This is a genomic window from Haloferax marisrubri (assembly GCF_001469875.2).
GTDB classification, from domain to species: Archaea; Halobacteriota; Halobacteria; order Halobacteriales; family Haloferacaceae; genus Haloferax; species Haloferax marisrubri.
Genome location: NZ_LOPW02000010.1, coordinates 529,792 through 584,638, shown reverse-complemented (window position 1 = coordinate 584,638; position 54,847 = coordinate 529,792). Strand labels below are relative to the sequence as shown.

General features: G+C 68.1%; 60 protein-coding genes (1 of these 60 cut by a window edge). 37 read left to right on the top strand and 23 right to left on the bottom strand.

What is annotated here, in order from left to right:
• A protein-coding gene (locus tag AUR65_RS10000; protein ID WP_058566760.1) for a universal stress protein crosses the window boundary here: on the top strand, positions 1–189 show its 3' end. The gene continues 315 nt to the left of window position 1, outside the view; 189 of the gene's 504 nt are visible here — the last part of the coding sequence; its start codon lies beyond the left edge, outside the window; its stop codon occupies positions 187–189.
• 90 nt (positions 190–279) lie between these two features.
• Here AUR65_RS10000 and pdxS read toward each other — a convergent pair whose 3' ends face one another.
• Positions 280–1,188 carry a pyridoxal 5'-phosphate synthase lyase subunit PdxS gene (gene pdxS, locus AUR65_RS09995; protein ID WP_008095702.1) on the bottom strand — a complete coding sequence of 303 codons (909 nt, stop codon included), beginning with the start codon at positions 1,186–1,188 and terminating at the stop codon, positions 280–282.
• 639 nt (positions 1,189–1,827) lie between these two features.
• Between pdxS and AUR65_RS09990 the strand changes: the two genes are divergently transcribed.
• Together AUR65_RS09990 and AUR65_RS09985 are read left to right on the top strand one after the other, a co-directional pair.
• The gene (locus AUR65_RS09990; RefSeq protein ID WP_058566759.1) at positions 1,828–2,568 is read left to right on the top strand and encodes a DUF1405 domain-containing protein; all 741 of its coding nucleotides are present in this window, start codon (positions 1,828–1,830) and stop codon (positions 2,566–2,568) included.
• Between the two features lie 69 nt (positions 2,569–2,637).
• A complete protein-coding gene (locus AUR65_RS09985; RefSeq protein ID WP_058566758.1) occupies positions 2,638–3,693 on the top strand; it encodes a hypothetical protein in 1,056 nt (351 codons plus the stop codon).
• Between the two features lie 52 nt (positions 3,694–3,745).
• On the opposite strand, the gene AUR65_RS09980 is transcribed toward AUR65_RS09985, so the two are convergent.
• The 10 genes from AUR65_RS09980 to AUR65_RS09935 form a co-directional block, all read right to left on the bottom strand.
• Positions 3,746–3,994 (bottom strand): DUF4242 domain-containing protein, encoded by a 249-nt coding sequence (locus AUR65_RS09980; RefSeq protein ID WP_139043145.1) that lies wholly within the window; start codon positions 3,992–3,994, stop codon positions 3,746–3,748.
• Between the two features lie 221 nt (positions 3,995–4,215).
• On the bottom strand, positions 4,216–5,160 hold the full coding sequence (locus AUR65_RS09975) for an HFX_2341 family transcriptional regulator (RefSeq protein ID WP_058566757.1): 945 nt from the start codon (positions 5,158–5,160) through the stop codon (positions 4,216–4,218).
• 51 nt (positions 5,161–5,211) lie between these two features.
• A complete protein-coding gene (locus AUR65_RS09970; RefSeq protein ID WP_058566756.1) occupies positions 5,212–6,336 on the bottom strand; it encodes a putative sulfate/molybdate transporter in 1,125 nt (374 codons plus the stop codon).
• A 117-nt stretch (positions 6,337–6,453) separates the two neighbouring features.
• Positions 6,454–6,837 carry a hypothetical protein gene (locus AUR65_RS09965; protein WP_058566755.1) on the bottom strand — a complete coding sequence of 128 codons (384 nt, stop codon included), beginning with the start codon at positions 6,835–6,837 and terminating at the stop codon, positions 6,454–6,456.
• Positions 6,838–6,910: 73 nt separating this feature from the next.
• Positions 6,911–7,477, bottom strand: a complete 567-nt coding sequence (locus AUR65_RS09960; protein ID WP_058566754.1) for a cysteine hydrolase family protein — start codon at positions 7,475–7,477, stop codon at positions 6,911–6,913.
• A 28-nt stretch (positions 7,478–7,505) separates the two neighbouring features.
• Positions 7,506–8,303: a YqcI/YcgG family protein gene (locus AUR65_RS09955; protein ID WP_058566753.1), complete on the bottom strand. Its 798-nt coding sequence runs from the start codon at positions 8,301–8,303 to the stop codon at positions 7,506–7,508.
• Between the two features lie 116 nt (positions 8,304–8,419).
• Positions 8,420–8,929, bottom strand: coding sequence for a GNAT family N-acetyltransferase (locus AUR65_RS09950; RefSeq protein WP_058566752.1), 510 nt, complete (start codon positions 8,927–8,929; stop codon positions 8,420–8,422).
• Between the two features lie 89 nt (positions 8,930–9,018).
• On the bottom strand, positions 9,019–9,300 hold the full coding sequence (locus AUR65_RS09945; protein WP_058566751.1) for an amphi-Trp domain-containing protein: 282 nt from the start codon (positions 9,298–9,300) through the stop codon (positions 9,019–9,021).
• Positions 9,301–9,368: 68 nt separating this feature from the next.
• A complete protein-coding gene (locus AUR65_RS09940) occupies positions 9,369–10,868 on the bottom strand; it encodes a sodium:solute symporter family protein (protein ID WP_058566750.1) in 1,500 nt (499 codons plus the stop codon).
• On the bottom strand, positions 10,868–11,083 hold the full coding sequence (locus AUR65_RS09935) for a DUF3311 domain-containing protein (RefSeq protein ID WP_058566749.1): 216 nt from the start codon (positions 11,081–11,083) through the stop codon (positions 10,868–10,870). The genes AUR65_RS09940 and AUR65_RS09935 overlap by 1 nt, the downstream gene beginning before the upstream one ends.
• A gap of 250 nt (positions 11,084–11,333) precedes the next feature.
• On the opposite strand from AUR65_RS09935, the gene AUR65_RS09930 reads away from it, so the two are divergent.
• Together AUR65_RS09930 and dnaG are read left to right on the top strand one after the other, a co-directional pair.
• Positions 11,334–12,083, top strand: coding sequence for a sugar phosphate isomerase/epimerase family protein (locus AUR65_RS09930; RefSeq protein WP_058566748.1), 750 nt, complete (start codon positions 11,334–11,336; stop codon positions 12,081–12,083).
• 213 nt (positions 12,084–12,296) lie between these two features.
• On the top strand, positions 12,297–13,706 hold the full coding sequence (gene dnaG / locus AUR65_RS09925; protein WP_058566747.1) for a DNA primase DnaG: 1,410 nt from the start codon (positions 12,297–12,299) through the stop codon (positions 13,704–13,706).
• A 48-nt stretch (positions 13,707–13,754) separates the two neighbouring features.
• Here dnaG and AUR65_RS09920 read toward each other — a convergent pair whose 3' ends face one another.
• Both AUR65_RS09920 and AUR65_RS09915 read right to left on the bottom strand, forming a co-directional pair.
• A complete protein-coding gene (locus AUR65_RS09920) occupies positions 13,755–14,165 on the bottom strand; it encodes a GNAT family N-acetyltransferase (RefSeq protein WP_058566746.1) in 411 nt (136 codons plus the stop codon).
• Between the two features lie 16 nt (positions 14,166–14,181).
• Positions 14,182–15,495 carry a DUF92 domain-containing protein gene (locus AUR65_RS09915; RefSeq protein WP_058566745.1) on the bottom strand — a complete coding sequence of 438 codons (1,314 nt, stop codon included), beginning with the start codon at positions 15,493–15,495 and terminating at the stop codon, positions 14,182–14,184.
• Between the two features lie 150 nt (positions 15,496–15,645).
• On the opposite strand from AUR65_RS09915, the gene AUR65_RS09910 reads away from it, so the two are divergent.
• The 3 genes from AUR65_RS09910 (at position 15,646) to AUR65_RS09900 (ending at position 18,142) form a co-directional block, all read left to right on the top strand.
• A complete protein-coding gene (locus AUR65_RS09910; protein WP_058566744.1) occupies positions 15,646–16,254 on the top strand; it encodes an undecaprenyl diphosphate synthase family protein in 609 nt (202 codons plus the stop codon).
• 87 nt (positions 16,255–16,341) lie between these two features.
• Positions 16,342–16,704: a hypothetical protein gene (locus tag AUR65_RS09905; protein WP_058566743.1), complete on the top strand. Its 363-nt coding sequence runs from the start codon at positions 16,342–16,344 to the stop codon at positions 16,702–16,704.
• A 76-nt stretch (positions 16,705–16,780) separates the two neighbouring features.
• Positions 16,781–18,142, top strand: a complete 1,362-nt coding sequence (locus AUR65_RS09900) for a serpin family protein (RefSeq protein WP_058566742.1) — start codon at positions 16,781–16,783, stop codon at positions 18,140–18,142.
• 26 nt (positions 18,143–18,168) lie between these two features.
• Here AUR65_RS09900 and uppS read toward each other — a convergent pair whose 3' ends face one another.
• The gene (gene uppS / locus AUR65_RS09895) at positions 18,169–19,098 is read right to left on the bottom strand and encodes a polyprenyl diphosphate synthase (RefSeq protein WP_058566741.1); all 930 of its coding nucleotides are present in this window, start codon (positions 19,096–19,098) and stop codon (positions 18,169–18,171) included.
• 148 nt (positions 19,099–19,246) lie between these two features.
• Here uppS and AUR65_RS09890 point away from each other — a divergent pair, with 148 nt between their 5' ends.
• The 4 genes from AUR65_RS09890 to hemA all read left to right on the top strand — a co-directional run bounded on the left by AUR65_RS09890 (position 19,247) and on the right by hemA (position 22,903).
• The gene (locus AUR65_RS09890) at positions 19,247–19,645 is read left to right on the top strand and encodes a DUF5778 family protein (RefSeq protein ID WP_058566740.1); all 399 of its coding nucleotides are present in this window, start codon (positions 19,247–19,249) and stop codon (positions 19,643–19,645) included.
• A gap of 165 nt (positions 19,646–19,810) precedes the next feature.
• A complete protein-coding gene (ahbB, locus tag AUR65_RS09885; RefSeq protein ID WP_058566739.1) occupies positions 19,811–20,872 on the top strand; it encodes a siroheme decarboxylase subunit beta in 1,062 nt (353 codons plus the stop codon).
• Position 20,873: 1 nt separating this feature from the next.
• Positions 20,874–21,521, top strand: coding sequence for a precorrin-2 dehydrogenase/sirohydrochlorin ferrochelatase family protein (locus AUR65_RS09880; RefSeq protein WP_058566738.1), 648 nt, complete (start codon positions 20,874–20,876; stop codon positions 21,519–21,521).
• On the top strand, positions 21,518–22,903 hold the full coding sequence (gene hemA, locus AUR65_RS09875; protein WP_058566737.1) for a glutamyl-tRNA reductase: 1,386 nt from the start codon (positions 21,518–21,520) through the stop codon (positions 22,901–22,903). The genes AUR65_RS09880 and hemA overlap by 4 nt, the downstream gene beginning before the upstream one ends.
• 79 nt (positions 22,904–22,982) lie before the next feature.
• Here the strand turns inward: hemA and AUR65_RS19725 are convergent, their stop codons facing one another.
• Complete coding sequence (locus AUR65_RS19725; protein ID WP_158250833.1) at positions 22,983–23,396, bottom strand: hypothetical protein; 414 nt, start codon at positions 23,394–23,396, stop codon at positions 22,983–22,985.
• A gap of 144 nt (positions 23,397–23,540) precedes the next feature.
• Here AUR65_RS19725 and AUR65_RS09865 point away from each other — a divergent pair, with 144 nt between their 5' ends.
• The 3 genes from AUR65_RS09865 to AUR65_RS09855 are packed head-to-tail and all read left to right on the top strand — an operon-like array spanning position 23,541 to position 24,923.
• The gene (locus AUR65_RS09865) at positions 23,541–23,816 is read left to right on the top strand and encodes a 4a-hydroxytetrahydrobiopterin dehydratase (RefSeq protein WP_058566735.1); all 276 of its coding nucleotides are present in this window, start codon (positions 23,541–23,543) and stop codon (positions 23,814–23,816) included.
• A complete protein-coding gene (lwrS, locus tag AUR65_RS09860) occupies positions 23,813–24,208 on the top strand; it encodes an LWR-salt protein (protein ID WP_058566734.1) in 396 nt (131 codons plus the stop codon). The genes AUR65_RS09865 and lwrS overlap by 4 nt, the downstream gene beginning before the upstream one ends.
• Positions 24,209–24,254: 46 nt before the next feature.
• Entirely contained in the window at positions 24,255–24,923 is a 669-nt protein-coding gene (locus AUR65_RS09855) for an HAD family hydrolase (RefSeq protein WP_058566733.1), read from the top strand.
• A 72-nt stretch (positions 24,924–24,995) separates the two neighbouring features.
• On the opposite strand, the gene AUR65_RS09850 is transcribed toward AUR65_RS09855, so the two are convergent.
• The 3 genes from AUR65_RS09850 to AUR65_RS09840 form a co-directional block, all read right to left on the bottom strand.
• The gene (locus tag AUR65_RS09850) at positions 24,996–25,742 is read right to left on the bottom strand and encodes a response regulator (protein ID WP_058566732.1); all 747 of its coding nucleotides are present in this window, start codon (positions 25,740–25,742) and stop codon (positions 24,996–24,998) included.
• 99 nt (positions 25,743–25,841) lie between these two features.
• Entirely contained in the window at positions 25,842–27,746 is a 1,905-nt protein-coding gene (locus AUR65_RS09845; RefSeq protein ID WP_058566731.1) for a molybdopterin biosynthesis protein, read from the bottom strand.
• The gene (locus AUR65_RS09840) at positions 27,743–28,963 is read right to left on the bottom strand and encodes a molybdopterin molybdotransferase MoeA (protein ID WP_058566730.1); all 1,221 of its coding nucleotides are present in this window, start codon (positions 28,961–28,963) and stop codon (positions 27,743–27,745) included. The genes AUR65_RS09845 and AUR65_RS09840 overlap by 4 nt, the downstream gene beginning before the upstream one ends.
• 142 nt (positions 28,964–29,105) lie before the next feature.
• On the opposite strand from AUR65_RS09840, the gene AUR65_RS09835 reads away from it, so the two are divergent.
• From AUR65_RS09835 to AUR65_RS09765, 15 genes are all read left to right on the top strand, one after another.
• Positions 29,106–29,474 carry an Hsp20/alpha crystallin family protein gene (locus tag AUR65_RS09835; RefSeq protein WP_058566729.1) on the top strand — a complete coding sequence of 123 codons (369 nt, stop codon included), beginning with the start codon at positions 29,106–29,108 and terminating at the stop codon, positions 29,472–29,474.
• An 8-nt stretch (positions 29,475–29,482) separates the two neighbouring features.
• Positions 29,483–31,159 (top strand): ABC1 kinase family protein, encoded by a 1,677-nt coding sequence (locus tag AUR65_RS09830; protein ID WP_058566728.1) that lies wholly within the window; start codon positions 29,483–29,485, stop codon positions 31,157–31,159.
• Positions 31,160–31,216: 57 nt separating this feature from the next.
• Positions 31,217–31,645 (top strand): DUF5518 domain-containing protein, encoded by a 429-nt coding sequence (locus tag AUR65_RS09825; RefSeq protein ID WP_058566727.1) that lies wholly within the window; start codon positions 31,217–31,219, stop codon positions 31,643–31,645.
• A 94-nt stretch (positions 31,646–31,739) separates the two neighbouring features.
• Positions 31,740–32,114 (top strand): translation initiation factor IF-5A, encoded by a 375-nt coding sequence (locus tag AUR65_RS09820; RefSeq protein ID WP_004062652.1) that lies wholly within the window; start codon positions 31,740–31,742, stop codon positions 32,112–32,114.
• Between the two features lie 15 nt (positions 32,115–32,129).
• On the top strand, positions 32,130–32,942 hold the full coding sequence (gene speB, locus AUR65_RS09815; protein WP_058566726.1) for an agmatinase: 813 nt from the start codon (positions 32,130–32,132) through the stop codon (positions 32,940–32,942).
• Positions 32,943–33,048: 106 nt separating this feature from the next.
• Positions 33,049–33,810 carry a Nif3-like dinuclear metal center hexameric protein gene (locus tag AUR65_RS09810; protein ID WP_058566725.1) on the top strand — a complete coding sequence of 254 codons (762 nt, stop codon included), beginning with the start codon at positions 33,049–33,051 and terminating at the stop codon, positions 33,808–33,810.
• Positions 33,811–33,891: 81 nt separating this feature from the next.
• Positions 33,892–34,971, top strand: coding sequence for a deoxyhypusine synthase (locus tag AUR65_RS09805; RefSeq protein WP_058566724.1), 1,080 nt, complete (start codon positions 33,892–33,894; stop codon positions 34,969–34,971).
• A 108-nt stretch (positions 34,972–35,079) separates the two neighbouring features.
• On the top strand, positions 35,080–35,769 hold the full coding sequence (locus tag AUR65_RS09800) for a helix-turn-helix domain-containing protein (protein WP_058566723.1): 690 nt from the start codon (positions 35,080–35,082) through the stop codon (positions 35,767–35,769).
• 107 nt (positions 35,770–35,876) lie between these two features.
• Positions 35,877–37,277, top strand: coding sequence for an APC family permease (locus AUR65_RS09795; protein WP_058566722.1), 1,401 nt, complete (start codon positions 35,877–35,879; stop codon positions 37,275–37,277).
• Positions 37,270–38,523 carry a M20 family metallopeptidase gene (locus AUR65_RS09790; protein WP_058566721.1) on the top strand — a complete coding sequence of 418 codons (1,254 nt, stop codon included), beginning with the start codon at positions 37,270–37,272 and terminating at the stop codon, positions 38,521–38,523. The genes AUR65_RS09795 and AUR65_RS09790 overlap by 8 nt, the downstream gene beginning before the upstream one ends.
• A gap of 93 nt (positions 38,524–38,616) precedes the next feature.
• A complete protein-coding gene (locus AUR65_RS09785) occupies positions 38,617–39,684 on the top strand; it encodes a hypothetical protein (RefSeq protein ID WP_058566720.1) in 1,068 nt (355 codons plus the stop codon).
• Positions 39,685–39,963: 279 nt separating this feature from the next.
• Positions 39,964–41,658, top strand: a complete 1,695-nt coding sequence (locus tag AUR65_RS09780) for an L-lactate permease (protein ID WP_058566719.1) — start codon at positions 39,964–39,966, stop codon at positions 41,656–41,658.
• A 69-nt stretch (positions 41,659–41,727) separates the two neighbouring features.
• Complete coding sequence (hpt, locus tag AUR65_RS09775; RefSeq protein ID WP_058566718.1) at positions 41,728–42,273, top strand: hypoxanthine/guanine phosphoribosyltransferase; 546 nt, start codon at positions 41,728–41,730, stop codon at positions 42,271–42,273.
• 177 nt (positions 42,274–42,450) lie between these two features.
• Positions 42,451–43,821, top strand: coding sequence for a uracil-xanthine permease family protein (locus tag AUR65_RS09770; protein ID WP_058566717.1), 1,371 nt, complete (start codon positions 42,451–42,453; stop codon positions 43,819–43,821).
• Positions 43,822–43,951: 130 nt separating this feature from the next.
• A complete protein-coding gene (locus tag AUR65_RS09765) occupies positions 43,952–44,767 on the top strand; it encodes a hypothetical protein (protein ID WP_058566716.1) in 816 nt (271 codons plus the stop codon).
• Here the strand turns inward: AUR65_RS09765 and AUR65_RS09760 are convergent.
• Positions 44,754–47,081, bottom strand: a complete 2,328-nt coding sequence (locus tag AUR65_RS09760) for a methyl-accepting chemotaxis protein (RefSeq protein ID WP_233194352.1) — start codon at positions 47,079–47,081, stop codon at positions 44,754–44,756. The two genes, AUR65_RS09765 and AUR65_RS09760, sit on opposite strands and share 14 nt — an antisense overlap.
• Positions 47,082–47,401: 320 nt before the next feature.
• Here AUR65_RS09760 and AUR65_RS09755 point away from each other — a divergent pair, with 320 nt between their 5' ends.
• The 3 genes from AUR65_RS09755 (at position 47,402) to AUR65_RS09745 (ending at position 49,450) form a co-directional block, all read left to right on the top strand.
• Positions 47,402–48,244, top strand: a complete 843-nt coding sequence (locus AUR65_RS09755; RefSeq protein ID WP_058566715.1) for an ion transporter — start codon at positions 47,402–47,404, stop codon at positions 48,242–48,244.
• 172 nt (positions 48,245–48,416) lie between these two features.
• Positions 48,417–48,641, top strand: a complete 225-nt coding sequence (locus AUR65_RS09750) for a hypothetical protein (RefSeq protein ID WP_058566714.1) — start codon at positions 48,417–48,419, stop codon at positions 48,639–48,641.
• 89 nt (positions 48,642–48,730) lie between these two features.
• Positions 48,731–49,450 (top strand): fumarylacetoacetate hydrolase family protein, encoded by a 720-nt coding sequence (locus AUR65_RS09745; RefSeq protein WP_058566713.1) that lies wholly within the window; start codon positions 48,731–48,733, stop codon positions 49,448–49,450.
• 57 nt (positions 49,451–49,507) lie between these two features.
• Here the strand turns inward: AUR65_RS09745 and AUR65_RS09740 are convergent, their stop codons facing one another.
• Positions 49,508–49,726, bottom strand: coding sequence for a hypothetical protein (locus AUR65_RS09740; RefSeq protein ID WP_058566712.1), 219 nt, complete (start codon positions 49,724–49,726; stop codon positions 49,508–49,510).
• Positions 49,727–49,865: 139 nt separating this feature from the next.
• Here AUR65_RS09740 and AUR65_RS09735 point away from each other — a divergent pair, with 139 nt between their 5' ends.
• Entirely contained in the window at positions 49,866–50,474 is a 609-nt protein-coding gene (locus AUR65_RS09735; RefSeq protein ID WP_004975572.1) for a translation initiation factor IF-2 subunit beta, read from the top strand.
• A 141-nt stretch (positions 50,475–50,615) separates the two neighbouring features.
• On the opposite strand, the gene AUR65_RS09730 is transcribed toward AUR65_RS09735, so the two are convergent.
• A complete protein-coding gene (locus tag AUR65_RS09730) occupies positions 50,616–50,852 on the bottom strand; it encodes a hypothetical protein (RefSeq protein ID WP_058566711.1) in 237 nt (78 codons plus the stop codon).
• A 104-nt stretch (positions 50,853–50,956) separates the two neighbouring features.
• Positions 50,957–51,976: an NAD-dependent epimerase/dehydratase family protein gene (locus tag AUR65_RS09725; protein WP_058566710.1), complete on the bottom strand. Its 1,020-nt coding sequence runs from the start codon at positions 51,974–51,976 to the stop codon at positions 50,957–50,959.
• An 83-nt stretch (positions 51,977–52,059) separates the two neighbouring features.
• On the opposite strand from AUR65_RS09725, the gene AUR65_RS09720 reads away from it, so the two are divergent.
• Together AUR65_RS09720 and AUR65_RS09715 are read left to right on the top strand one after the other, a co-directional pair.
• Positions 52,060–52,929, top strand: coding sequence for a helix-hairpin-helix domain-containing protein (locus tag AUR65_RS09720; RefSeq protein ID WP_058566709.1), 870 nt, complete (start codon positions 52,060–52,062; stop codon positions 52,927–52,929).
• Positions 52,930–53,047: 118 nt separating this feature from the next.
• Positions 53,048–53,476: a universal stress protein gene (locus AUR65_RS09715; RefSeq protein ID WP_058566708.1), complete on the top strand. Its 429-nt coding sequence runs from the start codon at positions 53,048–53,050 to the stop codon at positions 53,474–53,476.
• Between the two features lie 166 nt (positions 53,477–53,642).
• Here AUR65_RS09715 and AUR65_RS09710 read toward each other — a convergent pair whose 3' ends face one another.
• Positions 53,643–53,915, bottom strand: coding sequence for a hypothetical protein (locus tag AUR65_RS09710; RefSeq protein ID WP_058566707.1), 273 nt, complete (start codon positions 53,913–53,915; stop codon positions 53,643–53,645).
• A 249-nt stretch (positions 53,916–54,164) separates the two neighbouring features.
• Here AUR65_RS09710 and AUR65_RS09705 point away from each other — a divergent pair, with 249 nt between their 5' ends.
• Positions 54,165–54,767 (top strand): hypothetical protein, encoded by a 603-nt coding sequence (locus AUR65_RS09705; protein WP_058566706.1) that lies wholly within the window; start codon positions 54,165–54,167, stop codon positions 54,765–54,767.
• The last annotated feature ends 80 nt before the right edge of the window (positions 54,768–54,847 follow it).

Below are 54,847 nucleotides of genomic sequence, written 5' to 3'. Positions count from 1 at the left end.
CGCTGGGAGGGCTGTGACCACCTGTTTATCTCCGGTCGCCGTCGCTCGCCCGCCGGCAAGCTCATCTCCCGCGACCTGACGCAGTCGGTCATGCTCAACTTCGACGGTCCGGTCACCGTCCTCCTCGGCGAGGAATCGTCCGAGGACGCGAAGGAAAACGAGAAGGGGAAGTCGGGACTCCTCGCCTGAGAGCGGACGCCGAGACCGAAGAAAAGCGGAACCGGAAAGAATCGAAAGCCGAGACGGTGAGTCGGTCGTCGTTCGCCGAGTATCGCCGCGTTAGACGCCGCGGCCCTGCAGTTTGTCCTCGTCGGCCATGCCGACGTTCGCCTCGCCTTTCATGCCCTTGCCGATGCCGGAGGCGATGTCGGCGAGCGTGTCGGGGTCGTCCCAGTTGTTGACGGCCTCGACGATGGCTTCGCCCATCTGTTCTGGGTCCTCCGCGCCGAAGATGCCGGAGCCCACGAAGATACCGTCGCACTCGTGGTACATCATGAGCGCGGCGTCCGCGGGCGTGGCGATACCGCCGGCCGCGAAGTTGACGACGGGCAGGCGACCCATCTCGGCCGTCTCGTGGACGAGTTCGGCGGGCGCTTCGTGCTCGCGGGCCCACTTCTCGCGCTCGTCGAAGTTGAGGCCGGTGAGCGTCCGAATCTGGTGTTTGATGGTGCGCTGGTGCGTGACGGCCTGGTTCACGTCGCCGGTGCCGGCCTCGCCCTTGGTGCGAATCATCGCCGCGCCCTCGTTGATGCGGCGGAGCGCCTCGGGGAGGTTGCGCGCGCCGCAGACGAACGGCGAGGTGAACTCGCGCTTGTCGATGTGGTAGTCGTTGTCCGCCGGGGTGAGCACCTCGCTCTCGTCGATCATGTCCACGCCGATGGATTCGAGAATCTGCGCCTCGGTGTAGTGACCGATGCGGGCCTTCCCCATCACCGGGATGGAGACGGCGTCGATAATCTCCTTGACCGTCTCGGGGTCGGCCATGCGGGAGACTCCGCCGCGCTTGCGGATGTCCGCCGGGACGGCTTCGAGCGCCATGACGGCGACCGCGCCGGCTTCCTCCGCGATTTTCGCTTGCTCTGCGTCGACGACGTCCATGATGACGCCGCCCTTCTGCATCTGGGCGAACCCGCGCTTGACGAGTTCGGTCCCGCGCCGAAGCTCCTCCAGGTCGGTCTCCTCTGGCATATCCGTCGCTTGCGACTGGGTTTACTTAAGCGGTCGCTTCCATCCGTCAACAGTTCGCATTCCACACAGGACGTGTTTCGCGGTCGGCGACTCGGCCCGTCGTGTCGCTGTTAAAGTAATCACTCCGTGACAGGAGTGGTGTGTGAATGGCGGAATGACCCCGTCACAGCACCGAAGAACGACCGCCGACTGGTGGGTTCGGTAGCGTCACCACACCGGACCGCTCACGGGTCCAGCGCGCCTCGATAGAATTGTTTTCGCCATCGAAACATCTTCTGTCACAATACGACCGACTACCGTCGGGATACGCGGTTAGTAGTTGGGGGAATTTCCCCCAACTACGCCCTGAACCGAGCGGGCATCTCGGTTGGGCAAAATGCCGGTGTTAATCTCAGAGGCACCCCGGCATTGCACGTTTTTTACATATGCTATTAAGTGTGGTGTTCGAACAGACGTCTCTGAGACATCGACCGAACAGACCGAACACAGCCGCGTAAGACGTGTCCGTCATCCGCCGCAGACCAATGTGTATCATGTTTCTGCTACTTTGGCGGAGCGTCACCGTGTGTCGGGTCCGCGACTCCGGCCGCAGTCACCGAGACCGGCATCACTTTTGCGTCCCCCCGCTTCGGCGTGAACATGGACGCGGCGACCCGACTGCGCCGACTGCTCGATGACCCTCGCCAGCTCTTTCAGGACGACGGCCTCCCGGCGGGAACCGACCTCCCGCGGTGGCTCGCGCCCCTGCCGGAGTGGCTGGAGAACTTCGGCCTCAACATCGCGTGGCTCGTGGTCGTCATCAACCTCGTCGGGACCGCCTTCGGCTTCTGGTACTACGGCTACCAGTTCAGCATCGAACCGACCGCGATGTGGCCGCTCGTCCCCGACAGCCCCGTCGCCACGCTGTTCATCGCGCTGTCGCTCGCGCTCTGGAAACTCGGGCGGTCGAACGAGTACGTCAACGCCCTCGCGTTCTTCGGCTGTCTCAAACTCGGGCTGTGGACCCCGTACGTCCTCCTCGTGTTCAAAAGCGACTTCTCGTACCTCCATTGGGCGATGTACAACTTCCTCTTTTGGAGCCACCTCGCCATGGTCGTCGAGGCGTTTCTCATCCAGCGGTACGCCGAGTTCCCGTCTCTCGCCGTCCTCGTCGCGGTCGGCTGGTACGCCCTCAACGACCTCGTGGACTACTTCGTCCCGCTCGTCGGCACGCCGCACCACACCCTCATCCCGGCCGAGCCAATCGTCGACGGCGTCGTCCAGCACGTCTCGCCCGCCCACGAGTACGCCGCGGCGGGCGCGATTCTCCTGACGGTCGCGGCGACGTACCTCGCGCTCACGACGCGGGTCGCAAAGCTCGAACGCGGCGGCATCGACTGACTCGGAACCCGACCCGTCGCGGCCGACTCGGACGTAGCCTTTTGCCCCGCCGCGCCCAAGCCACGGGCGATGCGCCTCTTCGACCGCGTGGCCGACCTGCCGCTGACCGTGGAGTCCGTCTCCCGCGACCGCTTCGAGAGCGACACGTCCAGCGGATTCCTCCGCAAGACGACGGTGTTCTCGCTCGCCGGCGACGGCGCAGTCGGGCGCGGTGAGGACGTGACGTACGACGCCGAGGACCACGACGCCCTCGCGGACGCGCCCGAGGACGCCTTCGACCTCGCCGGAAGCTACGACTCCTTCGCCGAGTTCTCCGCGGCGCTCGACGGGGTCGACCTGTTTCCGACGAAGGCCCCCGAGCGCGAGACGGCCGAACACTACCGGCGCTGGGCGCTCGAATCCGCCGGCCTCGACCTCGCGCTCCGGCAGGCCGGCACCGACCTCGCGTCCGCGGTGGACCGCGAGCGCGACCCGCTTCGCTTCGTCGCGAGCACCCGCCTCGGCGACCCGCCGTCGGCCGACCGCGTCGAGATGCTCCTCGACCGCGACCCCGACTGCGAGTTCAAACTCGACCCGACAACGGATTGGCACGACGAGCTTGTGGCGTCGCTCGCCGCCCACGACCGGGTCCGCATCCTCGACCTCAAGGGCCAGTACGAGGGAACCGAGGTGGACCAGGAACCAGACCCGGAACTCTACGAGCGCGTCCTGTCGGGCTTTCCCGACGCCGTCGTGGAGGACCCGGCGTTCACCGACGAGACGCGCCCGCTGTTCGACGGCCACGAGGGGCGCGTCTCGTGGGACGCCCCGATTACCGGCGTCGAATCCGTCGAAGCCCTGCCGTTCGAGCCGTCGTGGCTGAACGTCAAGCCCTCGCGGTTCGGCACGGTCGAATCGCTGTTCGACACCATCGAGTACGCCGACGAACGCGGGATGTCGCTGTACGGCGGCGGCCAGTTCGAACTCGACGTGGGCCGCGACCACATCCAACTGCTCGCGTCGGTGTTCTACCCCGACGGTCCGAACGACGTGGCCCCCCGCGAGTACAACCTCCCCGACCCGCCGGCTGGCCTGCCGACGAGTCCGCTCGTGCCGTCGGCTGCCCCGTCTGGACTGGACTTCTAAGAACCGAAAACCACACTCCAAAGAGACACGCCGAGGGGTGCGCGCGCCGCGCTTACTCGCCTTGCTGCACTTCGAATATCTCGTCGGCGACGAGGCCGTGGGCCTCCTCGTGGACTTTCGCTCCGGCCTCCTTGTTCGGTGCCTCGAAGAGGCAGAAGACCGCGCCGTCCGTCTCGTCTACCCAGTAGTGTTTGTAGTTGACTCCGTACTTGCCCTGCGTCTCGAGGTCGGCGCGGTGGGCTTCAGCGACGTCTTTCGCACTCCCCTCTACGTTCCGGTGTACGTCCATGTATAGCGGCATGGGTGCTAGAAGATAGCATTCCAGAGCGGATAATCGTTCTTGAGTATTTATTAGAATATCCTGATACAACTGTCAGGGGTTCGCTCAATCGAGTTGTCTCTGGATGAGCCCTCACGAGGTGGTATCAAATAGTAGCCATGAAAACGCCGCTGTGCCGACCGTGGCATCCGGTCCCCCCGGTCTAAAACGGGTCGTCCGCGGTCGCCCTCTTTCTCGACTGTTTACTCGTCGCTCGTCCGGAACTCGTCGCTGTCGGCGTGGGCGCGGACCCACAACTCGCCGATGCGGGAGAGGCGCGTCCGGTAGGACTTCCCGCGTTCCTCCTGTTCGATGTAGCCCTTGCCGCCGGGGCCGAGGCGGTCGACGTTGTAGATGACCTTCGACCGGAAGGAGTCGGTGTACTCCTCGTTCATCTCGCGGGCGAGCGCCTCCGCGAGTTCGGAGACAGACCCGAACTCGCCGTGTTCGCCGAGTTTGAACAGGATGACCTCCTCGAACGGTTTGACGTTGGAGAAGGAGGCCACCGGGAGTTCGACGATGTGGCGGCCGTCAATCTGCTTCGCGCCGATGGTCGTGCCGCGCTCGTCGAACTCCGACAGCAGGTCGGAGGTGGCGTCGAGGCGCTCGCGGATGCGGTCGGCGTCGATTTCGCCGGATTCGAGGAGGTCCTGCAGGAGCGCGCGCTCGGTTCGCAACTCCTCTGCGAGTTCGGTTTCGAGGTACTTCTCGGGGGCCGTGTAGTAGGTGTGAATGCGCTCGCGGTCGGCCTGTCGCTCGACCATGATGGAGTGGGCGGCGGTGGCGAAGGCAAAGGAGACGGGCCGGGGCATCGCGCTCACGTTGACCCACACCTCGCCGGGTTCGTCGTCGTCGCCGCGGAGTTCGTCGTCGGCGTCGAGTTCGGCGTTGATGAGGTCGTACGCCTGCTCGAACGCCGCGTCGTAGTCGTACACGTCGTCGACGATGACGCGTTCGGTCTCCGCGCCGAGGAGGTTCTCGAAGTCCTTGCCGAGTTTGCCCGAGAGGTTCTTCGAGTACTCGACGTTCGCCTCGCTCCCGACGGCCCCCTCGAGGAGGATGACGCGGTCCACGTCCAACTGATCGCGGATGAGCGGCGCGATGAGTCGGTCGTAGTCGAAGCCGACGGGAACGATGTGCGTCTGCATACGTGGTACGTGGGTGGGGTTGGTTATGAAACCGACCAACTGACCCGACTATCACACCCCGTCCCACACGGCCCGCCCCCAGCGCTCCCACGCCAGCCACGCCACCACGCCGCCGACGAACGCGACGCCCAGATTCACCGCGACACCGACGACGCCGATGGCGACCACGAGGGGGTAGCCGTCCGCGCGGGACAGACTGGTCAGACTCGTCCGCGCCAGTTGCAGGCCGATAATCGCCAGGATGACGCCGAGCATGGCGACCGGGTAGGCGGCGACCACGTCCACGGCGAACAGGGCGACGAGGACGTAGCCGACCCCGAGAATCACGTTCGCGCCGGCGGTCCGCGCGCCGAAGGCGTACTTGCCGGCGACGCCGCCGCTGCCGTGGCACATGGGAAACCCGCCGAAGGGGACCGCGAGGAGGTTCATCGCGCCCATGCTGGTGGCGAGTTCGTCGGCGGAGACGTCGCGGTCGAAGTAGTCCGCGAGCAGGACCGACGTGGCGAGCGCGGCGTTGCCGACGGTCATCGCCAACTGGGCGACCGCGGCCTCGGCGACCGAGAACGAGAGGTCGTCGAGCGAGAACAATCGGGCGTCGCCGACCGACGGGACCGCGAGCGACAGGTGTCCCACGTCGACGACGGCGACCGCGCCGCCGACCGCGAGGACGGCGAGGGCGCTCAGGTTCGAGCGCTTGGTGAGGAGGGCGACGGCGGCGACGGCGACCGCGAGGCCGGCGAGCGGGAGGTCGCCCGCGCCGAGTTCGAGCCCGGTCGACAGGAGGACGAGCGCGACGCCGAACTGGACGCCGCGGACGACCGGCGCGCCGATGTAGCGGCTTACGCGGTCGAGCGAGCGAGTCCGACCGATAGCGAGGAGAACGACGCCGAGGCCGAACCCGGCGAGGAGCGCCTCGCCGGTCGTAACCGTCTCGGCGAGGACGAGCGCGGCCAGCGCCTTCATCGGTTCGACCGACAGCGGGGCCGCGTAGTACAGCCCCCAGACGACCTGAAACACGCCGAACCAGACGAGCACGACCGCCAGCGAGAGGTCGGTCAGGCGGGCGACGGCGACGACGATGGGGAGGACCGTAACCGAATCACCTACCGCGCCGGTGAACTCGTGCCACTCGAAGTCCACCACGAGTTCGTCGCCGTACGGGAAGGAGACGCCCATTTGGATGGTGATTCCGCGCCGACAGGGAAATGTATTTGCGTAATCAGGAGACGGAACGATGGTGGGGTGGTGAAACTGGTAGTAGTTACGCCCCCGCTCGACCGGCGGAACCGACGCTCACTCGAACGTCGAGAGGTCGAAGTGGACGCCGCCGCGGAGGTAATCGACGCCCATGAACAGCATCACGGGGGCGAGCAGGAGCACGAACAGTCCGCCGAAGTACGGGTCGCCACGGGGGTCGAAGACGGACGAGAGACCGTTCGCGAGTACGGCCAGTCCGAAGCAGACGTAGCCCGCGCCCGCGACGACGTGCCACCGGAGCGTCGTCGACCCGAGAGCGACCGACTCGCGCAGGCCGGCGACGACCAACAGCACACCGGCGGCAGCGAACAGCGCGAACCGGGCGACTGAAAGCGGGTGGGCGAGCGCGCCGAGAAGCGCGAGGGCGACCGCGATGAGTAGGTCGAACACACCGACGACGGCGAGAAATCGGCGGTCCATATGCACCACTCCCACCAGTTAAATGTAAAACTACCCACAATTTGTGGATGGCTGTGGAAGGTGGTCCGACCGCTCACCGCGTCGTCGACAGGTCGCCCGACTCGACGACTGTCGCGAACTCCCGGTTCAGGTGCGCCAGCGCGGTGCGGTGCATCTCGTCGGCCGAAAAGCGCTCGCCATCGTAGCTCTCGCGGTCGAACGTCGCGGTCGCGTCCGCGGGGAGGTACACCTCGAAGCCGAGGTTCTCGGCCATCCGAGTGGTCGTCGAGACGCAGTGGTCGGTCGTGAGGCCGCAGACGACGAGCGTCGAGTGGTCGCGCTCGCGGAGCCACGCTTCGAGGTCGGTCCCGATGAAGCCGCTGTTGACGCGCTTCGTGAACACCGGTTCGCCGTCGGCGGGTTCGGCCTCGGGCTTCCACGCGAAGCCTTCCTCGTCACTCCGGAGCGGCGAGTCGGGTTCGGTGGAGTCGTGGCGGACGTGGACCACCGGGCGGTCGGCCGCGCGCCACGCCGCGAGCAGGTCGGCGACGCGCGCCTCCATCTCGGGGTTGTTGCGGTCGCCCCACGCGGGGTTATCGAAGCCAACCTGCATGTCGATACAGACGAGCACGGCGTCGTCGGGGAGGTCGGCAGCGGTCATCGGTCGGCCCTCGAATCGGTGACCAGCATCAGTCGTCCGCCGGGGCCATCGGTACCTTCGGGTGCTCGCGAGTGATGCGAATCGGGCACTCGTCGGGCGCTTGCGACTCGTCGGAGGAGAACATGTACTGCGGCCACTCGCGGTCGCCCTCGACGCCCCAGTCGCCGAGGTCGGCGTGCGGGCAGACGCCGTCGTACTCCTCGATGCGGTTCTGGATGACCTCGCGGGCCTTCTGTCCGGCCTCGGTGTCGGCGGTGATGCCGTCGAACAGCGCCCGCGGCTGGAAGGTGATTTCGAGGCCCCACGGGCAGTAGCGACTGATGCGCTCGTCGTAGAACGGCGCGCGGGTGGTCGGGAACATGGGTTCGCCGCCGAAGGAGAACTCCCACTTCGGGTCGTCGGGGTCGGTCGGGATGTCCGCCGGCCACGGCTCGGGGTCGTTGACGTGGAGGAACTGGAGGACGTGCCAGAGGTGTTCGTGGTAGTCGGCCTCCGTGAGGTCCGCCGTCGGCGGCTTGAAGAACGCGACGAGCGAGCACGCCTCGGAGTAGTCCGGGTACACATCCAGATATTCGAGGATGGTGTCGCGGAGCGCCAACAGCGCGTCCTTGTCGGTCATCGAATCCACGAAGGTGTAGAGGGCGTCGCCGTTTCGCTCGGACTCGATGCCGAAGTAACACGGGAACGGCGCGCCGTCGCGGTCGCCGAGCATCGTCTCGCGGAACGTCTCGTAGTGCTTTCTCGCCCAGTCGGGGAGGTCGCCGTCGTCGAGGCGGCGGCGGAGCACGTCCTGCTCCATGAGCACTTGGTGACCCGACTCGTTCATGCGCGTCAATTGGAGTCAGCGGCTTTGAGAGTTCGGGTTCGGGGGCCGAACTCGACCCTCGAAACGGCGGGTGACGACCCGTAGCCCCGCAGTCGAAGCCGCCTTCAGCCCCAACTTCAGAGCGGGCGGTCGAGTTTCAGATATCGAGTCTCGTACCCCATCGACTCGTAACACGACCGGGCGGCGTCGTTGTCGGCGTGGACGCTCAGCGCGACCCGTTCGCATCCGCGGTCGCGTCCCCACTCGTGGGCCCGTTCGAGAAGTTCCGTGCCGACGCCCTCGCCTCGCGCCGCAGGCGCGACGTAGAGGTCTTTCACCTTGGCGACCGACCCGCGGGCGAACACCGGCGGCGACTCGGAATCGGCGACCGTGACGTAGCCGGAGAGCGACCCCTCGTCGGGGGTCGACCCCGAATCAGACGACTCCGCGGCCGCGACGGCGACGAACGTTTGGGTGTCCTCGGCGTCCACCTGCTCGGTCCGATAGTCGAGCGCCTCGGCCCGCACGTCCGCGTCCTCGGCCAGCGCGTCGTAGTCGTCGATGTCGGCCATCTCCTCGGCGAACGGGAGCCACAGGTCGTCCACCAGCGCGTCCACCTCGTCGGCCCGAATCGGTCGAATCTGCATGAGTCACCGACGACTCGCGGAGGTGTCAAAAGAGTAACTGTGTCGGGTGGTCGTCGGGGCTCGTCACGTCCGCCCCGGTCGGGGCGGCCTCACTCGATTTCGAGGCCGGTGTCGGAACCGTCTCCCGCGCCCTCGTCCCACTCGAGTTCGAACTCGATGCTCAGTTCGTAGGGGCCGCCCGCGGGGCCCTCGCGCTCGGCTTTCACCTCGAACGTCGGCGACGCGGGCGGCTCCATCGTGACCGTCTGGTCGCCGGCTTTCAGCGTAATCGGCTCGCCCGCGTCGAGCTTGTCGGCGACGGTGCGGAGGTACGACGCGATTTCGGCGCGGGCCTGTCGATTCTCGGACTCGAACAGCACTTCTTCGGGCATGGGATGGAGGTTACTCGCGCAGGAAGATAAGGTTCGTTGCGGCGAAAACGGACCGACGCGGTCGGGGCTCAGTCGGCCCGGAGGCCGTCGGTGAACCGGGACTGGTTCTCCTCGGGCGCGGCGGCGGTCATCGCGGAGACGCCGACGGTCAGAAGCGCCGACAGCGCCATGCCCCAGAGGGCGTAGTCCCACGTGAGGTAGGTCGCGCCGAACAGCGTCATCGACCCGACTTCGATTGCGGGGACGAACACGTGCGCGAGGTAGAACGCCTGCGAGCCGAGGATGCCCGCGAACATGCCCGTTCGGGTCGTCTTCGCCCAGTAGAGCGCGACGATGACTGGCAGCGCCATCTGGGCGAATCCGCCGAAGGCGGTGTCGCCGACCGAAACGAGCGTTCCGGGGCGGAACAGGCTGGCGACGAACGTGAGCGTGGCGAACAGGGCGACGCCGATGCGGGCCAGCCACGCCTCGCGGGCCTCGCTCGCGTCGGGGTTGATGAACGGCCGGTAGAGGTCGCGGGTGAAGTACGACGACCCCGAGAGGAGCATCGAGTCCGACGACGACATCATCGCGGCCATCGCGCCGGCGATGACGAGCGCGGCGAACCACACCGGCGTGTACTCGTTGAGGAGCACGGGCAGGACGTTCGCGCCCTCGGGCACGGTGATACCGAGGCCGGCGGCCCACGTACCGAGGATGAACGCGGGCACGAACAGCAGGACGACGAGGACGGGCCACAGCGCGAACGAGCGCTTGAGGACCGCGCTCGACTTGGCGACGAAGAAGCGCTGGTTTATCTGCGGGAACATCGCCACGCCGAAGGCGATGGTGACGGCCGACGAGATGATGAACTGCGGCGAGTAGAGGCCGCCGCCGAGCGCGAGGAACTCGGGTTCGTTTGTCGCGAGGGCGTTCGAGAGGGCCGTCGGGCCGCCGGCCGCGGTGGCGACCCAGCCGACCGCGAGCCAGACGACGCCGAGCATGAACAGCCCCTGAAGCGTGTCGGTCCACGCGACGCCCCGGAGGCCCGCGATGACGACGTAGGCAATCATGAACACCGTGATACCGGCCGCGCCGGCCCAGTACGGGACCATCCCGTTCGTCAGACCGACGATGGCCTCGCCCGCACCCATCTGCTGGAGCATCACGTACGGGAACAGCCAAAACAGGCTGACGACGGCGACGACGGCGCGCAGGCGGGTCGAACCGAAGCGGTCGCCGAGCATCTCGCCGAGGGTGACGTAGCCGTGGGCGCGGCCGACGAGCCACTGCTTGTAGCCGACGACGTACCAGAGGATGGCGAACAGCACGCCGTCCATGACGCCCATCACGAGAATCCACTCGGGGCCGGCCCGGTAGGCGAGGTCGGGGCCGCCGAAGAACGTGAACGCAGAGAGGAGCGTCGCAAACGTGGTGAACAGGAGGACGACGGTGCCGATGGAGCGACCGGCGAGGTAGTAGTCCTCCGCGTCGCGGCTGGTCAGGCGGTAGGCGAGGAGGCCGACCGCGAGCGCGACCACGAGGTACGCGCCGACGACGCCGAGTTGGATACCGAGCGCCGAGACCATCAGCGACCCTCCCCGACGATGCCGCGGTCCCACGCCGTCCGGGCGAACAGGTGGAAGACGACTGCGGTCAGTCCCATCCAGCCGATGTGCCACCAGAGCCACAGCGGCAGGCCGGCGAAGACCCTGCTGTCGCCCCAGAGGAACCACGGAACGGCGAACGTCACGAGGATTGCGAAGACGGCAACCCAGCAGTAGTCAATGCGCACTCGCGTCATTCGTAGGAACAATAATCGACAATGAGGCGTAAGTCTTACTCTATCGACCTACGTTGCCCTTCATTGAAGAACTATTTTCTTCAATGGGCGCTGTCGAACGAGGGTGACCACCCATAGACCGGGCGAGGCCGCGCCGAGCAGAGCGCGATTGTGGCTCGACAGACGTTCTGGGGCGGCGTGAGGGCGCACAGTCGGCAACCGCACCTCGTTCGCCGGAACAGTTTCCAACGGCGCGCGCGACCGTGGAAACATGGACTTCGGCATTCAGCTCTACTCGCTTCGCGACCTCGACGAACCGACTTCGGCGCTCGTCCGCCGCGCCGCGGACGCCGGGTTCGACGGCGTGGAGTTCGCGGGCATCGACGACGCGGCGGCGGTCCGTGCTGCCCTCGACGAGACCGGGGTCGGCGCACCCGCCGCCCACGTCCCCATCGAAGACCTCGAAGCCGACCTCGACGCCGTCTGCGAGCGCTACGGCGCGCTCGGCGTCGAGACGCTCGTGGTGCCAATCCTCCCGCCCGAGGCGTTCGCCGACGCCGACGCGGTCGACGAGACCGCGCGCCGGCTGGACGACCTGACCGCGAAGTGCGACGACCGAGGCGTCAGACTGCTCTACCACAACCACGACCACGAACTCGTCACGGTCGAAGGCGAACCCGCGCTCGACCGACTCGCCGAGAAGTCGGGAATCGGCTTCGAACTCGACCTCGCGTGGATTCACACCGCCGGCTACGACCCCGTCGCGTACCTCGACCGCTACGCCGACCGGAGCCCGGTCGTCCACCTCAAAGACGTGGTGGTCGACGCCGACGCGAAACGCGGCGGGCGACCCGTACCGCTCGGCGAGGGCGAACTCGACATCGACCGCTGTCTCGCGGCCGCCCGCGAGGGGTTCGTCGAGTGGGCCGTCGCCGAACACGACTTCCCGGAGGACCCGGCGGCGTTCTGCCGGGACGCCGGCGAGTTCGTCGGCGCGCGCCGAACTGACGAGGAGGCGTGAAAAACTAGCCGGGGGAGAGGAACGGCGGGAGCGCGACGGTCCGACTGCGTTTCGGCGGATTCGGCGTCGGAGGCGGACGACCGCCGAGCGTTCGAATCGTCGGCCACGATAGATATTTCCCTCGGGCGCAACTTATATAATGACGTTCGTGGGTTCGGCCCATGACGCCATCACAATCATCACATCACCACCCCTAACGGGGTGACTTCACCAATGGACGACACTGCAAAATATCTCATTCACGCTTCCATCTCCGCCGACGGGGTCGTCGAACGGAGCGACGTCGTCGGGGCCATCTTCGGCCAGACAGAGGGTCTCCTCGGCGACGAACTCGACCTCCGCGACCTCCAACAGTCCTCCAAGGTCGGTCGGATAGACGTACAGATAGACTCGGAAAACGGCCACTCGTTCGGCCAGATGACCATCGCCAGCAGCCTCGACAAGGCCGAGACGGCCATCCTCGCGGCCTCGCTGGAGACGCTGACCCGCGTCGGCCCCTGTCAGGCGGTCATCGAGGTCACGAACATCGAAGACGTGCGCGAGGCCAAGCGACGGATGGTCGTCGAGCGCGCCAAGGAACTCCTCACGGAGTCGTTCGACGACACCGTGATGACCTCGACCGAAATCCTCGAAGAGGTCAAAGAGAGCGTCCGCGTCGAGGACATCACCGAGTACCAGGGCCTCCCGGCGGGCCCCCGCGTCGCCGACTCCGACGCCATCATCGTCGTCGAGGGGCGCGCCGACGTGCTCACTCTCCTCCGCTACGGCATCAAAAACGCCGTCGCCGTCGAGGGGACGAACGTCCCCGACGCGGTCGCCGGCCTCACCCAAGAGCGGACCGTCACGGCGTTCCTCGACGGCGACCGCGGCGGCGAACTCATCCTGCGCGAACTCTCGCAGGTCGGCGACGTGGACTACGTCGCGTTCGCGCCCGACGGCCGGTCGGTCGAGGACCTCGACCGCGCGTCGGTCGTCCGCGCCCTTCGGAACAAGGTCGCGTTCTCGTCGCTTCCGGACGACGGCGACGGGGACTTCCGGGCCGCCGTCGCCGCCGCCAACGGGACGGGGGAGGCTCCGCCGGACCCTCGCACGGAGTCGCCGACGACTGAGGCGTCGTCGACTCCACCCGCAGACGGCCCCGCGAACGGGTCGGCCGATGCGGTCAGCGAAGCGCCCGCCGAGGGCGGCAGCGGGGGAACCGTCGCGGTCGAAAAGCCAGCGGACGCCGCGAGCACGCGTGTCGATGCCGACGCCGCTACCGACCCGGACGTGTTCACCGAAGCCGAGGTCGAAGCCGTCGCCGAGGCGGTCGAACCGGCCGACGAGCGACCCTCGCTCGCCGACCACGTGCAGGCGGTCATCGCCGACGAGAGCGGGATGGCCCGCCTCCTGGACGGCGACCTCGGCATCGACGACGAGGTCGCGGTCGAGAAAGTCTACGACACCGTCGAGTACGCCGACCCCGCCCCGGAAATCGTCGTCGTCGACGGCGAGGCGAGCCAGAAACTCGTGGATATCGCGGCTCAGCGCGGCGTCGGACACGTCGTGGCGCGCTCGGCCGGCGAGTACGTGAAAAAGCCCGTCAGCGTCCGCGTCAGAACCGCGAACCAGCTCCTCGACTGAGACGGAACGGGGTGAAACACGGCGTGACGCCGCCCGAGACGCCGACGGTCAATCGAGGACGAGCCGAAGTCCGTCGTCGCCGTCGAACGCGTCGGGAATGCGGGCGTCCCGGCGGAACCCGAGCGCTTCGTAGCAGGCGCGCGCCCCGTCGTTCTCCGGATGGACCAACAACGTGAGCGGCGCGTCAGACTCGGGAGCGTGGTGCGCGTCGCGGAAGGCTTCCACGAGCGCGGTGGCGCGCCCTTCGCGCCGGTGGTCCGGCGAGACGGCGAGTTCGGTCAGGTGCGCGCCGACGCCGAGCAGGTAGCCGACCGGCCGGTCGTCGGCGTCGACGGCGACGAGCAAGGTTCCGACGGCGGGCCACGCGTCCAAGAGGTCGGGCGACGGATGGGAGACGAGCCGCTGGAGCGATTCGACGGCCGGCACGTCGGTGTCGCGGGCGGGGCGGACGCCAGTCACGTCGGCGTCACCCCCGTCACAGCGGAATCCAGACGAGGACCGCGCCCAGCGCGCCGGCGAACGTGGCGAGGAAGTTGACTGCCTGGTTGCCGAGGCCGGCCCCTTCGACCGTCGCGCCGAGGAGGCTATCGACCGTCATCCCGACGAGGCCGCCGGCGAGAATCGCGAGGGCGGCCGTCGTGGCCGGCAGGGGAAGCACCAGCACGCTCACGCCGGCCACGAGGGCCGCACCCAGCGCGCCGGCGACCTCGCCCTGCCACGTGACCGCGCCGTCGGTCCCGGCGGGAACGGGTTTGAGCGAGGTGATGAGCCGCGGCTGGTCGAACAGTCCGCCGATTTCGCTGGAGAGGGTGTCGCTCATCGCGGCGGCGGCCGACCCGGCGAACGCGAGGACGAGCAGGTCGCTGACGAACGGGTAGCCGAGCGTCTGCGCCACGGCGTAGCCGACGACGGAGACGAGCGAGACGCCCGAGTTGCCGAGGACGTTGCCGGTCCCGCGAGCGCCGTCGTTGTCCTCGGCGACGCCGCGTTCGGCCTTGCTGTCGTAGCGGAACTTGGTGGCGAGCGCGCCGACGCCGAAGAAGGAGACGAGCACGAGCGCCCAGCCGAAGCCGCCGAAGACGACCGCGAAGAGAAGCAGGAGCACGCCGGTAATCATGCCGGCGACGGAGGCCGTTCCGAGGGCGTAAGCCGCGTAGCCGAGCGCGACCGTGAGGGCGAGCGCGACGCCGGTCTGCGTCGGCGACACCGGTCCCGCGAGCACCTCGACGCCCCAGAGGACGAGCCCGATAGAGAGCATGACGAGCGGGTCGTCGCGCTCGTAGAGGGCCGTCCGAAGCACCGCGCCGACGAGGCCGCCGACGGCCGCGAGCAGGGTAAACCGGGCGAGAAGCATCGCGTCACCCGTCAGCGACGTGATTGCCGCCTGTCCCGCGGTGCCGGCGAGGACCGCGGCCGCGACGAAGCCCGCCGCGCGAAGCGACTCGTCGGACGTTCTCGAATCCACCAGTCGCGCGCCGAGGTTGCCGTAGGCGAGTGTCAACACCGCGGCGGCGAACACCGAAAGCGGCATCGTGACGCGCGGGACCGTCGCCAAGAGGGCGAGGCCCGTCGCGGCCAGTGCGAACCCGGCGAGGCCGTTGAGCCGGCCGTCCTGCCGGTCGCCGGGGCGCGCGAACAGCTCGAAGAGGGGGCCGTCGTCGACGACGAAGGCCGCCAAGAGCGCGACTGCGGCGAAGGGCGCGAACGCGGCCGCGCCGAGACTGGGGGCCGCGAGGGCCAACGTCCCGACGACCGCGAATCCGCCCGCTCGCCGTACCGTGGAAGTCACACCATCCGGTATCCCCGACGCGCACTTAACCCTCCCGACATCACCGACGACCGCACCACCGCGGGTCCGCGGGTCGGCGGCTCCCCCGGCGAGTCACGAGAGCGACGCCGAACCCGAAGCGTTAGGAGAATCGCCGCGAGAACGACTCCCGTGGGACTGTACGACTCCTACCTCGCCCTCCGATTCCGCCTCGACGACGCCGACGCCCCCGAGCACGTCGCGCTCGTCATCACCGAGCGCGACCTGCTGGAACAGGGCGCGTACGAGACGCTCGAAGCCTTCGTCGGCTGGGCGTTCGAGTTCGGGAGCGACCGCGTCACCATCTCGGTGAGCGTCCTCGACGAGGCGGTCGTCCCGACGCTCGCCCGCGAACTCCGCGACCTCGACGTTCCCCACCGGGTCGAGGTCCGCGAACCCGGCGACACCGAGCGCGCCGACGCCCCCGTGCAGGTCAGCATCGGCCTCGGCGGGAAACGCGAGTTCGCATCGGTCGTCCGGTCGCTGGCCGCGGAGGTCGACGAGGGCGCGCTCGACCCCGACGACATCGACGCCGCGGACATCGAACAGCGGCTCGTGTTCCCCGACGAGCCGGACTTCGTGGTCAAGACGGGCGCGGAGCGCCTGTCGGACTTCATGATTTGGCAGTCCGTGTACGCGGAACTCTACTTCACCGACGTGAACTGGCGGGACTTCAGGAAGCGGGACTACCTGCGGGCGTTGCGGGACTATCAGGACCGCCAACGGAGATTCGGCCGCTAGGGCGAATCCCGTGGCTGGACGCGACCGCGTCGCCGACACCCCTCCTCGACCGCACAGATATGTTGATTGAGTAGCAACACGGTCCCAATGCCCTCCACCTCACCCAATAGAACAGACTCCCTCCCGTCGCCACCGCCGGCCAGCGAGTGGCTCGAAAACGGGCACGTCCTCCTTGCGCTCTCGCTGGTACTCATCCTCTGGCTCAATCTGCCCGCCCAGCCAGACTGGCCGTGGGCGCTCGTCGGCGTCGCTGTCGTCCCGCCGTGGCTGTTCCTCGAATCGCGTTACGAGGGCTGGCGCTCGTGGGTTCCGACCGTCGCCTACGGCGGAGCGGTGCTACTGTTGGGGCCGCGGTACGAAGCCGAGTTCGTCGCCATCGTGCTCGGCCAGAGCGTCGCGTTGCTGGGATGGTTCTGCTGGCGGACGTTCCAGCGGCGGGTTCGCCGGTAGCGTGACCAGCGGCCGTCTCTCAAACGGCTGTTTGTGCGTACAGAAGACATATTGTTAGACCGCTGAACCTTCCGGCATGAACCGCCGCGAGATGTTGGCACTGTCGGGGGCGCTCGCCGCCGCGACGATAGCCGGCTGTACGGGCGACGGGCAGTCGGCCGCCGAGACCGAAACCGAGGCGACGACCACCGCGACTGCGACCACAGATGCGCCGACAGAGACCCCGAACGACGAACCACCGACCGGCGAACCGAGCGTGGACGACGAGCGACTCGCCGCGCTCGCGGCCGGCAACGCCGAGTTCGCCCTCGACCTGCACCGACAGGTGGCGACCGAGCAGGGCGGCAACCAGTTCCTCTCGCCGTACAGCATCTCCGTCGCGTTGGCGATGACCTACGCGGGCGCTCGCGGAACGACCCGCGAACAGATGGAAGCGACGCTCCGCTACACGCTCGGCGAGGACGTTCACCCGGCGTTCGCAGACCTACGGGCGGCGCTCGAAGAGCGAGAGACGGCTCGGGCCCCAATCGACGGCGGCGAAGCCGACGCCTTCCGATTGGCCGTGGCGAACGCGCTGTGGGGCCGCGAGGGGTTCGCGTTCTCGGACGCGTTCCTCGATAGCCTCGAATCGAACTACGGGGCCGGGCTTCGACGGGCCGATTTCGCCGGCGACCCGGACGGCGAGCGGGAACGAATCAACGAGTGGGTCGCCGACCAGACCGAGGGACGAATCGAGGACTTGCTTCCGGCTGGCTCCGTCACGCCCGACACGGCGCTCGTCCTCACCAACGCCATCTACTTCATGGCGCAGTGGGCGCACACGTTCGACTCCGAGGACACCGAGGACGGGACGTTCACCGCGCTGGACGGCGCCGAGTCGACGGTGCCGCTCATGCGGCAGGAACTCAAGGCGAACTACGCCGACCTCCCGAACGCGCAGGCCGTCGAACTCCCGTACGTCGGCCGGGACGTGTCGATGGTGCTTTTGCTCCCGGACGAAGGTGAGTTCGAGTCGTTCGAGCGGAGTCTGACCGCGAGCCGACTGTTCGGCGTCTTCGAGGAGATGCGAGAGCAAATCGGCGACGTCGTGCTCCCGCGGTTCGAGTTCGAGACCGAGGTCCAACTCTCGGAGGCGCTGTCGAATCTCGGGATGCCCGCCGCGTTCGGCTCGGATGCCGACTTCGGCGGCATGGCCGAGGGTGACGGGTCAGCTCTCGCCATCGACGAGGTGTTCCACAAGTCGTTCGTCTCCGTGGACGAGGAGGGGACGGAGGCCGCGGCGGCCACGGGCGTTCCAGTCGCGACCTCGCTGCCGCCGAGTTGGGGCGAACTCCGGTTCGACCGGCCGTTCCTGTTTTGCATCCGCGACAGGCCGACGGACGCGATTCTGTTCTACGGTCGCGTCGTCGACGCCGGGGCTGCGCAGGGCGACGAATAGCCGCGAAAACAGTTCGGACGGCCGACTCAGTCGGCCGTCTCGTCGGTCCGCTTCGCCAACTCCGCGGACACCTCGTCGGCACCCGACGAGGGGAGTTGCTCGCGGAGGCGACCCGCGACCGTGCGGGCGTCCTCTAACTCGACTTCGGCGACGGCCCGGACGAGCGTGACGGCGCGCTCGGTCCGGGTGCGCTGCCACGACTGCTCTCTGGACTCGTAGGTGCGGATGCCGCGCAGGAAGTCGACCTTCGAGAACTCCGGCCAGTAGGGCGCACAGAAGTAGACCGCGGCCTCGTTGCCGTTGGCGTGCCACGGCAGGAAGTTCGAGGTGCGCTCGTCGCCGCCGGGGCGGATGATGAGGTCCACGTCGCGGACGGGCTTTCTGGACAGGCGGCGGTCAACCGCCGACACGTCAACCTCGTCGGGCGAGAGGTCGCCGCGCTCGACCGCCCGACAGACGTCGCGGGCGGCCCCGAGGAGTTCGGCTCGGCCGCCGTACGCGAGGGCGATGTTGAGCGTGAAGCTGTCGTAGTCGGCGGTCCGAGTCTCCGCGTACTCGACGGCGTCGCGGACGCGTTCGGGGAGCATCTCGACCTCGCCGATGGCGCGCACGGCGACCTCGCGCTCGTGGACGCGGTCGGCGTCGGCGAACTCGTAGAGCTTGTCCTCGATGAGGTCGAAGAGAGGCTGGCGCTCGTGTTCCGGCCGGTCGAAGTTCTCGGTCGAGAACGTGTACAGCGTCAGTTCCTCGATGCCGAGTTCCTCGCACCACGTCAGCACGTCCTCGGTCGTCTGCGCGCCCGCCTTGTGACCGTCGGGGGCGTCGTCGCCGTTCTTCCGGGCGTACCGGCGGTTGCCGTCCTGGATGATGGCGACGTGGGTCGGTCCGTCGTCTATCTCTCGGTCGAGCACCCGCTCGTAGGCGCGCCGAAAGCCGCGTTGGACCCACCCGAACATGTACCGTCGGTTGCATTCCGGGGCTATGTGTCTTGTGGGTTACACCGTCACACGGTGTACCGCGGTCGGGAGGTCGCCCCAAAATGACGGTCCATCGCGGCGGGCGACGAATCGCCACCCGTTTGTACCTCCCCGAGAAGACACGCACATGAGCGAGACCATCGACGAGGACCTCTACCAGCGGACCCTCGCGCTGCTCGAGCCCGGCGATATCGAACTCGTCGGCACCATCGTCCACACCGACCTCACCAGCCGCGAGGACCTGGAGATGCAGGAACTGACCGTCGAAATCAACGAAGTCATCGCCGAGCACGCGGGGAAGGGCGACGCGTGGATTTACGCCGGCAACGACGACACCGACTTCTCGTCGAACCAGTTCCAGGGCCTCTCCGTCGAGGACGACGAGTTCGTCTGGGAGTGCCAACAGCTCGTCCGCGACGGCACGTTCGACCTCGTGTTCTACTACGAGGCCATCGCCGACCAGGACGCCATCGTCGAGGGACTCGAAGCGCTCGACGACGTCGACCGCGTCACGCCGGTCCCCTGACCGCGGCGACTCCTCGGCATTCGAATCCTCCTTTTTAGTTCGCGAGCGGGGGGACTCGCTCTGTCCGCGTCGGCCGTTCACGGACGGTTCGCCGGGCGTTCGGTTCTGTTCGCTGCGGTGAGAACAAGCGAGGCGTTTATCCGCCTCGCATCCCGAGTGACGCGCATGATACAGGCGGACGCGGACCTCTCTCGTCTCGACCGCGCCATCGTCAACGCCTTCCAGGGCGGCTTCCCTGTCGTCGAACGTCCCTTCGAGCCTGCGGCGGCCGCGCTGCGCGAGCGCGGGGTGGACGCGACGGCGACCGACCTCTGCGAGCGGGTGCGGACGCTCGACGAAGAGGGCGTTCTCTCCCGGTTCGGCGCGCTCGTCAACGCCGAGGAAATCGGCGGCACGGCGACGCTCGTCGCCATGCACGCGCCGCCGGAGCGATTCGACGAGGTGGCCGAGCAGGTGAACGCCCACCGCGAGGTCGCACACAACTACGAGCGCGAGCATCCCCATCTGAACATGTGGTTCGTCGTCTCGGTCGCCGAGGCGTCGCGGGTGGACGAGGTGCTCGGCGACATCGAAGACGAGACGGGCCAAGCGACGTACAACATGCCCAAGCGCCACGAGTTCCACGTCGGCGCGAAGTTCCTCCTCGACGGACCCATCTCGGACGGCGACCTCGACCTCTCGCACCTCGGCCCCGACGTGGAGCCGACAGAGGCCCGCACCCTGACGCCCGACGAGCGCGACCTCGTCATGGAGATTCAGGGCGGCCTGCCGATTACGGAGACGCCCTACGCCGACGTGGCCGAGGCCATCGGACAGGAGCCGGCGTGGGTCGTCGAGACCATCAAGCGGTTCAATCTGGAGGGGAAGGTCCGCCGCGTCGGCGTCATCCCGAACCACTACGCGCTCGGCTACTCGGAAAACGGGATGACGGTCTGGAACGTCCCCGACGACCTCGTGATGGAGGTCGGCCCCGAAATCGCCTCGCTGGACTTCGTCACTCACTGTTACCGCCGGCCGCGACACGAGGGCGTCTGGCCGTACAACTTCTTCGCGATGACCCACGGCCGCTCCGAGGAGGAGAGCGAGGCCCGCATCGAACAGGTGCGCGAGGTCATGGGCGACTACTGGGACGTAGGCGACGACGACTGGGACACCCTGTTCTCGACGCGCATCCTGAAGAAGACGGGAATCAGACTGGACGAACGAGCCGAGGCGAACACGGAGTGAGATGATTCCGCTGGTCCACGACCTCTCCGACGAGACGGTCGTCGTCTTCGGCGGAGGGCCCGTCGGCGCGCGGAAGGCCCGTCGGTTCGCCCGCGAGGCGCGGACCGTCGTCGTCAGCCCCGAGTTCGCCGACCGAGACTTCGGCGACGCGGAACTCGTTCGAGCGGCCCCCGCGCCCGACGAGGTTCCCGACTGGGTCGAGCGGTTCGCCCCGGCGCTCGTCGTCGCGGCGACCGACGACGACGCGGTGAACGACGCGGCCGTCGCGGCCGCCCGAGACGCCGGCGCGCTGGTCAACCGGGCCGACCGGAGCGGCGAGCGCGACGCGGGGAGCGTGGTCGTCCCGGCCACCGTCGAGGACGGCGACGTGTCGGTCGCGATTACGACCGGCGGCGCGAGCCCCGCCCTCTCGAAGCACCTCCGCGAGCGCGTCGAAGCCGAGTTGGCCGGAGCCGGCGAGATGGCCGCGTTGACCGCGGAGCTTCGCGCGGAGCTCAAGGCGTCCGACCGGTCGCCGGCCGAGCGCCGTGATGCGATTCGCGCGGTCGTGCGAGACCCGTCGGTTTGGAAGGCTTTACGTACCGGCGATGCAAATCCCCGCCAAGAGGCAGCGCGCGTGATACGAGACACACAGCGAGGTGATTCATGAGAGATTCGGGCGTCATCTCCGGTGTGAGCGTCGCCCACGACCGGGCCAGCGTTCGCGAGATAGAAGCCGCTTCGAGCGACGACGTTCAGACCGTCGTCGAGCGACTCCTCGCCCGCGACGGCGTCTCCGAGGCGTTCTCGCTCCAGACGTGTAACCGCGCCGAGGCGTACGTCGTCACCGACGACGCGACCGACGGCCGCCGCGCGCTCGACGACTTCGCTCCCGACGTCCGAGACGGGAGCGTCCGCCACATGGACCACGAAGAGACCCTCCGCCACCTCATGCGCGTGGCGTCGGGGCTCGAATCGCTCGTCCTCGGCGAGGACCAGATTCTCGGACAGGTCAAAGCCGGCATCGAGGCCGCCCGCGAACAGGACGCAATCGGCCCGATGCTCGAAGACGCGCTCATGAAGGCCGTCCACGTCGGCGAGCGCGCCCGCGACGAGACGGCCATCAACGAGGGTGCCGTCTCGCTCGGGAGCGCCGCCGTCAGGCTCGCGCGGGCCGAACTCGACGCACCCATCGGCGAGGTCGAAGCCCTCGTCGTCGGGGCCGGCGAGATGGGCACGCTCGCGACGAAGGCGCTCGCGTCGGTCGACGTGGGCGACCTCGTCGTCGCGAACCGGACGGTCGCCAACGCCCGCCACCTCGCCCGCGAGGTACCGGGCGTCTCGACCGCGACCGGACTGGGCGACCTCCGCGGTCGCCTCCGCGACGCCGACCTCGTCATCACGGCCACGAGCAGTCCCGAGTACGTCGTCGCGCCGGACCAGTTGGACGACGCCGGCGAGACGATGCTCATCGACATCGCCCAGCCGCGGGACGTGGACCCCGCCGCCGACGACCTCGACGGCGTCCGCGTCCGCGACATCGACGACCTCGAAACGGTGACCGACCGGACCGCGGAGCGCCGCGAGCGCGCCGCCCGCGAGGTCGAGGCGATGATAGACGAGGAGTTCGACCGCCTGCTCGCCGCCTACAAGCGCAAGCGCGCCGACGAGGCCATCAGTTCGATGTACGAGGCCGCAGAGCACGTCAAGCGCCGCGAGGTGTCGACGGCGCTGTCGAAGCTCGAAGCCCAAGGCGACCTCACCGACGAACAGCGCGAGACGGTCGAGTCGCTCGCGGACGCGCTCATCGGTCAAATACTCGCCGCGCCGACCAAGAGCCTCCGCGACGCCGCCGGCGACGACGACTGGACGACCATCCAGACCGCCATGCGGCTGTTCGACCCCGGCTTCGACGACCTCGGGCCGTCGGACTCGACCGACCCGTCCGGGCCGTCCATCGAGTTCTCGGGCGAGCCGCCGGAGGACCTCGACCGCGAGGCGCTCGAAGGCGAGGTGCCCCGGCGCGTCCTCGAACAGCTCTCGGACGACTGACGGCGGGCGAAGCGGCCGACCGGCGAACCTTCTTATCCGAACGCGGGGCTACTCTGCGTCGATGTCACCGCGCCGACCGTCAGCGACGACCCCCGTTCGCCGCGTCCGTCCCGACGCCGACCGCCGCCGAGCCGTCGTCCGCGCGTGTCCGACCGTCGGCCGACGCCTCGTGAACCGCCTCCGAGCGCGAGCGCGTCGCCGCCTCGTCGAGGCGACCCCGAGACGCCGAGTGTGCGACCTCGACGGCGTCGCCCGGGCGACCGTCGTCGGCACGGTCGCGGGGGTCGCGGGCGACGGGCCGGCCGTGGAACGCTGGGTCGACGACGAGAACGCGGGCGGCGACTGGCGAGGCGAGCTCGCGGTCGTCGGCCGCGCGACCCGCCCGTTCGTTCTCCGAGACGCCACCGGCGAGGTTCGGGTCCGCGTCCCGCCGGCCGGTCACGTGGCGTTCGGTGGCGACGGAGACGACGGAGAGACCGGTGTCGTCGCCCACGGTGACGAGATTTCGGTAACGGGGCGAGTCGCGCGCGGCCGTGGCGGACGGCGGCTCCTGACGGGGCCGCGGTTCGTCGTCCGCGCGGTCGGGACGTGACAATCCGGCAGAATCCTTATCGGGGTGCCACCCGACGGGTTCGGCATGGCAGACCTGCTCTCGGACGACGAAATCGACGCACAGCTCGGGTCGGGATGGGAACGCGACGGCGACGAAATCGTCCGCGTCTACGAGTTCGACGACTACCTCGACGGCGTCGCGTTCGCCGCCAGCGTGGGCGAGGTCGCCGAGGAGGAGTTCCACCACCCCGAGATAACGATTCGGTACCAGAAGGTCGAGGTCCGCCTCACGAGCCACGAGGAGGGCGGTATCACCGAGAAGGACCTCCGACTCGCCGACCTGTTCGACGACGAACTGTGAGCGACGAGGGGACCGCGACGCTCACCTACGTCTTCCGAGTCCGTTTCCGCCTCGATTCGGCTTCGGGCGTCGAGACCGACCCGCGGGAGTTCGAGACGACGGTCCGCGTCACGTCGCCGCCGCCCGGCGAGGAGGGCTGGCTGCTGTTCCGCGACGCGCTCTGGCGGGGCGAGGTGAACGACGAGCGCCACGCTCGCGACCTCGCGGCGTCGTGGCTCGATGTGCCCGTCGTCTCGTGTTCGTTCTCCGAACTCCGAGCCGACGAGGCGTCGCTGGACGCTTTCCGCGAGGCCGTCGCCGCGGACCTCGACGCGTTCAACGCAGACTCGGTCCGCGAGGTGCTCCACAAGTACTTCGGGAGCGCGATTCGCGTCGAATCGGGCGGTTCCTGACGCGGGGGAAGACATTTATCCACGCCTGACGTACTGTATTGTCCGAATGGTCGCCGATGACTACGATTTCTGGCTGTTCGACCTCGATGGGACCCTCGTCGATGCCGAGTGGTCGTACACGCGCGACGTGTTCGACCGCGTCGGTGACCGACTGGGCCGCCAGTTCACGGACCGCGAAGCCGAGACCATCTGGCACGGTCTCGGCGGCGCGCGCGACCCGATGCTCCGCGAGTGGGGCATCGACCCCGCCGAGTTCTGGCCCGCGTTCCACCGCGAGGAAGACCCCGTAAAGCGAGCCGACGTGACGTACCTCCACGACGACGCCGAGCGCCTCATCCAAGAGATTCACGCCGCCGGCCGCCCGGTCGGCATCGTCACGCACTGCCAGCAGTTCCTGACGGACCCCGTGTTGGACCACCTCGACGTGCGCGACTGGTTCGATACCGTCGTCTGCTGTACCGAGGAGACGGGGTGGAAACCCGACGCCGCGCCGGTGCGACGCGCTATCGGCGAACTGGGACTCGACGACCGACTCCTGACCGACGGCGGCACCGCGGGCGTTCTCGCCGGCGACGGCGAAAGCGACATCGGGGCCGCGTGGAACGCCGGCTTGGACGGCATCCACGTCGAGCGCCACGGGCCGGAACACCGCGGGCGCTGCGTGCTCGGCGAGTACCGCGTCGAGAGCTTCGACGACCTCGTTCGGTCCGGATAGGTCGGGCGATTCCGCTCGAAGAGACAGATTCAGCGGGAATCGCGGGAGTCAGCGGCCGGGAAAAATCGACGCTCAGGACAGCGTGCGTTCGGGCGTCGGGCGGGCGAAGATGTCGCCGGTGCTCGTGACGGCGACCTGAAGGTCCTCGTACGGGAACCGAACCTCGATGCCGGGGCGCTCTTCGTCCTCGACGACGGGTCGGAGCAGTTCTTCGAGCGCGTCGGTGTCGATGTACTCGTACAGCGGCGTCTCGATGGCCGAGAGCCCGCCGTAGGACTCGACGGCCTCGACGATGACGATACCGAGTTCCTCGTCGCCTATCCACTGCCCGACGAGTTCCCAGTTGTCGTCGAGGCTGAACGTGGCCTCGGCGGTCGCGTCGGCGTGTTCGTCGAGCGCCTGCGTGACCGCGGAAGCGCCGACTGCGAGCGCGGAATCGACGCTGTCGTCGTCGACGAGGCCGCGGACTCGCTGGAGGACCGTCGCGAGGTCCCCGGGGCCGGCCTTCTGGACGTACTCGGTGACGCCGGCGGTCGAGGCGACATCGGCAACTTCGGGCCACGATTTCGCCGTGAACAGGAGGATGGGGATGTCCGCGTGCTCCTGTCGGACCGCCTTGACGAGCGGTACCCCGTTCGGGAGCACGAGCGAGTCGCTCACGACACAGTCGACCGACTCGGCCGAGATGACGCCGAGGGCCTCGGTCGCCGTCTCGGCAGTGAGAAGAGAGACGGCGTCGAGTTGGCGGAACGCGGCGGCCGAGAGCGCGAGCATCTCGGGGTCGTCGTCAACGTGTAGGACCTTCAGCGGGCGGTTCATATACCAGTTGTACTCCCTACGTGGATAAAAACGTTCTACTTGGTTTATACTTCAGTCGAAGACGAATATCTGAACGGCTCGGGAGCGCTTTCTAAAGAGTTACCGCGGCGTTTGGCCCCTCTCGAACCCTGCGAGGTCGGCAAACGCGTCGTCGCCCGCCGCGAGCGCGTCGCGGAGTGAGCCGACGCCCGGTTTATCGATTCGGGCCGGGTTCGCGAGAACGGTGACTGGCTGTTCTCCGAGCGAGACGAAGTCAAGTCCGAGCGAGTCAGCGGTCGCGCGGAGGCCGAGACCGGCGTCGGCGCGGCCGGCGGCGACCGCCCGAGCGGGGCTCTCGAACGCCTTCGTCCCGCGGTCGAACCCCTCGATTGCCTCGACGAATTCGTGTCGGGTCGTCCCGCGCTCGTCGGCGAGCGCGGCGACGGCGTTGCCGAGGTCGGTCCGCAGGCCGGAGTTGGAGTCGCGGTTGACGAACCGGAGGTCGTCGTCGACGAGGTCCGCGAGCCCGGACACCCCGTCCGGGTTGCCGTCGGGGACGACGAGCCCCCACTCGCGGGTCCACGAGCCGAGTTCGACCGCGTCGATACCCTCGGTGGCGTCGCCCCGGTCGCCCGCGACGACGGCCACGTCCGAGATGCCGTCTCGGAGCCGTCGCAGGCCCTCTCGGGAGCCGAACGGCAGGTACCGCGGCGACGACACGCGGTCGAGCAGGCGCGAGAGCGCGGGGTCGTCCTCGCCGACGCCGAGCAGTTCCGGCGCGCGAACGTCGGGCGAGAACAGTTGGACCGTCACCGCCTCGCCCTCGGCGAGGTACTCCACGTCCGCGGCGACCTCGACGACGCCGTCGGCCTCGACGAGGCTCGTCGTCGCGCCGGACCCCTTATCGACGGGGTAGACGAGCGTGTTCCCGTCGCCGTCAGCGACGAGTCCGACCGGCATGAGCCGCGTCCGGCCCTCGGCGTACCGCTCGCGGGCGGCCATCGTCCCCTCGACCGTCGCGGTCCGGGGCTCCGGGAGGCCCGCGGCGTCGCGGATTGCCGGCGCGACGAACGTCCGGAAGATGGTGAGCGCGGAGACCGGGTAGCCCGGCAGGCCGATGTAGGCGCTCCCCTCGCCGAGCGTGCCGACGAGCATGGGTTTGCCGGGCTTGACGGAGACGCCGTGCAGCAGGAGTTCGCCGCGCTCTTCGACCACGCGGTAGATGACGTCGACCGCGCTCGCGGACGTGGAGCCCGACGAGAGCACGAGGTCGCACTCGTCGGCCGCCCGGCGGAGCAGGCGCTCCATCTCCTCGTAGTCGTCGCCCGCGTGGGGGTAGAGCTTCGGGACGCCGCCGGCCTCTTCGACCCCCGCGGCGATGGTGTAGGAGTTCACGTCGTAGATTTCGCCCGCCTCGGGGCGCAGTTCGTCGCCCGGCCGGACGAGTTCGTCGCCGGTCGAGACGATGCCCACGGTCGGCTTCCCGCGGACGGGCACCTCGTCGACGCCGAGCGCCGACAGCAGGCCGATTTCGCGGGGCGTCAGTCGCGTTCCGGGGCCGAGCGCGCGAGCGCCGGCGGCGATGTCGGTCCCGGCGGGCATCACGCTGTCGCCGGGGGCGACCGCCGAGTAGACGACGAGCGAGCCGTCTCGCTCCTCGGTTCGCTCCACGATGACGACGGCGTCCGCGCCCGGCGGCATCACCGCGCCGGTGGAGATTTCGACGGCGGTCCCGGATTCGACCGTCACGTCCGGTTCGTTGCCGGCGTGGACCGCTCCGATGAGGTCGAGTTCGGCCGGCTCGGCCTCGTCCGCGCCGAAGGTGTCGCGGGCGCGGACCGCGTAGCCGTCCATGCTCGCGCGGTCGAAACCGGGCACGTCGAGTTCGGCGTCGATTCGCTCGGCGAGGACGCGGCCGCGGGCGTCTTCGAGCGCCGCGGTCTCGGCGGTGGGCGTCAGGTCGAGCGACGCGATGGCCTCGCGGGCGTCCGCCGGCGAGGCGAGGTCGCGGAACTGCTTTCTCATGCGGACCACTCCCAGCCTTCGACGGCGACCGTGTCGCCCTCGTCGTAGCCCTCTATCTCCTCCGGGACGACGACCCAGCCGTCCGCGAGCGCGACGCTGGAGAGGATGCCCGACCCGCTCGTCCGGGTCGGCTCGGCGGTCGGTTCGTCGCCCGACGCGTCCAGTTTGACGCGGGCGAACGTCCGCGTGCCGGGCGAACTCGGGATTTTCCTGGTGAGCGTCGCCTCCTGCGTCGGCAGGGGGTGCTCGGGGAGCGAGCCGACGTGCTTCAACACCGGCCGGAGGAACTGGAAGGCGTTGACCACGCAGGCGACCGGGTAACCGGGGAGCATCACGACTGGCGTGTCTTCGACCACGCCGACCGCGACGGGGTGGCCGGGTTTGAGCGCGACGCCGTGGACCAGTACCTCGCCGATATCGTCGATGACTTCGGGGATGAGGTCGCGCTCGCCGACAGAGGACCCGCCGGTGGTGACGACCACGTCGTGGTCGAGGTCAGATTCGACGGCCTCGCGGAGCAGGTCGGCGTCGTCGACGACGATGTCGCGATAGCTGGCCTCGCCGCCCCAGCGCTCGACCAGTCGGGAGACGGTCAGGCCGTTGGTCTCGATGACCTCGCCGGGGCCGGGGTCGGACTCGACGAGTTCCTCGCCGGTCGGGATGACCGAGACGCGGGGGCGTTCGAACACCGTCACCTCCTCGACGCCGACGGAGCGAAGCAGGCCGATGTCCGACGGGCGAAGCTCGTGGCCGGCCTCGAACAGCGGCGTTCCCTCGCGCACGTCCTCGCCGCGTTCGCCGACGTTCTCGCCCTCCGCGAGCGCGTCGAACACTTCGAGTTCGTCGCCGAGTCGTTCGGTGTGTTCGACCATCACGACGGCGTCGGCCCCGTCGGGCACGTCGCTGCCGGTGTGGACGCGGGCCGCGGTCCCCGGTTCCACCGGGCCGTCGACGATTCGGAGGACGTTCGGTGAGCGGCCGCTCGCGCCGAAGGTGTCCGACGCGCGGACGGCGTAGCCGTCCATGGCGGCGCGGTCGTAGCCGGGCACGTCGGCGGGGGCGACCGCGTCTTCCGCGAGCGCCCGGCCGTCTGCCTCGGCGAGCGGTCGGCGCACGGTTCGGTCGTGCGGCGTCGCCGCCGCGAGGAGCGCCTCGCGGGCGTCCGACAGCCGCGTTCGTTGTTTGAACCCGGCCGTGCGTCGGTCGTCGTGGTTCATACGGGCCCTTCGGTTCGGGGGGCAAAAAGCGTCGGCCTCGGTCGCGTCGGCGGGCGATTCCCGAGCCGGTCGGTTGTGTCTCGCGCTCGCGCGCTCGCGCGAGACCGCCGGGTTTTTCGACCCCGACTCCCTATGAGCGTTCATGTCAGCACTGCGCGACGCGCTGTCCGACCTCCCGGACGCGGTGTTCGCCGACCTGTTGGAGTCCGAGACGTCCTACCTCTTGGTCCTCGACCTCCCGGGCGTGACCGCCGAGACGGCGGAGCTCCGGGTCGAGAAAGGCCGATTGGTCGTCGAAGCGCGACGCGACAAACGGCTCCCCGCCGAGTTCGACTACGTCCGCGAGGAACGACCGCTGTTCCTCGACGCCGAAGTTCCACTTCCACCTGACGCTGTGGCCGACGAAGCCGAGGCGTCGATGGAGCGCGGGACGCTGGAAATCCGGCTCCCCAAGCGCGAGGCCGCCTCCGAGCGGACCATCCCCATTACCACCGGCGACGACGACGCCTGACGAGGCGGGTGGTCACGCTGGTCAACCTCCGCGCCTATTGGCGGTTCCTCGTCGTCCTGTATCAGTTCTTTCCGCTCATCGTCGCGTACACTCGTGACAAGCGGAAGTACCTCCTGTTCGGCGGCGGCCGACGCGTCACGACCGAGATGCGCGTCGAGCGCGCCGACATCCTCTTGGAGTCGCTACTGACGCTCGGGCCGACGTTCATCAAGCTCGGACAACTGCTGTCGACGCGCCCCGACATCCTCCCGCCGGAGTACATCGAGGTGCTCGGAACCCTCCAAGACGACGTGCCGGCCGCGCCGTGGGACGAGTCGAAGGCCGTCCTCGAAGCAGAACTCGGCCCCGTCGAGGAGGCGTTCGACGCGTTCGACACCGAGCCGATAAGCGGCGCGAGCCTCGGGCAGGTGTACGTCGCCGAGTACGAAGGCGAGAAGGTCGCCGTCAAGGTCCGCCGCCCCGGCATCGAGGACCTCGTCGAGGCCGACCTCCGGGTGATTCGGTGGTCCATGCCGCTTCTCATGCGGTTTATCGGCGAGGGACGGGCGTTCTCGCTGGAGAACCTCGCCGACGAGTTCGCCAAGACCATCCGCGAGGAGATGGACTACGCCGAGGAGGCCGAGACGCTCGTCGAGATTCAGGAGAACTTCGCGGACGACGACACGCTCGTCATCCCCGAACCGATTCCCGAGCGCTCCGACGACCGGGTGCTCACGATGGAGTACCTCCCCGGAACCAAGATAAACAACATCGACGCGCTGGACGACCTCGGCGTCGACCGGACCGAACTGGCGACGAACCTCCAGCGAATCTACCTTCAGATGATCGTCGAGGACGGCGTCTTCCACGCCGACCCCCACCCGGGGAACCTCTCCGTGACCGACGACGGGCGAATCATCTTCTACGACTTCGGGATGCACGGCGAGGTCGACCCGTTCATCCAGGACAAAATCGTGGAGTTCTACATCGCCGTCGCCAATCAGGACGTCGACGGCATCCTCGACACGCTCATCGAGATGGGGACACTCAGCCCGAACGTCGACCGGCAGGTGATGGGCGACGTGATGGAACTCGCCATCGCCGACGCCCGCGGCGACGACATCGAGCAGTACCGCGTCAACCAAATCCTCGAACAGGTCGAATCGACCATCTACGAGTTCCCGCTTCGGCTCCCGCGGAATCTCGCGCTCGTGCTCCGGGTCGCCGGCGTCGTCGAGGGCGTCTGCGTCACGCTCGACCCCGAGTTCGACTTCATCTCGGTGGCGACCGACTACCTGACCGAGGAGGGCTACCGCGAGGAGAGCGTCCAGAAAATCATCGAGGGCGTCGGCCAGCAGGGCCAAAAGACCGCCCAGTCGCTGTTCCGCGTGCCGCCCAAACTCGAACGCGTCCTCGACCGGGCGGACCGCGACAACCTGACGCTCAACGTCCGACTGGAGGACAACCGCGGCGTCCTCGACAAACTGGCCAAGCGGCTCATCTACGGCATCTTCCTGTCGTTCGGCTTCGTCTCGACGGTCATCATCTACGCGCTGAACCCGGAGAACCTCGTCGCGGTCGGCGCGGCGGGCGCGCCGACGGGCGTCGTCGCCCTGCTCCTCTGGCGGTCGTTCCGCTCGCGGAAGGGGCTCCGGGCGACGCCGCAGTTCACCCGACAGAACCTCAAAGAGCGCCGCAGAGAGTAATCAAAGCTGAGAATCGGGCGCGTAATTTTATCGGCTCTCGCCGACACACTCTCCCTCATGACGGAGTGGCGACCGGTGCTCGTGGGGGTGTGCCTCGCCGCGTGTACCGAATCGCTCGTCTACGCGATGACGGGCCAGTTCACGCTCGTCGGCGGGGTCACGGGGAGCGCGCTCGCCGGATACGTCGTCGGCACCGACCCAGCCGACGGCGGGTGGCACGGCCTCATGGCCGGCGTCGTCTGGGGCTGTCTGCTCATGCCGGTCTCGGTGCTTCTCACCTTCCTCGAACGGACGCCGATTCTCTTTCCGTTCCAGTACCTCATCCCGATGTTCGAGACGGCGGGCGAACTGACGACCGCCATCATGCTGGCGCTCGCGCTCCCGAACGTCGCGTCCGGGGCGCTCGGGAGCCTCGCCAGACGGGACGCGGCGGGGACGTGGTTCGACCCGGAGATGGCCGAGGTCGACGCGGTCGAAGACGCGTGACCGAGCGGGCCGACGCCCGCGATTTTCACGGTAAGGATTCGCGTGCGAAGACGGTTCCAAACCGTTTATACCCTCCATCCGATAACGGAGAGACATGGCGAAAGAGCAGAAGCAGGTGCGCGAGCTCCAAGAAGGAAGCTACGTCATGATGGAAGAAAAGCCGTGCAAAATCAACGCCTACAGTACTGCCAAGCCGGGCAAGCACGGCAGCGCGAAGGCGCGCGTCGAAGCCCGCGGCGTCTTCGACAGCAAGAAGCGCTCGCTCTCCCAGCCTGTCGACGCGAAGGTGTGGGTGCCCATCATCGAGCGGAAGCAGGGGCAGGTCGTCTCCGTCACCGGTGAGGACGCCCAGATCATGGACCTCGAAACCTACCAGACGTTCACGATGCGCATCCCCGAGGAGGAAGACCTCAACCCCGAAGACGAGATCGAGTACCTCGAGTACGAAGGCCAGCGAAAGATCGTCTAAACGGGGGCCACAGAGATGTTCCCCGGAGCAATCGCAGACCGCGAGGTCGCCGACTACGTGCTTCTCGGCGCTCCGCTCGACATCTCGACGTCCTTCCAACCCGGAACCCGTTTCGGACCGAATCGAATCCGTCGGTTCGCCGAGTCGTTCGACGACTACGACCGGCGCACCGACCAGTTTTTCACCGACTTGCGCGTCCACGACGCGGGTGACGTCCGCGCGTGGGACGACGCACCTGAGTACGTCGAATGGCTCGCCGGGAGCGTCCGCGACGCCGTCTGGGACGACGCCGTCCCCGTCGTCATCGGCGGCGAACACACCGTCACCGCCGCCGGCGTCACCGGCGTCGAACCCGACGTGTTCGTCTGTCTCGACGCTCACCTCGACCTCCGCCGCGAGTACGACGGCAACGAGTGGAGCCACGCCACCGTCACCCGCCGCGTCCTCGACGAACTCGGCGTCGACGAGGTCGTGATTCTCGGCGCGCGAACCGGCTCGCCCGACGAGTGGGAGCGCGCCGAGGCCGACGACGTGACCGTGGTCGAACCCGAGGCCGTCCCCGACTGGGAGCCCGATTTCGGCGACGAGTCCGTCTATCTGAGCGTCGATATCGACGCGGCCGACCCGGCGTTCGCACCCGGCACGGGAACCAAAGAGCCGTTCGGCCTCGCCTCTCGGGAGATGCGAGACGTGGTCCGAGCGGTCGCGCCCCACGCCGACGGCTTCGACGTGGTCGAGGTCAACGACCGCGACGACGGACAGGCCGCCTCGCTGGCGGCGAAGCTCCTCCGGGAGTTCGTCTTCTCACACGCCGCCGGCCGGCCGTAACGCCGACTCCCGGCCGTCCACGCACCGCCGGGTCGCGCGCACGCACGACCGACGCCACCGCGCACCGTCCCGTTCCTTACAAGTCCCCGAGTCACCACTCCCCGGTATGCAGCTCTCCGACATCGTCGCCCGACTCGACGAGACGCTCGCGACCGACGACTTCGCCGACGTGGACGCCAGCGCCAACGGCCTACAGGTCGGCCCCGAGGAGAAATCGGTCGAGAAAGTCGCCTTCGCCGTCGACGCCGCGGAGGCGACCATCGACGCCGCGCTCGACGCCGACGCCGACCTCCTCGTCGTCCACCACGGACTCGTCTGGGGCGGCCTCGACCGGGTGACCGGCCGCGACTTCGACCGCATCGAGCCGCTGATTCGCGGCGACCTCGCGCTCTACGTCTCGCACCTCCCGTTGGACGGCCATCAGGAACTCGGCAACGCCGCCGGCGTCGCGGACCATCTCGGCCTCGCGGACACCGAGCCGTTCGGGTCGCTCGGACCGATTCACATCGGGCAAGCCGGGGAACTCGCGTCGCCGAAGACGGCCGACGAGGTCCGCGCGTCGCTCGACGAACTGGACGGCAGCGATGGGACGAAAGTCCTCGACTTCGGCCCCGACGAGATTTCGTCGGTCGCGGTCGTCACCGGCTCCGGCGTCGATTGGCTGGACGAGGCTATCGACCGCGGCGTCGACGCGCTCGTCACCGGCGAGGGCAAACAGAAGGTGTACCACGAGGCGCGCGAGGCCGGTATCTCGGTGTTCCTCGCGGGCCACTACGCGACCGAGACGTTCGGGGTGCGAAGCCTGCGCGACCTCGCAGACGACTGGGGACTGGAGACCGAGTACGTCAGTCACCCGACCGGACTGTAGGGGCGACCGAGCGTCTGACAACCCCCCGCACGACCTCGTCGGACCGGGGCGTTCAAACGCTCGGCCGACGCACTCCTTCGCATGAGCGACCACGACGACGACGGCTACGAGATGCCGGACCGCGAGGAGTTCCAACACGACCCGCTGGGCCACGCCGAGGTCCGCGGCGGCATGACCGTCGGCGAGTTAGTCGAGCAGTACGGCCACGCGGGCATCGGCGCGGCCGACGTGCACGAGGCCGCCGACATCTACGCCGAGATGCTGGCCGACGACGACTGCACGGTGTTCATGTCGCTGGCCGGCGCGATGGTCCCGACCGGGATGCGAAAGGTCGTCTCCGACCTCATCCGCGACGGCTACGTGGACGCCCTCGTGACGACGGGCGCGAACCTCACTCACGACGCCATCGAGGCCATCGGAGGCAAGCACCATCACGGACGGGCCCATCCGGAACCGTCCAGCTCCCCCTCGCACGGCTCGCGGGAACACGGTGCCGAGCACCACGGCGAGAAGACCGAACGCGAACACGACGAGACGCTCCGCGACGAGGAGGTCGACCGCATCTACAACGTCTATCTCCCGCAGGAGCATTTCGCGCTGTTCGAGTCGCACCTGCGCGACGAGGTGTTCCCGGCGCTGGAAGCGGAGGGAACCGTCAGCATCGCCGCCCTCTGCCGCGAACTCGGCCGCGCCAACAGCGAGGTCAACGACCGCGAGGGAATCGAGGAGGACGCCGGCGTCGCCGCCGCGGCCTACGAGGCCGACGTCCCCATCTACTGCCCCGCAGTACAGGACTCCGTCCTCGGCCTGCAGGCGTGGATGTACTCGCAGACCTCGTCGTTCTCGCTGGACGCGCTGGCCGACATGACGCCGCTGACGGACCTCGCGTACGACGCGGACACGGCCGGCTGTCTCCTCGTCGGCGGCGGCGTCCCGAAGAACTTCACGCTCCAGACGATGCTCGTCACGCCCGGCGCGTACGACTACGGCGTCCAGATTACGATGGACCCCGCCGCGACCGGCGGCCTCTCGGGCGCGACGCTCGACGAGGCGCGCTCGTGGGGCAAACTGGAGAAGGACGCCCGCAACGCGACGGTCCTCGGCGACGCGACAATCATGCTCCCGCTGCTCGTCGCCGCGGCGCGCGAGCGAATCGAGTAACGCCTCAGGGCCCGCAAACGGCCGCGTCAGACCGCCCTTACGGCCGATGCGTGCATCGCGTCAGGTGGGATACTTTTTTGCCCGGTGAGCACCCTTCCACGCCAACGAATGGCACGAAAGGGTGCACAGGGCGTTCGCGTCTGCCTCGATATCTGGCACCCCGACTGCTGGACGCTACAGGTGACCGCGGAGACGAGCGGCGGCCTGCTCGGTCACGGCGTCCACGAGATAGACGGCCTCGCCAACGGGCGCTTTACCGCCTACGCCGACACGACCGAGGAGGTGGACGAACTCGTCGCGGCCGTCCGCGCGTCCGACCTGACCGAGTCGGTGTGGGAGACCGACGACCACGCCGGCGACGCCGGGGTTCCGGGGAGCGCGGCCCGCGGTATCGTCGTCCGCTACGAGCTCCAGAACTCCATCAACGACGCCCTCGTTTCGCGGGGGTTCATCCCCGACGAGCCGGTTCGGATGCAGGGCGGCCGCGAGCGCTGGACCGTGCTCGTCCACGAGACGCGACAGACCGTCCACGAGCGGGTCGAGGAGATTCGCGAGGAGCGGGACGCCGACATCGACGTGGAACTCATCACCGCACCCGAAGACGGCGGCGGCATGTTCCGCACCGACGCGCTCTCGGAGCGCCAGCGCGAGGTGTACGAGTTGGCCCGCCGCCGCGACTACTACACGTGGCCCCGCGAGGTGAGCGCCGCGTCGCTGGCGGCGGAGTTGGATATCTCGAAGGCGACGCTCCTCGAACACCTCCGGAAGGCGGAGTCGAAACTGCTCGGCGACGACTGAGCCCGCGCTGTCGCGCTGTGGTTGGAGACGGATTTCGGCGGGTTCGCCGCCCACCCCACTCATGAGAGGGAGGGGTACTTTACGCGACAACTGACCCATGTGATAGCATGTCATCAGTAGACGTGAACGACGGACGGAGCCTCTCGCGGGACATCGGACTGTTCGGCGCGGTGAGCACCGTGGTCGCGGGCACCCTCGGCGCGGGGCTGTTCGTCACCCTCGGCACGGCGAGTTCGACGACGGGGCCGAGCGTCATCCTCGTGGTCGTTCTCTCGGGACTGCTCGCGATGAGTATCGCGCTCAACTACGGCTGGATGGCGACGATATTCCCCGGGGCGGCCGGGTCGTACGCCTACGTCTCGCGGACGTTCGACAGCCGCCTCCCCGGGTTCGTGGTGACGTGGTCGAAGTGGCTCGGCTATATGGCCGCCGACGCGGTCCTCGCCATCGGCTTCGGGAGCTACTTACAGGTGTTCTATCCCTCGGTCGACCCGACGCTGGCCGGGTTCGGGCTGCTCACGGTCCTCTTTCTGGTCAACCTCGTCGGCGCGAAGAGTTACAGCGTCTCGCAGAACGCCATCTTCGGCTTCCTCATCCTGTCGATACTCGTGCTCGTCGGCCCCGGGTTGTTGAACATCGACGCCGCGAACTACCAGCCGTTCTTCACCGGCGGCTTCGACGGCTTCGTCGCCGCCGCGGTCCCGCTGTTCTACGCCTACATCGGCATCGCCGTCGCCGGGCAGATGGGCGCGGAGGTGAAGAACCCCTCGCGGAACCTCCCCCTGGCGATGGCCGGCGGGACGGCCATCCTCATCTTCCTGTACGTGCTGACCGCCGGCGTCATCTACGGCGTCGTCGGCGACTACACGGTCCTCGCGAACTCGGCGCGGCCGCTCTCGACGGCCGCGGAAGTGTTCCTCGGCGATATCGGCACCGCCATCGTCGGCATCGGCGGCCTGCTCGCCACCGCGTCGTCGGTCCACGCCGTCATGGCCGCGGGCATCAAGATGCCCTACTCGTGGGCGTGGGACGAGGTGTTCCCCAAGAAATTCTCGGCGGTCTCCGACCGTTTCGGGACGCCCCATTGGTCGCTGTTGACGCTCTACGTCGTCGCCTCCGGGCTCACCTTCTGGAGCACCGGCCTCAGCCAGGCCATCGCCATCGCGACGTTCAGCTACCTCATCGCGTACGCCGCGGTGTCGATAACGGTGCTGTACGTGCTCTACAACCGCACCGACCTCCGCGCGGAGGCGGGCTTTTCGCGCCCGTCGCTCCTCACGGTGACGGGGCTCGTCGGCTCGCTCGGCGCGGTCGGCCTCCTGACCGAGGCGTACAAGGGCTCGCTGTCGATTTACGTCCCGTGGGTCGCCGTCGGCCTCGTCGTCTTCGGCGTCTACTGGTACCGCGGCCAACAGAAGGACCACGACGTGGAGGCCATCCTCGGGACGCTCCCCGGCGTGCCCTCCGACGAGTACAACCCGTCGGTCCGCGGGGTGAGCGATGACTGACGACGCGACGCCGCGCGGGGACTACTCGGGCGACTCCGACTTCGACCGCGACGCCGCCCCCCGCGTCAACCCCGACGAGACCATCGACCTCTTGCAGGAACTCGTGCGGATTCCGAGCCCCTACTTCGAGGAGGCCGAGATAAGCGAGTTCGTCTACGACTGGTTGGACGCCCGCGGGCACGACCCGGAGTACCACCACGTGAGCGAACCGGACATCACGGAGTACGAGGGCGACAACGTCGTCGCTCGACTGGCGGGCTCTGACCCGGACGCGCCGACCCTCCTGTTGAACGCCCACATGGACACCGTGAAACTGGTCGAAGACTGGGACGAAGACCCGTGTTCGGGCCGCATCGAGGACGGGAAACTGTACGGGCAGGGCGCGTGCGACATGAAAGGCGGCCTCGCGGCCGTCATGGCCGCCTTCGACGCACTCGCCGACTGCGACCTCGCCGGCGACGTGCTCCTCACGGCCGTCGTGGACGAGGAGGGACCCTACGGACTCGGCACCGACCGACTCATCCGCGACGGCGTCGTCGACGACTGCGACGCCGCCGTCGTCACCGAACCCGGCCCGATTCTCGCACAGGAGGACATCGAGAACCCGGCGCTCCTGCTCGGCGCGCGCGGGCGCTACTTCTACGACATCGAAGTGCGCGGGCAGGCCGCACACGGGTCGAAACCGGACACCGGCGTCAACGCGGTCGTCGAGGCCGGCAAACTCGCGGCCGCGCTCGACGACCTCGACGTGGGCGACCACCCGAAACTCGGTTCGGGGTCGACCTGCCCGCTGAAAATCGAGGGCGGGAGCCAGACGCTTTCCGTCCCCGAGCGCGCTCGCCTCATGGTGGACCGCCACGTCGTCGTCGGCGAGACGCTCGAAGACGCCCGCGCCGACGCCGAACGCGCCGTCGAGGAACTCGGCTTGGAGAGCGAGGTCGACGTCGGGTTCCGCGAAGCGCCCGACGAAGGCATCCGGTACGGCCCCTACGTGACCGACGAAAACCACCCGCTCGTTTCGGCCCTCACAGACTCCACCCGCGCCGTCGCCGACACCGACCCCGCCTACGGCTACTTCTCCAGCGTCGGCGACTTCAACTACCTCGGCGACCGCGCCGGCCTCCCGACGGTCATCGTCGGCCCCGACGGCGAGAACATCCACGCCGCCGGCGAGTTCGTCTTCACCGACGACGTGGTCGAGGTGGCCGACATCGTCGCCGACGCCGCCGTCCGGTTCCTCGGCTGAGGCGGCCGTCTCTCCGGGTCGCGACCCGGGCGTTCTCAGCGCCGAGAACCGGGCGCAAACACCTAACAATCCCGCCCGGGATTCTCGGACGCAATGACAGCGCCCCCGCTCGCGTCGGTCGTTTCGGCCCGCACCGACGTCGAACTCGCCGCCGTCTTCGAGCGCGTCTGGGAGGCGCGGGGCTACCAGACGCGCGTCCGGTTCCGCGGCCCGGACGTGCACGTCGAAGCCGCCGGGGAGACGCCCGAGGGCGCGACGCGCGAACTCCGAATCTGGATTACGACCACCGGGACCGTCACCGCGGACAAGACGAGCGCGTTCGTCCGACGGTGCGAGCGCGCCGCTATCGAGCCCTACGTGGCGGCGGTCGGCGGTGGCCGCGTCGCCCCGGACGCCCACCGCCGCGGCCTCGTCGTCCTCGACGCGCCGACCATCGCCGTCGAAATCCGAGAGACCGGCGTCGAGTCGTTCGTCCGCGACCTCGCCGCCGAGGCGGACGGTGCGGACGGCGACGGTGGCGGCCCCAGTTCGGGAGCGGAAGGCGACGACTCGAACGACGACGAGGCAGACCGGCTCACCCGTCGCGAGGCGCTCAAAAAGGCCGGGGCCTACGTCGCCGGCGGCCTCGTCACGTATCTCGCCGTCGAGCGCGTGTCGGACTTCGTCCAGCAGTCGCCGAAACTCCGCGCCGCGGTCGCCCGTCACGCGGCGTGGCTCGACGCCCGCCTCCCGGACGTGCGCCTCCCGACTATCGAGTGGTCGCTCCCGACGCCGCAACCGCTCTCCGAGGAGTCGACCCTGCCGAACCGAACGACCGCGGTCGCGACGCCGGCGAACGCGACGACGATTCCCTACGCCGACCTCCGGACGAACCCCGAGTCGTACGCCGGGACGACCGTCACCTACACCGGTCGCGTCGAGGAGACGATGGAGCGCGGCGAGGCCCGACTGGCGCTCGTCGCCGTCGAGGACGACCGGGGGCGACTCAGCGGCGACGTGGTCGCACGATGGCCGACCGGGCGCTTTTTCGACGGCGACATCGGCTTTCGACTGCTCGCCGACGAGCGCGTCCGACTCTGGGGCGTCGTCGCCGGTGAGGGCTCGATTTCGGGGGGTGCACAGTACCCTCGCATCGACGTGTCCGTGTTGGAGAAGACCTGAGGGAGTCGGGAGAGACCGATGGTGATTACTCGGTCGCGGGGCGAAAGCGACGTGGCCGATGACGACGGCACCGTTCCGAACCGAACTAGGCACTCGGTGATGCGGAGCCCTATGAGTGCCGAGGCCACTTTCTCACGCGAAATCTATCTGCCCTCGACTAGTGTCACGCGACCCAGGGAACTTGTCGCCCGAGTATATTAAACCCGCTCTCGGTTCGAGGCGCGAGAGAACGGGGCGAGTAATACAACAAACTCGGTCAAGAACAATCAGAAAGAAACAATGGCATCAGTCGAAATCTTAGCGCTCGCGGCGAGCGTTCCAATCGTCGTCGCGTTCGTCCTCCTCGCTGGGCTTCGGTGGTCGGCGGCGCGGTCGATGGGCGTCGGCTGGGTACTGGCGACGGCGTTGGCGCTCACGGTCTGGCACATGGAGCCGACCGCGTGGGCGGGAGCCGCGATATACGGCGCGCTGGAGGGGTTCAACATCGTCCTCATCGTCTTCGGGGCGATTCTGCTCATGAACTATCTCGAGGTCAGCGGCTCCATCGAGACGATTCGGTGGTACTTCCGCCGACTGGAGCGCGACCGCCGCATCCAGTTGCTCCTCATCGGACTCGGCTTCGAGACGATTATCGAGGGCGTCGCGGGGTTCGGGACACCGGGTGCGCTGGCCGCGCCGCTGTTCATCGGCCTCGGCTTCCCGCCGCTGGCGGCGGCGGTCTTCGGCCTGTTTTTCAACGCGCCGAACCCGCAGTTCGGGGCCGCGGGGACGCCGATTATCGGTGGGGTCAGCCAAATCGAGTCGATTCTCCCGGCGGCGATGGCCGGGGGACCGTTCCGGCAGTTGGTCTCGGCGTGGACCGGCGTCATGACCGGACTGACGTTCGCGTTCTGGGGCCTCCTCGGCGTGTTCCTGCTGGTCTACTGGTTCGGCGACGACGACGAGCGGTCGGTTCTGGGTGCCGCGCGAGCCGCCGCGCCCATCGCGCCGTTCGCGCTCGTCCTCGGCGCGTTGACCGGCGCGGTTCAGCTCGCAGTCGCGTGGTTCATCGGCCCGGCGCTCCCCGATATCGCCGCCGGCTTCGCCGTCCTCGCCGTCGGCGTCGTGATGGCCGACCGGGACGTGCTCGTCCCGTCCGAGCGGTGGACGTTCCCCGACCGCGAGGGCTGGCTCGACGAGTGGCTGGGCGGCCTCGACCCGTCGTCCCTCGACACCGACGAGCCGCGAAAGCGGATGCCGGTCTGGAGGGCGTGGGCCCCGTACGTCGCCGTCGCGCTCGCGCTGCTCGTCACGCGCTGGCCGACGCTCGACCTCGTGTCGGTCTTGCAGGGGTTCACCGTCGGTCCCTACGAGATATTCGGGTACGAGACGATGTCGTGGTCGCTGGCGTATCTCTACCTGCCGGGGACGATGCCGTTTCTCCCCGTCGCCGTCCTGACCGGGTTGTTCTACCGGATGGACACCGGCGAGATGGTCGGCGCTTGGGTCGAATCCGGGCGACAGGTCGCGACGGCGGCGGTGACGCTCGTCGTCGCCGTCTCGCTCACGCAGGTCATGATTCAGTCGAGCATCAACCCCGCCGACACCGTCGGGATGATGAGCGTCCTCTCGTTGGTGCTGGCCCAGGGTGCCGGGGCGGCGCTCCCCGTCGTCGCGCCGTGGATTGGCGCGCTCGGGACGTTCGTCACCGGGAGCAACACCACCTCGGACATCCTGTTCAACGCCCTGCAGTACAACGCGGCGGCCGACGTCGGTATCTCCCGCGCGCTCGTCGTCGCCATCCAGAACGTCGGCGGCGGCGTCGGGAACATGATTTCGGTCCTCAACATCGCCGCCATCTCCGGCGTCATCGGCATCGCGGGCCGCGAGGGCGACATCCTCCGGAAGGTGGTCGTGCCGACCGTCGTCTTCGCGCTGTTCGCCGGTGCCGTCGGGTCGCTTCTGATCTACGTCGTCGCGCCCGGCGTCTTCTAGGCGGCGGCCGGGCGGCACCCGTCTCCGAGAGAGCGAACCACTTTTGGGCCGATTCGTGAAACGGACCCCATGCAGCGACTCGAGGAGTCCCTACACGAAGCGCCCATCATCGACAAGGACGGCTACTCCTATCTCGTCCATCCCATCAGCAACGGCGTGCCGATGCTCGACCCCCAACTCCTGCGCGAGGTCGTCGTCGGCATCGCCCGCGCCGCCGACCTCGACGTGGACAAAATCGTCGCCCCGGAGGCGATGGGCATCCACATCGCCACCGCGCTCTCCCTCCAGACCGACATCCCGCTCGTCGTCATCCGCAAGCGCGAGTACGGCCTCAACGGCGAGGTCGCGCTCCACCAGACGACCGGCTACTCCGAGTCGGAGATGTTCATCAACGATATCGAGGACGGCGACCGCGTGCTCGTCGTGGACGACCTGCTTTCGACCGGCGGAACCCTCGCGGCCATCTGCGGCGCGCTCGACGACATCGGCGCGGACATCTCCGATATCGTCGTCGCCATCCGGAAGGTCGGCGAGACGGCGCTCGACGACACCGACTACGAGGCGACGAGCCTCGTGGACATCAGCGTCGACGAGGACGGCGTCGAGATTCACTGAGCGAGAGCGCTGACTCACCAGACGGACACGCTCACAGTAGAGCACGACGGCGATACCCCGCTTTTCCTCTCGCCCACAAGATATGCACGAACGTGTTCAATATAGCGTGTCAGAACCCGTGAAATACGCTCGAACGCGAAACTATTATTGAAGGGGAGTCGCTCGTGGCGAGTACAGATGTCAGACGAGAGCGGTGAACTCGGCCTCGAATACGAAATCGACGACCGGCCACCGTTGCTGGAGTCGATTCTCCTCGGGATACAGCACGTCTCGGTGATGATCGTCCCGGCGACCGCCGTGGCGTTCATCGTCGCGGGCGCGGTCGGCCTCGGCGTCGCCGACACGGCCTACGTCGTCCAGATGGTGCTCCTGTTTTCGGGGCTCGCGACCGTGGTACAGGCGTACGCCGTCGGGCCTGTCGGCTCGCGGCTCCCCATCGTGATGGGGACGAGTTTCACCTTCGTCGGCGCGGCGACGACCATCGGCGTCGATTACGGCTTGAGCGCGGTGTTCGGCGCGATTCTCGTCACCGGCTTCCTCGTCGAGGGAGTCATCGGCTGGCAGTTCGACCGCATCAAACCCTTCTTCCCGCCGCTGGTGACGGGCCTCGTCGTCGTCATCATCGGTCTCTACCTCGTCCCAGTCGGTATGGACTACGCCGCCGGCGGGGTCGGTGCCGCCGACTACGGTGCGGCCCACAACATCGGCCTCGCGACGCTCGTCCTCGGCGTCGCAATCGCGCTCAACCTCTTTACCGACGGCATCACGCGACTCCTGAGCACGCTCGTCGGCATCGCCGTCGGCTACGCGGTCGCCATCCCGCTCGGCGTGGTGGACTTCGCGCCCATCGGCGACGCGGCGTGGTTCGCGATTCCCCGCCCCGGCGCGTTCGGCGTCACGTTCGAACCCGTCCCCATCGTCACCTTCGCGTTCCTGTTTCTCGTCTCCGCGATGGAGACCGTCGGCGACATGTCCGGCATCACCGCCGCCGAGGGGCGCAACCCGACCGACGAGGAGTTCCGCGGCGGCCTGTTCACCGACGGTCTGATGAGTTCCATCGCGTCGGTGTTCGGCGCGTTCCCGGTCACCTCGTTCTCGCAGAACGTGGGCATCGTCAACTTCACCGGCGTGATGAGCCGGTACGTCGTCGGCATCGCGGGCGTCGTCCTCGCCGTCCTCGGCCTCAGCCCGAAGGTCGGCGCGGCCGTTGCGACCATCCCGAGCGCCGTCTTCGGCGGCGCGGTCCTACTCATGGCCGGCATGGTCGCCGCCAGCGGCGTCCGACTCGTCTTCCTCCACACGAATCTCGACCGCCGCAACATGGTCGTCGTCGCCGCCTCGCTCGGCCTCGGCCTCGGCGTCGCCACGCGACCCGACGCGCTCTCGGGGCTCCCGCAGGCCGCCGCGACGTTCTTCGGCCAGCCGGTCATCGTGACCGCGCTGACGGCGCTCGTGCTCAACACGCTCGCGCCGGGCGACCAGAGCCCGCTTTTCGACGCGGCCGACGAGTCGGTCGCCGCGGACGGCCGCGTGTCAACCGACGACTGACACGAACCGGGTCAGTCGTAATCGGTTCCGGTTTCGATATGCGGTTTATATTTCGTGTCTCACGACTGTCGGGAAACCGTCCGGATTACCAACGAATTCATTTCTGCTCGCCGCATTACATCTTCACGAGATGAGCGAGCAGCGGGTCACATTCAACGGGGATACGCGGGTGCTGTACCGGCAGGCGGTCAGAACGCCGCTGCCGGACGAGGACGCCGAACGGCTGTTCCACGAGAACATGATGAACGTCGCGGACGCCCAAGAGCGGAAGGCGGACATGCTCGCCGACCCCGATATCCCCCTGCTCGAAGCCTACGAGACGCAACTCGAAGGGATTGCCGAGAGCTACAAGCGGCGCTGTCGTCACATCGCCGGCGACGACTACGAGGAGATTGCGATGGCGTACAACCGCGGCGAGCGCGACGACCGCGTCGGCGCGCTCACCGCCTACTACTTCGAGGGGCTCTGGCGGATGCAGCAGCGAATCACCGTCACCGACATGCTGTTTTTCCCCATCATCCTGCGGTATCCCGACTGCTTCACGGTCAACATCCGCTTCGCCAGCGGCCACACGACCACGGAGTCCGTCCTCTACGAGTCGCCGGAACACTCCACCGAGGAACTCGACGGCGAGTACGCCGAGCGCTACTACAACGAGAGCCTCTACTCGCAGAAGGAGGCCGCCGAGTACATCAGAGACACCGCGGAGATAATCCGCGAGGAGTTCCCCAGCCCCGACGAGTCGACCTTCGAGGAGCGACAGTACGGCGGTATCACCTCCGCCGGCGGCCGGAAGGGTCCGGTGTTCTCGTCGATGCTCAAGCGAGTCGAACCCGACCCGGACCGGTTTTCCGAACCGGTCGGCGAACCGACGCTCGTCGAGGAGGGCGAGGAGGCGCGACGAACCGAGCGGGAGCTACTGCCCGAAGGCGCTATCGTCCTCTGAAACGGTCGCCGCCGTCGACCCGCGCTTCCGTCGCGCTCGGGAGTGCCTCCGCGGCCGGAGTCGCCCCGTCGTCCGCGACGTCGAACCGGTCGAGCGCGACCCGGAGGTCGCCGGCGCGCTCGGCGAGTCTGTCCACCCGCTCCGCGACCGACGCGAGCGCCGCCGTCTGTTCTTCGGTCGCCGCCGCGGCCTCGCGCGCGCCGGCGCTGGTTCGGTCGCTGATGGCCGACACGTCTTCGACCATAGCGGCGACTTCGGTCGTCGCCTCGGCCTGTCGGTCGGTCGCGCGGCGAATCTCCCGAATTCCCTCAGAGGTGTCGGCCGCGTCGTCGACGATGGTGTCGATGGCCTCGACGGCTTCCTCGATGGTCTCCGAGCCCTCGCCGACCCGCGTCCGGGTCTGTCTGATGTCCGCCGCGGTCGCGTCGGCCTGCTCGCGAACGCGGTCGATTGAGGCACCGATTCGTCCGGTCGCCTCCTGCGTCTCCTCGGCGAGTCCCTTCACCTCGTCGGCGACGACGGCGAAGCCGTCGCCCGCCTCGCCCGCGTGCGCCGCCTCAATGGAGGCGTTGAGCGCGAGGATGTGCGTCTGCGAGGCCAGTTGGTCGATGAACTCGACCACGTCCTCGATGTCGGCGACGGCGGCCGCCAGTTCTTCGACCTGCTCGACCGTGCGGTCGGTCGCCGTCTCGATGGCCCGTAGCTCCGAAATCGCCTCATCGGCCGCGTCGCGGCCGCGTTCGCCGCGAGAGACCGCGGCCTCGGCGTTGTCGGCGACCGACGCGGCTGAGGCGCTCACCTGCTGAATCGTCGCCGAAAAGTCGTTGACGCGGTCGGCCACGTCGTCGAGGTGTTCGTCCTGTCGGACCGCGTCGTCGAGGATGTCGGTCATCGACTCGGCGACCGCCTCGCCGGCGTCGTTCACTTCGGCGACGCCCGCGCTCGTCGTCGCGCTCGACTCGGCTACCGCCCGGCTGAACGTCTGCGCGTCGGCGATGACCGCCCCGAGTTCGTCCATCGTCTGGTTGTACGCCCGTGCGATGTCGCCCATCGCGGCGCTCTCGGAGTCGGGGTCCATCCGACAGGCGACGTCGCCGTCGGCACAGCGCTCCATGACGGTGCGGTACTCCTCCGCCTTCGTTTCGAGGTGGTCGTTGAGGGTCTCTGCCTCGTTCAGGCTCGTCCGCAGGGACTCGCGCATCCCGTCGAAGGAGTCGTACAGCGTTCCGAACTCGTCGATACGGTCGGTGTCGAGGTCCACGTCGAGGTCGCCGTCGGACATCTCCTCGGCGCGCGCGGTCAGTTCACCGAGCGTCCGCGTGGTCCGTCGGCCGACGACGACCGCGACGGCACCTAACGACCCGAGCGCGACGAGTATCGTCGCGAGGAGGCCGCCACCGACGCGGTCGCGGACGCCGTAGGCGCTCGCGGCGGGGACCGAAGTCGAGAGCGTCCAGTCCACGCCGTCGAGTTCGGTGTACGCGACGACGTTCCCGCCGGACCGACCGAGGGCGGTCGCGCTTCCGTTCGCAAGTAGGCCGTCGTCGGGGGGTGCGATACTCCCGTTTTCGGCCGTCGAGACGATAGCTGACCCGTCCGCGGCGTACAGCGTGGTCTCGCTTCCGGCCATCGTCTGTTCGGTCGCCGCGAGGCGAGCTGGGAGGCTGACGGTGACGAGGACGACCGACTCGGCGTTCTCCGGTGGTTTACTCGCAAGGACGAACGACACCTGGTCGTCGACCGGCGACCGGAACGTCGACGAGGAGACGTACACCCGCTCGGGTTCGGGATTGACGTTCTGTTCGAGGTCGCCCCACGGGAGGCCGACCGCGGCGGCCGACTCACCCTCTAGCGAACTGGCGGTGCTCTCTTTGATTTCGCCGGTCGCGTAGTCGACGTAGTGGATGGCCGTCACGTCGGACTGGCCGAGTTCGCCGCTCCGCTGAAACAGGTAGCTACTGGCCGCCTGCGAGTTGCCGAGTTGGAACTGCCACGTCGAGGACGTCGTGCGGGTCTGGAGACGCTTGCTGGCGAGCCACGATTCGAGCCCGTCGGCTTGGAGGTCCGCGGTCGCCGTGAGCTGTTGTTCGACCTGTGCGTCGAGTGTGTCGTGGACCTGCGTGTAGGTGACCGCCCCGGCACCCGCCATCACCACCATGGCGACGAAGACCGCCGCGAAGAACTTCCGAGCGTAGGTGCGGCGAATCGCCCGCGGGACCGTCGCCGAGACGGACGGTCGCGGAAATCGGTCGCCGAGTCTGTCCGACAGACCGTCGGGAAGCACGTCCCGAAGGCGTGACCAACGTTCTCCCATCGGGCGAGAGTTTCATTTCATCCGTGATAAATTCGACTACTATATAGTACTAATTGAACGAACAGCCTCATGGAAGCCACACCCAAAATCGGCGCAGGAAACGGAGTCTCCCTAGATGCCAAATACAATACTTATCGCCCCTATATCCGGTTTTACCAGTAATCGCTTGGACGGAGACTCGTCCAGTTTGAGTGACGATACGAGACACATCTGGCGTGTCTTTGACGAGCCTTACTTTCAGGATATATAGTTTCAAAATCGAAAACGGACAGAATCTCTGTCGCACGACGGTATAAGTATCTCTCCGCCGAAGACGGGATATGGACGGTCATGCGCGCGGGTCGCGCCACGAGACGCCCCGGGACGTGGTCCGGTTCTACCTCCTCGACCACCGGACCGCGGTCGGCAAGGCCATCGACATCGCGCTCCTCGGACTCAACCTCCTGTTCGTCGGGGTGTTCGTCGCCGAGACCTACTCGCTCTCGTCGTCGGTCGAGTCGATGCTCTGGTCCGTCGAGGCCGCCGTCTCCATCGTGTTCCTCGCGGAGTACCTCCTCCGCCTCTACGGCGCGCGGGACCGGACCGCCGAACTGTTCAACGTCTACTCGTTCGTCGACCTGCTGGCGATTCTCCCGACGCTGGCGGTGCTCGTGCTCCCCGTCTCGTCGGTCGCCGCCAACATCGGCTTCCTGCGGGCGATTCGTGTGGTCCGCGTCCTCCGGTTCTACCGGTTCACGCGCGACGAGGAGTTCTTCTTCGGCACCGTCTCCGTCGGGACGCTCCGCGTGATGAAACTGCTGTTGACGGTGCTCACCATCTTCTTCGTCGCCGCGGGGATGTTCTACTCGTTCGAACACCGGGTGAACCCCGAAATCGGGACGTTCGGCGACGCGTTCTACTTCATCGTCGTCGCGCTCTCGACGGTCGGATTCGGCGATATCGTCCCGGTGACCGAGGCGGGGCGGTGGGTGACGGTCGCCGCCATCCTCGCGGGCGTCATCCTCATCCCGTGGCAGGCGAGCAAAATCGTCAAAGAGTGGGGCCACCGAGACAAAATCTCCGTCACCTGCCAGAACTGCGGACTGGCCTACCACGACGCCGACGCCTCCCACTGCAAGTCCTGCGGCCACGTCATCTATCAGGAGTACGACTCGCGGGAGTGAAGACGCGGGCCGATGGTGCGCAGGGGTGAGAACGCCACCGCTGTTCGAACATGAATATTTATTATAGATTGGTCTGTACTGCCGGGTACAACAATGTCGGTCGTACGCGTACATCGCTAACTCTTCTCGTCGCCGCACAGCCGTCCGACCGACCCGAACTCAATCCGAAATCGTGAGCACAAACGCCACCCCGACCTACGAACCGACCCTGCGAACAGACCGCGACCCGACCGCCGAGCGCGAAACTCGTCCCGACGCCGACCCCACCGACCCCGCGTCGGGCGTCGCCCGGTGTCAGCGCCAGTTCGAATCGACGCGGACCGAGCGCATCCACAACCTCGTCGACCGCGAGAACCAGTCGATGCCCCGGATGAACCGGGAGTCCGCGTCCGACTGAGGCTCGTCGGCGGCTCACCGCGTCGTACTCCCCGCGTTCGCTTGCGGAGACACGTCGCTTGAAGTAAGTGGCCGACGCAGGAGGGAGCGATGCGATTGGCACGGATTCGAACCGACGACGGAGTGGTCTCGGGCCGGTACGACGACGGTGTCGTGACGGCCGATGGCGAGGAGTACGAAGTCGGCGTCGACGCCGAGTTGCTCGCGCCCTGCGAGCCGACCGCGCTCTACTGCGTGGGTCGGAACTACGCGGCGACGGTCGACCAGATGGACTACGATATCCCCGACCAACCGGACTGGTTCATCAAGCCGCCGGTGTCGGTGCTCGACCCCGGCGCGGACATCGAGTACCCCGACTGGACCGACGAGTTGACCTACGCCGGCGAACTGGCCGCCGTCATCGACCGCGAGTGTTCTGACGTGGCCGAAGCCGACGTGTCGGACGTGGTCCGCGGCTACACGATTCTCAACGACCTCGACGCGCTCGACCAGCCCGGCCGAACGGCTCGAAAAGCGTTCGACGGCTCCGGACCGCTCGGTCCGTGGATAGAGACCGACGTGGAGCCGTCGAACATCGACATGACGACCCACGTCGGCGGCGAACTCCGACAGGAAGCCAACACCGAGCGCATGCTCTTTTCGCCCGCGGAGGTCGTGTCGTTCCTCTCGGAGCGCTACACCTTCCAGCCGGGCGACGTGATTTCGTTCGGCAGCCCGGCGAACCCCGGACTGGTCGAGCCCGGCGACGACGTAGAAATCTGGTACGAGGGCGTCGGCACGCTCACGAACCGCGTCGTCGACGGCGAGTAAGGAGGCGGGCCGGCGACCGGTTGCGGGCGGTGGCCTGCGGTCGTCGAATCGCCAGACTCAGTTCAGCGCCTCGACCTCGTCTGTGAGGTCGGTCGGCTCGTCCACGGGGCCGTTGACGAACAGGCCGTGCGCCATCACGACGGCCGCGAGGGCGCTGAAGCCGACGAGCGTCGTCTGCGGCTCCGTCGGGGTGACCCGGCCGACGACGACGCCGGCGAGGAGGCTCCCGAGGATGCCGAGGAGTACGAGGTCGTAGTACTGCCACGTGTAGCCCATGGTGAGTCGTTCGAGAGCCAGCAGTGAAGGCGTGTCGCTCGGTTCCGCCGTCGAGGATAGTGAAACGAACCTCGGCGCGCCGGCGCTTCGCCAAGGACGGTCACGGAACGGCTATACGTCGCCAGACACTCGAACCCCTATGGAGTATCAGACTGCGCTCGACCGAGCGCTCAACGTCCTACCGGAACGAAACGTCGAACAGGAACGCCTCAAGGTGCCGGACCCGTCCGGCGAGACCGACGGCGCGTTCACCCGCCTCACCAACCTCGGCGAGATTGCGGACGCGCTCTCGCGGACGCCCGCGCACCTCCACAGCGCCATCCAGCGCACCCTCGGGACCAGCGGTCAGCTGGAAGGCGACCGCGCCCGCTACAGCGGGTCGTTCTCCATCAACGACTTCGAGGAGGCCATCGACGGCTACGTCGAGGAGTACGTCATCTGCTCGGAGTGTGGCCTGCCGGACACCCGCCTCGTCACCGAGGACGGCGTCGACATGCTTCGCTGTGAGGCTTGTGGTGCCTTCCGCCCGGTCCAGAAGCGCTCCAGCGTGAGCAACAAGCGCCAGCGCGAGGCCGTCGAAGAAGGTCGCACCTACGAGGTCGAAATCACCGGGACCGGCCGCAAGGGCGACGGCGTCGCCCAGCGCGGGAAGTACACCATCTTCGTGCCCGGCGCGCAGGAAGGACAGACCGTCCGCGTCTATATCAAGAACACGAGCGGGTCGCTCGCGTTCGCGCGACTCGCCTGAGCCGGACGCACGCGTCGAACCGACGCGGCGGAACACGAGTCGCTCGGCGACCGATTTCCGCGCACAGTCTCATATTCTCTCGCCGCGGTCGCTTCTTTCGCGGGTCGAGTCACCGACGTCGGTGACGCCCGCGAGACGCAGTTATTCGTCTTCACCGGCTTCGCCGTCGTCACCGCCGCACCGACCGCACCGGCCGCGAAGACCGAACAGCGCGACGAGGAGGAACACCGCTCCCTCGACGCGCGCCGCCGTCACCACCCACGGTTTCGCCGTCATCTCGCCGCCGTCCTCGTACGCGAGGCGCGTCATCACGGCGACCAGTTTGTCCGGGAAGAGCAGTTCGACCAGACCGAACGCCGCCAGCAGGGCTCGGAGCATGGCTACATATCGGTGCGGAATCAGTGAAAAGCCGCCGCCCGTTCTCACACCGCGGGAGCGACTGCCTCCCCGTGTTCGACTTGGCGTCGCGGCGAGCGACGGACTCACTCGCCCGACTCGAACCCCGCGACGAACGCGTCGGCCGCGTCCCGCCACGCGGCCGCGAGGTCGTCCGAAAGCGGGTCGGCGTCCCACGGCTCGACCGCGTCGCGGTCGTCCAGCCACGACACCACCTCGCGGACGCCTTCTTCGAACTCGACCGTGTAGCGGAATCCGAGGTCGGCTTTCGCCCGGCCGTTGTCGAAGACGGTGCTGTACCGGAAGTGGTCTCGGAGCATCCGCGTCCGGTCGGGCGCGACCGCGCGAAGCACCTCGGTCGGGACGTGGACGAGGTCGGGCGCGGGCGCGTCGAGCGCGGCCGCGACGCGCTCGTGGTACTGGTTCCACGTCATCGTCTCCTCGCTCGTGACGTTGTAGGCGCGGCCGCCGACGCCCGGGCGCTCGACCGCGCCGACGAACGCTCGCGCCACGTCGTCGCGGTGGCACGGCCCCCACAGCGAGGTGCCGTCCCCGTGGACGACGATTGGCTTCCCCTCGCGGATTCGGTCGATGTACGACGAGTCCATGCCGAGCGTGTGGACGAGCGTTCCGCCCTCGCCGTAGGTGTTCCACGGGCGGAGGACGACCACCTCGAACCCGTCGGGGTCGTGCGCGTCGAAGAACGCGTCTTCGGCGGCGATTTTCCCGGCCGCGTAGTCGCTGACCGGCGGGTTCCGCGGGCTCGATTCGGTGACGGGATTCTTCGGCGGCGGCCGATGATACACGTCGATGGTGCTGCAGAAGACGTAGCGGTCGGCGACGGGGCGACAGATTTCGACCGCCTCGCGGGCGGTTTCGGCGTCGAAGCACGCCATGTCGACGACGACCTCGGGCGACGCGTCCCGAATCGCGCCGCGAAGCGCCGACGGGTCGTCGCGGTCGCCGGCGACCCGCTCGACGCCCGGTGGGAGGTCGTCGTCGGTCTCGCCCCGCTGGAGGCTGGTCACGTCGTGGCCGGCGGCGACGAGTCGCCGAACGATTCCCGTGCCGAGCAGTCCGGTGCCGCCGATGACGAACACGTCCATGCGTCGTGAGGCGCTGCGAGCGGTGATAAATCCCCGACAGCGGAGCGACAACACTCATTCTTTCCTAAAGCCAATAATTGATTATGAAGGTATATCTCACGGACGGAACCAGCTTCGAGTGCGGCGGCTACAAGGCGCTCGACTCCGGCGGAGTCGTCCTCACCAGCGACAAGAAGCGCAAACACGTCGTCGGCTACGTGCCGGCGGACGCGCTGGTCTACGTCCTCCCCGACGACGTGGCACCGGGCGATTCGCTCGCCGAGGAAGGCGACGGAGACGACGCGGGCGAGGAAGGCGACGACGATGAGGGCCGCGAGTCCGACGACGCGGGCGACGTGCCCGACGCCGCCGACGACGGAGACGAACACGAGACCGGCGAGAGCGAGACCGAGGGCCACGACAGCCGCGACCCCGACCAGACCACCGTCGAAGCCGAGGTCGACCCGGACGTGGCCGGCGTAACCACCGTCGCCGACGGGGAGACCGAACACACCCACGCCGACCTCGCGGCGCGCATCGACGAGGTCGAAAGCCGAGTAGACGGCCTCGACGGTCGCGTCGACGCGATGACCGAACAGCTGGCGACGGTCGTCTCGGCGGGCGGTGTCGGTGCCGAGGCGGCCGCCGAAGAAGCGCGGGACCCCGAGGACCCGCGGAACATCCGCGGCATCGGCGAGGCGTACGCAAACCGGCTCCGAGCGGCGGGCATCGACACCGTGTCGGCGCTCCGCGAGGCGTCGGACGAGGAACTCGCCGCCGCCGCGGACGTGTCGGCGCGGCGGGTCGCCGACTGGAAACGGCGGGCCGAGCGGTACGCGGAGCAACAGACCGCGGACGGTGATACCGAACCGGAGAGCGACGTGGACACCGAACGCGACATCGAAACCGACGCCGAGGCCGACGAGACGACCGATGATGAAGCGACCGGCGACGAGATGACCGACGCCGAGTGAGCCGCCTGCGTCGGTTCTCTCGCGGGGTGTGCCTCCTCCGGGTGAGTCTCGACCCGTAGTTCCCATCGTGCGGGAACTGGCGAAGAGGGTGATACTGTCCCCGCCCAACTCCCAGTTGATGTACGACACAATCCTCGTGCCGATAGACGGGAGCGACTCGATGCAGCCGGTCGTCGAAGACGCCGCGGAACTCGCCACAGAGCGCGACGCCGCCGTCTCCCTGCTCTACGTCGTCGACGAACGGGCCTTCCTGACGCTCGCCGACGAGCGCGTCGACGAGGTGTACGAGGAACTCAGGTCGCAGGGCGAGGCCGCGCTGGCCGAGGCCGCCGAGACGATGGCCGAGTACGGCGTCGACGCCGCCACCGAACTCCGCCGCGGCGACCCGGCCGAGGAGATTCTCGCGTTCGCCGAGGAGATAGACGCGGCGCTTATCTCGATGGGCACCCACGCGCGCTTCGAGGACAACATCCTCGGAAGCGTCTCGCGGTCGGTCGTCGTCCAGTCGAAGATACCCGTGCTCGCCACTCCCATCGAGCGACGATAACCCGCCCGCGCCGGGCGAGCGAACACGTCACAACACCGAAACGGGGTCCGAGGTCCCGTGTCTCGCGTATTTTTCCGATTCTCGCCGGGGCCGGTCAGCCCCCCGGTTCTCGCCGCGTCCGACCAGTCCCCGGTTCTCGTCGCAGTTCCGTTCTCGAACCGCCGATTCAGAGTCGCAGGAGCAACAGGAGGACGCCGAAGAACGTCGAGGCGGCGCTGATGAGAAGCAGGCCGCCGCTGAGGACGAGCGTACCGCCGTCGAACGTCGGGGTCGTCCCGCTGGCGGCGACGTTCATGACCGACATGCCCGCCGAGAGGTCGGCGACGGGTGCGAGGACGGCGATGCAGAACGTCACGAGGCCGGCGACGACGAGGGCGTAGGGCGTGAACGGAGGGCTCCGCCGAGTGGGGTGGCGGCGGACCGGGTAGCTGCGAGACATACATCACCTACGTCACCACCCTAGTTTGGTACGTGTCGGCTACTCCCGAGAGACCGGCGTTAGACTCGTCCTACCGCCGCGAGGCCGGGGTTCTCGGCGTGGCGCGCGTGCCGCCGGTCGCCCCTCGTCAGTCGGGCGGTTTTCGGCGTAATTTGGGCCTAACTCCGGGCGGATTCACGGTGGAGTCGTGTTCGAGTTCGGAAAATCCTCTTTTAGCCGCTGAGCGACGGGAGAGACGAGGAAGAAATCATGAACAGACTCACAACGCTCGGGGTGGCGCTCGTCGTCGCCTCGCTCGTCTTCGCGGGGACGGTCGCCGCCGCCGGCGGCCTCGGTGTCCAGACCCAAGCATCGGAGACCGTCCAAGCGACCGACGGGACCCCGGTCCGAGCCGACGGCGGGTGGCACGGCCCGTTCAACGGGACCGCGAACGAGACCCGGAACGCGCCGGGCGACCGCCTGCAGGACCGCTTCAACCTGACCGACGAGCAGACCGACGAAATCCAGACGCTCGTCGCCGACCTCCGCGCCGACGACGCGACGGCCGACGAGATTCGGACCGCCGTCAACGAGAAACTCACCGAGTTCGGCGTCGACGAAGCCGACCTGCTTCCCGACCCGGCGCTCCGCGTCACGGAGCGACTCGACCTGACTGACGACCAGGTCGCGGAACTCGAAACCCTCGTCGCCGACCTCCGCGCCGACGACGCGACGGCCGACGAGGTTCGGACCGCCGTCGACGAGAAACTCACCGAGTTCGGCGTCGACACGTCGACGCTCGCCTGCGGTGGCGACGGCGGCGCGCGACACCACGCGGGCGGCCCCGGCGGCTTCGGGCCGCGCGGTAACTGACGCCCGCGGTCCCCCGCTGACGACTGCCCCCGGCAATCCACTCCCTTCGAACGCCTTCCAAACGCACCCCGCTGAACGCA

Bases quoted from the DNA above. Each gene is read 5' to 3' on its own strand.
- speB (WP_058566726.1), top strand. From the start codon at position 32,130: ATGTTCCCCGGAGCAATCGCAGACCGCGAGGTCGCCGACTACGTGCTT.
- AUR65_RS09735 (WP_004975572.1), top strand. From the start codon at position 49,866: ATGGAGTATCAGACTGCGCTCGACCGAGCGCTCAACGTCCTACCGGAA.
- AUR65_RS09820 (WP_004062652.1), top strand. From the start codon at position 31,740: ATGGCGAAAGAGCAGAAGCAGGTGCGCGAGCTCCAAGAAGGAAGCTAC.
- AUR65_RS09950 (WP_058566752.1), bottom strand. From the start codon at position 8,929: ATGCAGATTCGACCGATTCGGGCCGACGAGGTGGACGCGCTGGTGGAC.
- AUR65_RS09990 (WP_058566759.1), top strand. From the start codon at position 1,828: ATGGACGCGGCGACCCGACTGCGCCGACTGCTCGATGACCCTCGCCAG.
- AUR65_RS09970 (WP_058566756.1), bottom strand. From the start codon at position 6,336: ATGGGCGTCTCCTTCCCGTACGGCGACGAACTCGTGGTGGACTTCGAG.
- AUR65_RS09880 (WP_058566738.1), top strand. From the start codon at position 20,874: ATGATTCCGCTGGTCCACGACCTCTCCGACGAGACGGTCGTCGTCTTC.
- AUR65_RS09785 (WP_058566720.1), top strand. From the start codon at position 38,617: ATGACAGCGCCCCCGCTCGCGTCGGTCGTTTCGGCCCGCACCGACGTC.
- AUR65_RS09975 (WP_058566757.1), bottom strand. From the start codon at position 5,160: ATGCAGACGCACATCGTTCCCGTCGGCTTCGACTACGACCGACTCATC.
- AUR65_RS09930 (WP_058566748.1), top strand. From the start codon at position 11,334: ATGGACTTCGGCATTCAGCTCTACTCGCTTCGCGACCTCGACGAACCG.
- AUR65_RS09945 (WP_058566751.1), bottom strand. From the start codon at position 9,300: ATGCCCGAAGAAGTGCTGTTCGAGTCCGAGAATCGACAGGCCCGCGCC.
- AUR65_RS09795 (WP_058566722.1), top strand. From the start codon at position 35,877: ATGTCATCAGTAGACGTGAACGACGGACGGAGCCTCTCGCGGGACATC.
- AUR65_RS09935 (WP_058566749.1), bottom strand. From the start codon at position 11,083: ATGACGCGAGTGCGCATTGACTACTGCTGGGTTGCCGTCTTCGCAATC.
- AUR65_RS09840 (WP_058566730.1), bottom strand. From the start codon at position 28,963: ATGAACCACGACGACCGACGCACGGCCGGGTTCAAACAACGAACGCGG.
- AUR65_RS09725 (WP_058566710.1), bottom strand. From the start codon at position 51,976: ATGGACGTGTTCGTCATCGGCGGCACCGGACTGCTCGGCACGGGAATC.
- AUR65_RS09705 (WP_058566706.1), top strand. From the start codon at position 54,165: ATGAACAGACTCACAACGCTCGGGGTGGCGCTCGTCGTCGCCTCGCTC.
- uppS (WP_058566741.1), bottom strand. From the start codon at position 19,098: ATGTTCGGGTGGGTCCAACGCGGCTTTCGGCGCGCCTACGAGCGGGTG.
- AUR65_RS09765 (WP_058566716.1), top strand. From the start codon at position 43,952: ATGAGCGAGCAGCGGGTCACATTCAACGGGGATACGCGGGTGCTGTAC.
- AUR65_RS09715 (WP_058566708.1), top strand. From the start codon at position 53,048: ATGTACGACACAATCCTCGTGCCGATAGACGGGAGCGACTCGATGCAG.
- hpt (WP_058566718.1), top strand. From the start codon at position 41,728: ATGCAGCGACTCGAGGAGTCCCTACACGAAGCGCCCATCATCGACAAG.
- AUR65_RS09900 (WP_058566742.1), top strand. From the start codon at position 16,781: ATGAACCGCCGCGAGATGTTGGCACTGTCGGGGGCGCTCGCCGCCGCG.
- AUR65_RS09760 (WP_233194352.1), bottom strand. From the start codon at position 47,081: ATGGGAGAACGTTGGTCACGCCTTCGGGACGTGCTTCCCGACGGTCTG.
- AUR65_RS09865 (WP_058566735.1), top strand. From the start codon at position 23,541: ATGGCAGACCTGCTCTCGGACGACGAAATCGACGCACAGCTCGGGTCG.
- AUR65_RS09850 (WP_058566732.1), bottom strand. From the start codon at position 25,742: ATGAACCGCCCGCTGAAGGTCCTACACGTTGACGACGACCCCGAGATG.
- dnaG (WP_058566747.1), top strand. From the start codon at position 12,297: ATGGACGACACTGCAAAATATCTCATTCACGCTTCCATCTCCGCCGAC.
- AUR65_RS09720 (WP_058566709.1), top strand. From the start codon at position 52,060: ATGAAGGTATATCTCACGGACGGAACCAGCTTCGAGTGCGGCGGCTAC.
- AUR65_RS09825 (WP_058566727.1), top strand. From the start codon at position 31,217: ATGACGGAGTGGCGACCGGTGCTCGTGGGGGTGTGCCTCGCCGCGTGT.
- AUR65_RS09855 (WP_058566733.1), top strand. From the start codon at position 24,255: ATGGTCGCCGATGACTACGATTTCTGGCTGTTCGACCTCGATGGGACC.
- AUR65_RS09730 (WP_058566711.1), bottom strand. From the start codon at position 50,852: ATGCTCCGAGCCCTGCTGGCGGCGTTCGGTCTGGTCGAACTGCTCTTC.
- AUR65_RS09780 (WP_058566719.1), top strand. From the start codon at position 39,964: ATGGCATCAGTCGAAATCTTAGCGCTCGCGGCGAGCGTTCCAATCGTC.
- AUR65_RS09755 (WP_058566715.1), top strand. From the start codon at position 47,402: ATGGACGGTCATGCGCGCGGGTCGCGCCACGAGACGCCCCGGGACGTG.
- AUR65_RS09740 (WP_058566712.1), bottom strand. From the start codon at position 49,726: ATGGGCTACACGTGGCAGTACTACGACCTCGTACTCCTCGGCATCCTC.
- AUR65_RS09960 (WP_058566754.1), bottom strand. From the start codon at position 7,477: ATGACCGCTGCCGACCTCCCCGACGACGCCGTGCTCGTCTGTATCGAC.
- AUR65_RS09905 (WP_058566743.1), top strand. From the start codon at position 16,342: ATGCCCTCCACCTCACCCAATAGAACAGACTCCCTCCCGTCGCCACCG.
- pdxS (WP_008095702.1), bottom strand. From the start codon at position 1,188: ATGCCAGAGGAGACCGACCTGGAGGAGCTTCGGCGCGGGACCGAACTC.
- AUR65_RS09890 (WP_058566740.1), top strand. From the start codon at position 19,247: ATGAGCGAGACCATCGACGAGGACCTCTACCAGCGGACCCTCGCGCTG.
- AUR65_RS09845 (WP_058566731.1), bottom strand. From the start codon at position 27,746: ATGAGAAAGCAGTTCCGCGACCTCGCCTCGCCGGCGGACGCCCGCGAG.
- AUR65_RS09790 (WP_058566721.1), top strand. From the start codon at position 37,270: ATGACTGACGACGCGACGCCGCGCGGGGACTACTCGGGCGACTCCGAC.
- AUR65_RS09810 (WP_058566725.1), top strand. From the start codon at position 33,049: ATGCAGCTCTCCGACATCGTCGCCCGACTCGACGAGACGCTCGCGACC.
- AUR65_RS09745 (WP_058566713.1), top strand. From the start codon at position 48,731: ATGCGATTGGCACGGATTCGAACCGACGACGGAGTGGTCTCGGGCCGG.
- AUR65_RS09835 (WP_058566729.1), top strand. From the start codon at position 29,106: ATGTCAGCACTGCGCGACGCGCTGTCCGACCTCCCGGACGCGGTGTTC.
- hemA (WP_058566737.1), top strand. From the start codon at position 21,518: ATGAGAGATTCGGGCGTCATCTCCGGTGTGAGCGTCGCCCACGACCGG.
- AUR65_RS09965 (WP_058566755.1), bottom strand. From the start codon at position 6,837: ATGGACCGCCGATTTCTCGCCGTCGTCGGTGTGTTCGACCTACTCATC.
- AUR65_RS09955 (WP_058566753.1), bottom strand. From the start codon at position 8,303: ATGAACGAGTCGGGTCACCAAGTGCTCATGGAGCAGGACGTGCTCCGC.
- AUR65_RS09800 (WP_058566723.1), top strand. From the start codon at position 35,080: ATGGCACGAAAGGGTGCACAGGGCGTTCGCGTCTGCCTCGATATCTGG.
- AUR65_RS09985 (WP_058566758.1), top strand. From the start codon at position 2,638: ATGCGCCTCTTCGACCGCGTGGCCGACCTGCCGCTGACCGTGGAGTCC.
- ahbB (WP_058566739.1), top strand. From the start codon at position 19,811: ATGATACAGGCGGACGCGGACCTCTCTCGTCTCGACCGCGCCATCGTC.
- AUR65_RS09940 (WP_058566750.1), bottom strand. From the start codon at position 10,868: ATGGTCTCGGCGCTCGGTATCCAACTCGGCGTCGTCGGCGCGTACCTC.
- AUR65_RS09980 (WP_139043145.1), bottom strand. From the start codon at position 3,994: ATGCCGCTATACATGGACGTACACCGGAACGTAGAGGGGAGTGCGAAA.
- AUR65_RS09710 (WP_058566707.1), bottom strand. From the start codon at position 53,915: ATGTCTCGCAGCTACCCGGTCCGCCGCCACCCCACTCGGCGGAGCCCT.
- AUR65_RS09805 (WP_058566724.1), top strand. From the start codon at position 33,892: ATGAGCGACCACGACGACGACGGCTACGAGATGCCGGACCGCGAGGAG.
- AUR65_RS09770 (WP_058566717.1), top strand. From the start codon at position 42,451: ATGTCAGACGAGAGCGGTGAACTCGGCCTCGAATACGAAATCGACGAC.